Annotated in this window: 55 protein-coding genes, 1 other RNA gene and 1 pseudogene (1 of these 57 only partly in view); 19 read left to right on the top strand and 38 right to left on the bottom strand. The window is 52.5% G+C overall.

Going from position 1 to position 56,967, the window contains the following annotated elements; translation table 11 throughout:
- A pseudogene (locus tag J1781_RS05835) lies at positions 1 to 1,130 on the bottom strand (zinc chelation protein SecC); the annotation flags it as partial.
- A 580-nt stretch (positions 1,131 to 1,710) separates the two neighbouring features.
- Here J1781_RS05835 and J1781_RS05840 point away from each other — a divergent pair.
- Positions 1,711 to 2,409: a hypothetical protein gene (locus J1781_RS05840; RefSeq protein WP_238483477.1), complete on the top strand. Its 699-nt coding sequence runs from the start codon at positions 1,711 to 1,713 to the stop codon at positions 2,407 to 2,409.
- A 399-nt stretch (positions 2,410 to 2,808) separates the two neighbouring features.
- On the opposite strand, the gene J1781_RS05845 is transcribed toward J1781_RS05840, so the two are convergent.
- Positions 2,809 to 3,591 carry a DeoR/GlpR family DNA-binding transcription regulator gene (locus tag J1781_RS05845; protein WP_129952969.1) on the bottom strand — a complete coding sequence of 261 codons (783 nt, stop codon included), beginning with the start codon at positions 3,589 to 3,591 and terminating at the stop codon, positions 2,809 to 2,811.
- Between the two features lie 279 nt (positions 3,592 to 3,870).
- Here J1781_RS05845 and gatZ point away from each other — a divergent pair, with 279 nt between their 5' ends.
- From gatZ to J1781_RS05880, 7 genes are all read left to right on the top strand, one after another.
- Complete coding sequence (gatZ, locus tag J1781_RS05850) at positions 3,871 to 5,166, top strand: tagatose-bisphosphate aldolase subunit GatZ (RefSeq protein ID WP_217139393.1); 1,296 nt, start codon at positions 3,871 to 3,873, stop codon at positions 5,164 to 5,166.
- Complete coding sequence (gene gatA, locus J1781_RS05855; RefSeq protein ID WP_217233320.1) at positions 5,159 to 5,641, top strand: PTS galactitol transporter subunit IIA; 483 nt, start codon at positions 5,159 to 5,161, stop codon at positions 5,639 to 5,641. Before gatZ ends, gatA begins: the two co-directional genes overlap by 8 nt.
- A 75-nt stretch (positions 5,642 to 5,716) precedes the next feature.
- A complete protein-coding gene (gene gatB / locus J1781_RS05860) occupies positions 5,717 to 6,001 on the top strand; it encodes a PTS galactitol transporter subunit IIB (protein WP_129991434.1) in 285 nt (94 codons plus the stop codon).
- A gap of 3 nt (positions 6,002 to 6,004) precedes the next feature.
- Positions 6,005 to 7,372 carry a galactitol-specific PTS transporter subunit IIC gene (locus J1781_RS05865; RefSeq protein WP_129952973.1) on the top strand — a complete coding sequence of 456 codons (1,368 nt, stop codon included), beginning with the start codon at positions 6,005 to 6,007 and terminating at the stop codon, positions 7,370 to 7,372.
- Between the two features lie 43 nt (positions 7,373 to 7,415).
- A complete protein-coding gene (gatD, locus tag J1781_RS05870) occupies positions 7,416 to 8,468 on the top strand; it encodes a galactitol-1-phosphate 5-dehydrogenase (RefSeq protein ID WP_217220052.1) in 1,053 nt (350 codons plus the stop codon).
- Between the two features lies 1 nt (position 8,469).
- On the top strand, positions 8,470 to 9,324 hold the full coding sequence (locus tag J1781_RS05875) for a tagatose bisphosphate family class II aldolase (RefSeq protein WP_217139395.1): 855 nt from the start codon (positions 8,470 to 8,472) through the stop codon (positions 9,322 to 9,324).
- Positions 9,325 to 9,445: 121 nt separating this feature from the next.
- Positions 9,446 to 10,150, top strand: coding sequence for a GNAT family N-acetyltransferase (locus J1781_RS05880; protein ID WP_217233321.1), 705 nt, complete (start codon positions 9,446 to 9,448; stop codon positions 10,148 to 10,150).
- A gap of 52 nt (positions 10,151 to 10,202) precedes the next feature.
- Here J1781_RS05880 and J1781_RS05885 read toward each other — a convergent pair whose 3' ends face one another.
- The 3 genes from J1781_RS05885 to J1781_RS05895 form a co-directional block, all read right to left on the bottom strand.
- Positions 10,203 to 10,736: a GNAT family N-acetyltransferase gene (locus J1781_RS05885; RefSeq protein ID WP_129991431.1), complete on the bottom strand. Its 534-nt coding sequence runs from the start codon at positions 10,734 to 10,736 to the stop codon at positions 10,203 to 10,205.
- Between the two features lie 52 nt (positions 10,737 to 10,788).
- Positions 10,789 to 11,886, bottom strand: coding sequence for a bifunctional DNA-binding transcriptional regulator/O6-methylguanine-DNA methyltransferase Ada (gene ada, locus J1781_RS05890; protein ID WP_217233322.1), 1,098 nt, complete (start codon positions 11,884 to 11,886; stop codon positions 10,789 to 10,791).
- Positions 11,887 to 11,982: 96 nt separating this feature from the next.
- On the bottom strand, positions 11,983 to 12,504 hold the full coding sequence (locus tag J1781_RS05895) for a GNAT family N-acetyltransferase (protein WP_129952979.1): 522 nt from the start codon (positions 12,502 to 12,504) through the stop codon (positions 11,983 to 11,985).
- A gap of 85 nt (positions 12,505 to 12,589) precedes the next feature.
- On the opposite strand from J1781_RS05895, the gene J1781_RS05900 reads away from it, so the two are divergent.
- On the top strand, positions 12,590 to 13,144 hold the full coding sequence (locus J1781_RS05900; RefSeq protein ID WP_129952980.1) for a helix-turn-helix domain-containing protein: 555 nt from the start codon (positions 12,590 to 12,592) through the stop codon (positions 13,142 to 13,144).
- On the opposite strand, the gene J1781_RS05905 is transcribed toward J1781_RS05900, so the two are convergent.
- Genes J1781_RS05905 through J1781_RS05915 form a run of 3 tightly spaced genes read right to left on the bottom strand, consistent with a single transcriptional unit; the run spans position 13,128 to position 16,855 of the window.
- Positions 13,128 to 14,813, bottom strand: coding sequence for a M28 family peptidase (locus J1781_RS05905; protein ID WP_217233323.1), 1,686 nt, complete (start codon positions 14,811 to 14,813; stop codon positions 13,128 to 13,130). The two genes, J1781_RS05900 and J1781_RS05905, sit on opposite strands and share 17 nt — an antisense overlap.
- Positions 14,814 to 14,815: 2 nt before the next feature.
- Positions 14,816 to 15,610 (bottom strand): transporter substrate-binding domain-containing protein, encoded by a 795-nt coding sequence (locus J1781_RS05910; RefSeq protein ID WP_217220059.1) that lies wholly within the window; start codon positions 15,608 to 15,610, stop codon positions 14,816 to 14,818.
- A gap of 42 nt (positions 15,611 to 15,652) precedes the next feature.
- Complete coding sequence (locus J1781_RS05915) at positions 15,653 to 16,855, bottom strand: M20 family metallopeptidase (RefSeq protein ID WP_217233324.1); 1,203 nt, start codon at positions 16,853 to 16,855, stop codon at positions 15,653 to 15,655.
- A 195-nt stretch (positions 16,856 to 17,050) separates the two neighbouring features.
- Between J1781_RS05915 and J1781_RS05920 the strand changes: the two genes are divergently transcribed.
- Positions 17,051 to 17,920: a LysR family transcriptional regulator gene (locus J1781_RS05920; RefSeq protein ID WP_129952984.1), complete on the top strand. Its 870-nt coding sequence runs from the start codon at positions 17,051 to 17,053 to the stop codon at positions 17,918 to 17,920.
- On the opposite strand, the gene J1781_RS05925 is transcribed toward J1781_RS05920, so the two are convergent.
- Positions 17,921 to 18,802, bottom strand: a complete 882-nt coding sequence (locus J1781_RS05925; protein ID WP_217233325.1) for a PhzF family protein — start codon at positions 18,800 to 18,802, stop codon at positions 17,921 to 17,923.
- 155 nt (positions 18,803 to 18,957) lie between these two features.
- Between J1781_RS05925 and J1781_RS05930 the strand changes: the two genes are divergently transcribed.
- Positions 18,958 to 20,247: a lysine N(6)-hydroxylase/L-ornithine N(5)-oxygenase family protein gene (locus tag J1781_RS05930; protein WP_217220061.1), complete on the top strand. Its 1,290-nt coding sequence runs from the start codon at positions 18,958 to 18,960 to the stop codon at positions 20,245 to 20,247.
- Positions 20,248 to 20,318: 71 nt separating this feature from the next.
- Here J1781_RS05930 and trhA read toward each other — a convergent pair whose 3' ends face one another.
- Complete coding sequence (trhA, locus tag J1781_RS05935) at positions 20,319 to 20,969, bottom strand: PAQR family membrane homeostasis protein TrhA (protein WP_129952987.1); 651 nt, start codon at positions 20,967 to 20,969, stop codon at positions 20,319 to 20,321.
- 371 nt (positions 20,970 to 21,340) lie between these two features.
- Here trhA and J1781_RS05940 point away from each other — a divergent pair, with 371 nt between their 5' ends.
- Positions 21,341 to 21,949: an HD domain-containing protein gene (locus J1781_RS05940; RefSeq protein ID WP_129952988.1), complete on the top strand. Its 609-nt coding sequence runs from the start codon at positions 21,341 to 21,343 to the stop codon at positions 21,947 to 21,949.
- A 41-nt stretch (positions 21,950 to 21,990) separates the two neighbouring features.
- Here J1781_RS05940 and J1781_RS05945 read toward each other — a convergent pair whose 3' ends face one another.
- From J1781_RS05945 to J1781_RS05965, 5 genes are read right to left on the bottom strand one after another with little or no spacing between them, the layout of a single operon-like run.
- Entirely contained in the window at positions 21,991 to 23,298 is a 1,308-nt protein-coding gene (locus tag J1781_RS05945; protein WP_217233326.1) for an ABC transporter substrate-binding protein, read from the bottom strand.
- Positions 23,291 to 24,397 (bottom strand): ABC transporter ATP-binding protein, encoded by a 1,107-nt coding sequence (locus J1781_RS05950; RefSeq protein ID WP_205951587.1) that lies wholly within the window; start codon positions 24,395 to 24,397, stop codon positions 23,291 to 23,293. Before J1781_RS05950 ends, J1781_RS05945 begins: the two co-directional genes overlap by 8 nt.
- Positions 24,397 to 25,224: a glycerophosphodiester phosphodiesterase GpdQ gene (locus J1781_RS05955; protein WP_129952991.1), complete on the bottom strand. Its 828-nt coding sequence runs from the start codon at positions 25,222 to 25,224 to the stop codon at positions 24,397 to 24,399. Before J1781_RS05955 ends, J1781_RS05950 begins: the two co-directional genes overlap by 1 nt.
- 11 nt (positions 25,225 to 25,235) lie before the next feature.
- The gene (locus tag J1781_RS05960; RefSeq protein ID WP_129952992.1) at positions 25,236 to 26,135 is read right to left on the bottom strand and encodes a carbohydrate ABC transporter permease; all 900 of its coding nucleotides are present in this window, start codon (positions 26,133 to 26,135) and stop codon (positions 25,236 to 25,238) included.
- Positions 26,125 to 26,997, bottom strand: a complete 873-nt coding sequence (locus tag J1781_RS05965) for a carbohydrate ABC transporter permease (protein WP_129952993.1) — start codon at positions 26,995 to 26,997, stop codon at positions 26,125 to 26,127. The genes J1781_RS05960 and J1781_RS05965 overlap by 11 nt, the downstream gene beginning before the upstream one ends.
- A 326-nt stretch (positions 26,998 to 27,323) precedes the next feature.
- On the opposite strand from J1781_RS05965, the gene J1781_RS05970 reads away from it, so the two are divergent.
- The gene (locus tag J1781_RS05970) at positions 27,324 to 28,103 is read left to right on the top strand and encodes a type IV toxin-antitoxin system AbiEi family antitoxin domain-containing protein (protein ID WP_129991423.1); all 780 of its coding nucleotides are present in this window, start codon (positions 27,324 to 27,326) and stop codon (positions 28,101 to 28,103) included.
- Positions 28,090 to 29,013, top strand: a complete 924-nt coding sequence (locus J1781_RS05975) for a nucleotidyl transferase AbiEii/AbiGii toxin family protein (RefSeq protein WP_217139402.1) — start codon at positions 28,090 to 28,092, stop codon at positions 29,011 to 29,013. The genes J1781_RS05970 and J1781_RS05975 overlap by 14 nt, the downstream gene beginning before the upstream one ends.
- Positions 29,014 to 29,089: 76 nt before the next feature.
- Here J1781_RS05975 and J1781_RS05980 read toward each other — a convergent pair whose 3' ends face one another.
- The 17 genes from J1781_RS05980 to J1781_RS06060 form a co-directional block, all read right to left on the bottom strand.
- Positions 29,090 to 29,410: a hypothetical protein gene (locus tag J1781_RS05980; protein WP_217220939.1), complete on the bottom strand. Its 321-nt coding sequence runs from the start codon at positions 29,408 to 29,410 to the stop codon at positions 29,090 to 29,092.
- Between the two features lie 399 nt (positions 29,411 to 29,809).
- A complete protein-coding gene (gene rbsK, locus J1781_RS05985) occupies positions 29,810 to 30,742 on the bottom strand; it encodes a ribokinase (protein WP_129952996.1) in 933 nt (310 codons plus the stop codon).
- Positions 30,739 to 31,683, bottom strand: a complete 945-nt coding sequence (gene alsK, locus J1781_RS05990; RefSeq protein ID WP_129952997.1) for an allose kinase — start codon at positions 31,681 to 31,683, stop codon at positions 30,739 to 30,741. The genes rbsK and alsK overlap by 4 nt, the downstream gene beginning before the upstream one ends.
- Before the next feature lie 15 nt (positions 31,684 to 31,698).
- Entirely contained in the window at positions 31,699 to 32,379 is a 681-nt protein-coding gene (gene alsE, locus J1781_RS05995; RefSeq protein WP_129991419.1) for a D-allulose 6-phosphate 3-epimerase, read from the bottom strand.
- Between the two features lie 38 nt (positions 32,380 to 32,417).
- The gene (locus tag J1781_RS06000) at positions 32,418 to 33,503 is read right to left on the bottom strand and encodes an ABC transporter permease (protein WP_129952999.1); all 1,086 of its coding nucleotides are present in this window, start codon (positions 33,501 to 33,503) and stop codon (positions 32,418 to 32,420) included.
- Positions 33,504 to 33,514: 11 nt separating this feature from the next.
- Positions 33,515 to 34,504, bottom strand: coding sequence for an ABC transporter permease (locus J1781_RS06005; protein ID WP_217139405.1), 990 nt, complete (start codon positions 34,502 to 34,504; stop codon positions 33,515 to 33,517).
- Entirely contained in the window at positions 34,497 to 36,029 is a 1,533-nt protein-coding gene (locus tag J1781_RS06010) for a sugar ABC transporter ATP-binding protein (RefSeq protein ID WP_129953001.1), read from the bottom strand. The genes J1781_RS06005 and J1781_RS06010 overlap by 8 nt, the downstream gene beginning before the upstream one ends.
- A 2-nt stretch (positions 36,030 to 36,031) precedes the next feature.
- Positions 36,032 to 37,018 (bottom strand): substrate-binding domain-containing protein, encoded by a 987-nt coding sequence (locus tag J1781_RS06015; RefSeq protein WP_238483365.1) that lies wholly within the window; start codon positions 37,016 to 37,018, stop codon positions 36,032 to 36,034.
- An 18-nt stretch (positions 37,019 to 37,036) separates the two neighbouring features.
- Positions 37,037 to 37,894 (bottom strand): DeoR/GlpR family DNA-binding transcription regulator, encoded by an 858-nt coding sequence (locus J1781_RS06020; RefSeq protein WP_129953002.1) that lies wholly within the window; start codon positions 37,892 to 37,894, stop codon positions 37,037 to 37,039.
- 332 nt (positions 37,895 to 38,226) lie between these two features.
- Complete coding sequence (locus J1781_RS06025; RefSeq protein WP_129953003.1) at positions 38,227 to 38,970, bottom strand: SDR family oxidoreductase; 744 nt, start codon at positions 38,968 to 38,970, stop codon at positions 38,227 to 38,229.
- Between the two features lie 142 nt (positions 38,971 to 39,112).
- Complete coding sequence (gcvP, locus tag J1781_RS06030; RefSeq protein WP_217233327.1) at positions 39,113 to 41,986, bottom strand: aminomethyl-transferring glycine dehydrogenase; 2,874 nt, start codon at positions 41,984 to 41,986, stop codon at positions 39,113 to 39,115.
- A 109-nt stretch (positions 41,987 to 42,095) separates the two neighbouring features.
- A complete protein-coding gene (gene gcvH, locus J1781_RS06035) occupies positions 42,096 to 42,482 on the bottom strand; it encodes a glycine cleavage system protein GcvH (protein ID WP_217233328.1) in 387 nt (128 codons plus the stop codon).
- 60 nt (positions 42,483 to 42,542) lie between these two features.
- A complete protein-coding gene (gene gcvT / locus J1781_RS06040) occupies positions 42,543 to 43,640 on the bottom strand; it encodes a glycine cleavage system aminomethyltransferase GcvT (protein ID WP_217157683.1) in 1,098 nt (365 codons plus the stop codon).
- Between the two features lie 310 nt (positions 43,641 to 43,950).
- Positions 43,951 to 45,177 (bottom strand): FAD-dependent 2-octaprenylphenol hydroxylase, encoded by a 1,227-nt coding sequence (ubiI, locus tag J1781_RS06045; RefSeq protein ID WP_217233329.1) that lies wholly within the window; start codon positions 45,175 to 45,177, stop codon positions 43,951 to 43,953.
- 17 nt (positions 45,178 to 45,194) lie between these two features.
- Positions 45,195 to 46,373 carry a 2-octaprenyl-6-methoxyphenyl hydroxylase gene (gene ubiH / locus J1781_RS06050; RefSeq protein WP_129953008.1) on the bottom strand — a complete coding sequence of 393 codons (1,179 nt, stop codon included), beginning with the start codon at positions 46,371 to 46,373 and terminating at the stop codon, positions 45,195 to 45,197.
- Position 46,374: 1 nt separating this feature from the next.
- Positions 46,375 to 47,691 (bottom strand): Xaa-Pro aminopeptidase, encoded by a 1,317-nt coding sequence (pepP, locus tag J1781_RS06055; protein ID WP_129991417.1) that lies wholly within the window; start codon positions 47,689 to 47,691, stop codon positions 46,375 to 46,377.
- A gap of 60 nt (positions 47,692 to 47,751) precedes the next feature.
- Positions 47,752 to 48,324, bottom strand: coding sequence for a YecA/YgfB family protein (locus J1781_RS06060; protein WP_217233330.1), 573 nt, complete (start codon positions 48,322 to 48,324; stop codon positions 47,752 to 47,754).
- Between the two features lie 253 nt (positions 48,325 to 48,577).
- On the opposite strand from J1781_RS06060, the gene zapA reads away from it, so the two are divergent.
- The 4 genes from zapA to asr all read left to right on the top strand — a co-directional run bounded on the left by zapA (position 48,578) and on the right by asr (position 50,519).
- Complete coding sequence (gene zapA / locus J1781_RS06065; RefSeq protein ID WP_013576788.1) at positions 48,578 to 48,907, top strand: cell division protein ZapA; 330 nt, start codon at positions 48,578 to 48,580, stop codon at positions 48,905 to 48,907.
- Positions 48,908 to 48,954: 47 nt separating this feature from the next.
- A non-coding RNA gene (gene ssrS, locus J1781_RS06070) (6S RNA) lies at positions 48,955 to 49,138 on the top strand.
- A 39-nt stretch (positions 49,139 to 49,177) separates the two neighbouring features.
- Complete coding sequence (locus J1781_RS06075) at positions 49,178 to 49,774, top strand: 5-formyltetrahydrofolate cyclo-ligase (RefSeq protein WP_129953011.1); 597 nt, start codon at positions 49,178 to 49,180, stop codon at positions 49,772 to 49,774.
- A gap of 271 nt (positions 49,775 to 50,045) precedes the next feature.
- Positions 50,046 to 50,519 (top strand): acid resistance repetitive basic protein Asr, encoded by a 474-nt coding sequence (asr, locus tag J1781_RS06080; RefSeq protein ID WP_217233331.1) that lies wholly within the window; start codon positions 50,046 to 50,048, stop codon positions 50,517 to 50,519.
- Between the two features lie 299 nt (positions 50,520 to 50,818).
- Here asr and serA read toward each other — a convergent pair whose 3' ends face one another.
- On the bottom strand, positions 50,819 to 52,057 hold the full coding sequence (gene serA / locus J1781_RS06085) for a phosphoglycerate dehydrogenase (RefSeq protein WP_217139410.1): 1,239 nt from the start codon (positions 52,055 to 52,057) through the stop codon (positions 50,819 to 50,821).
- A 350-nt stretch (positions 52,058 to 52,407) separates the two neighbouring features.
- Positions 52,408 to 53,070 carry a ribose-5-phosphate isomerase RpiA gene (gene rpiA / locus J1781_RS06090; RefSeq protein WP_129953013.1) on the bottom strand — a complete coding sequence of 221 codons (663 nt, stop codon included), beginning with the start codon at positions 53,068 to 53,070 and terminating at the stop codon, positions 52,408 to 52,410.
- A 227-nt stretch (positions 53,071 to 53,297) separates the two neighbouring features.
- Between rpiA and J1781_RS06095 the strand changes: the two genes are divergently transcribed.
- Positions 53,298 to 54,200, top strand: a complete 903-nt coding sequence (locus J1781_RS06095; protein ID WP_129953014.1) for a LysR family transcriptional regulator ArgP — start codon at positions 53,298 to 53,300, stop codon at positions 54,198 to 54,200.
- 53 nt (positions 54,201 to 54,253) lie between these two features.
- Here J1781_RS06095 and J1781_RS06100 read toward each other — a convergent pair whose 3' ends face one another.
- The 4 genes from J1781_RS06100 to J1781_RS06115 form a co-directional block, all read right to left on the bottom strand.
- The gene (locus J1781_RS06100; RefSeq protein ID WP_129953015.1) at positions 54,254 to 54,988 is read right to left on the bottom strand and encodes an oxidative stress defense protein; all 735 of its coding nucleotides are present in this window, start codon (positions 54,986 to 54,988) and stop codon (positions 54,254 to 54,256) included.
- Between the two features lie 103 nt (positions 54,989 to 55,091).
- On the bottom strand, positions 55,092 to 55,709 hold the full coding sequence (gene argO, locus J1781_RS06105; protein ID WP_129953016.1) for an arginine exporter ArgO: 618 nt from the start codon (positions 55,707 to 55,709) through the stop codon (positions 55,092 to 55,094).
- A gap of 181 nt (positions 55,710 to 55,890) precedes the next feature.
- Positions 55,891 to 56,778: a small-conductance mechanosensitive channel MscS gene (gene mscS, locus J1781_RS06110; protein WP_217233332.1), complete on the bottom strand. Its 888-nt coding sequence runs from the start codon at positions 56,776 to 56,778 to the stop codon at positions 55,891 to 55,893.
- A gap of 135 nt (positions 56,779 to 56,913) precedes the next feature.
- Positions 56,914 to 56,967, bottom strand: partial view of an MFS transporter gene (locus tag J1781_RS06115; protein WP_129953018.1) — the final stretch only. Its footprint extends 1,215 nt past the window's final position; only the last 54 of its 1,269 coding nucleotides appear in the window; its start codon lies off the right edge, out of view — the gene reads right to left on this strand; the stop codon is at positions 56,914 to 56,916.

Consider the following 56,967-nt stretch of genomic DNA (forward strand, 5'->3'; position numbering starts at 1 on the left):
ACATCGTCACCTGAGATAATCAGCTGAGCACAAGAAAGACCTTGATTATAAGCATCTTGTACTGCACCTTGAAAATCTTTCTCAATAGCACTACTGTTTCCTTTTCGAGCCTCAATTGTTAATTTCTTAGATTTTGCCTGATAGATTATCGCCGAATCAGAGAAAGTGACTAATACATCAATCTCACCAAGAGTTTCATTTCGATTATTTATTATAAAAACATTTTTATATACATTTTTAGCACCAAAAATCCCAACCATCTTATTGTAAACATAATCCTCGACAAATTGACCACGATGCACTGCAGATTGAGGCCTGTATTTCTTATCATCATTCATCCAAAAAAATGGTGTTTCATAGATTGATTGAGACAATGAATATGGAATAAAGCAGTAATATCTATCCTCCTTGAAAAGTATTGGTCTGGCATTAAACTCATTGAAGTCACTAACGTTCATAAACCTCTTATTAGAATTTTCAACAGAAGAAAATAAACTTATTATTTCTTTTACTTTTCGATCATCCAATCCTGTTTTACTCGATATTTTCTCAATCGAAATCTCATAGGCCTGCAATAAATTTTCGCTATATAACCCTAAACCGCTATTCAAGAAATCAGTAACCTGATCAACTATTACAGAATTTATGCATCTACCAACAGAAATCAAATCACTGCATGAAAACCCCATATTTTCCTTAAACCATGAATCATCCAAAGCATACTTTTCACTTGCCATATCCAAGTATTGAAAATCATATGCAGACTCAGCAGAATAGAAAATACTCTCTTTTATAACTATATTCCCGGAATCATTATTTTTAGAGAACATTGCATTGTGCAATCTATTTAAACAATCATTTACATTATCAAGAAATTTTAATAACTCAAATTCTCCTGGGTAAGTAGTGTGTATGTCAGACTTCAATAATAAACCTGCAATCGTCGAAATCTCAGTTCTTATTAATCGTTCTTTTGTATATAGATGCTGTATATTCCCAGGGTTTAAGTCCTCTTCATACAGAGTTACGTTATTTATACATGTCAAAATTGCTAAAACATGAATAAATCCGTATGAGGTACATAACGACTCCAATTCGGAAAAAACTTCAGCTTCAGACCGTTTCATCATGAGAAAATCCCTCTATCATTTATGATATCAGACAATTTTTATCTGTCTTTTTATAGCCCACTACATCATACGCCATTCGAAAACTCAATTAGCTATTTCAGTGCGCGCGCGCAATTCTCCCCGCCTGCCCGCTGCTGACTTAGCTCACTGGTTTTAATGCATGAAGAAAAACCACTGAAAGCCAGTGTAGCAAGGGCTTAGAGCCATTTTGAGCACGCCTGATTGCATGCAAAACCATGCACCCTATGCATGCAGAGCTCACAAGGACAGGCTAGCCAGAGAAAAGGGTGTCAGGTGGAACGGTTTTGCACCGTATTAATGAAAAATCCGCCTTATTCGAAAGCGGCATTACAGCCTGATGCGTTGATTTTAAGGCCTGTTTTCGCATACATAAAATAACCGCTGCTTATCTACAAAACAGTCAATAATCACCAAAAATGCAATAACAACCTGATAGATAAAGACAAAAAAACGTCATAAGTCATAAAGAGTTTATTCAAAAATATTTTTTTGGACCAGTTTCCTATTCATCAAATTAATGGTTCTATTAAGATTAAACTCACTACATAAGTCAAACGCCATGGAAATTACCAAAAAGTTTATCCTGGAAGGGCTTGAACGACTTGATTTATGCGACCTAAAGGGTCGCCCTTACGATTGCTCATTCGAGTTGCTATCTGCTCCTCCAGAAAGAAAACGTCTAATCATCATGGGATTCAACGGTTCTCAAGCAGACGAATGCTTTACGAACAAACAAGCCATAATTCAAGGGTTTGACTCCCCCGACTTCTCAAATATTAAAGCCGGTATGGAGGGAGCCTGGGGGATAAAACATCTTGCGAACCGTTTATATAACATTCCGGAAGAACTTGGGTTTCGATGGTATGAGACCGTTTATACCAATGCATTACTTATGTGCTCCAAAGATGCAAACTCTGTTAAAAAAGCAGCGCTCAGCAGTCCGATTGGGAGCCTTAATAATCTTATCGAGAAATCAATGCGGTTCTTTGAAGAAGTTACGTTACCCTTATGCCAGCCCGAACTGATTATTGCGTATAGTAACGGAATGAACTCACATTCAGCAGCAAGGTTAATGAGCGATCATTTTGGGAAGGGGTGTAAACCTCAATATGTAAATCAAAGTAGCTACTACTCTACGTTCAGTTTTATGGCTCGTTTCAAACTATCAGATGTTCCTGTCATCGGTATACGACATATGTCACGCTTCAAACCTGACCTACAGCTCATCCGTAAAGCCTGGGAACTCCAACAATTATAATTAATAAAAGTCTCAGGTTTACGCACCTTATTTTCGGAATCGGTTTATGTTCAGGCATACACCACTACGCTTTTTTATTATTTGAAAAAAGCCAACTATTTATCTTAATTTCCGGAAGCCCGTTATCACCAGATAAGCCCGTTAACGCAAATAAAGCCGCCCCCCGAAAGGATTTGCGGCTTTATTATTGCTTCTCAACGTTCAGTCGCCTTCACTCCCCCGCTGTCGCAGGAATCTTTCTCTGCGGCAGTTTTTGGATACAGCTTCCACTTATGAATAGCTGTTACTGAAACGCCTATGTTTTTCCCCGCACATCTGCGCAACCCTCAGATCTGCCTGTTTTATTGATTCGTCAGCAGTCGTAAAGTCTGCACGGTTGATGGCGGAAGCGGCTAAAAATCAGACGACAATAATCTCTGTAGAGGTTTGTTTAAGCGCCCGTTGCACATCATCGCTGATACCGGTGTCAGTAATGATGGTGTCGATTTTTTCCATAGGGAGCACCAGGTTATAGCCGCGTCGTCCAAATTTGGTGGAATCTGTGACCACCACGACCCGCTGAGCAGCATCGGCCATGATACCGCTGATGCTATAGCCTTCATTAAATGTGGTGATCCCTGTTGCCGCATCCAGGCCATCAGCGCCGACAAACATGAGGTTTGCGACGATACCCTGCAATGCATATTCCGTAATGTTGCCATGCAGTGAGCGCGTTTTGTGACGCAGTGTTCCCCCGCAGACAACCAGCGTGATATCCGGGTTTTCGGATAACACAAAGGCAGCAGGTAAGTTATTAGTAATGACAGTGATATCACCCGCTTTCACCAACTCTTCAGCCAGCAGCATGGTGGTGCTGCCGCTGTCGAGGATCACGGTGTCACCCGACTTAACCAACCCTGCGGCAGTCTGAGCGATGCGTTTTTTCGGATCGCTGGCGTGAAGGTAACGCTCTTCCAGAACCATTTCATCCAGCGGTTTGTCGTGACCTGCCGTTTCTCTGGCAGTCCGCTTTGCCGCACCGCCATGAAAACGACTGAGCGCACCTTTTTGTTCCAGCAAACTCAGGTCGGAACGAATCGTAACCTCTGAAACTTCGAAAGCACTCGAAAGCTCAGCAACCAGAACACTGCCATTCTCATTCACTAAATCAATGATTCTATTGCGACGTTCATAAGTATTCATTATGGGTAATCCGAAAGGTCATATACCTCCCAGTGTAAACAAAAGGCACCTGAATGAGGAGTAAAAATTCCGCACGATGTGAATCACAGCAACTCCCGACAGGTTGCCGCTGCGCACGGCGATTTTATCTTTTCGTTTCACGAGACGCCTTCATAAACGAAAGCAATCGAATGCAATAAACTTACGAATTATTCCGATCATCATCACGAAATCTGCAAAACGCTATTGTTTGCCTTTCGGAAAGGTATGATCCTCTTCGGAAACAAACGGAGGCCTAAAATGAAAGACATTATTGCTAAACACAAGACAGGCGAAAGGATCGGCATCTGCTCAGTATGCTCTGCGCATCCGCTGGTGATTGAAGCTGCATTACGGGAAGATTTGCACACTGACCGCAAAGTGCTGATCGAGGCAACGTCCAACCAGGTCAATCAGTTTGGCGGCTATACGGGCATGCAACCCATTGATTTCCGAGATTTCGTTCTCGCCATTGCCGAGAGAATTGGATTCCCGTTACCGCGTCTGATTTTAGGGGGCGATCATCTGGGGCCAAACTGCTGGCAGCATGAAAACGCCGAAACAGCGATGGCAAAAGCACAAGACCTTATTGCGCGCTATGTCGAAGCCGGATTCAGCAAAATTCATCTGGATGCGTCCATGTCCTGTGCAGACGATCCTGTTCCTTTGGATCCTTTCGTCGTAGCTCAGCGTGCAGCGCGTTTATGTCAGGTCGCTGAAGAAGTGGCAACGCCACAGCAGAAAGCATTGCTGACCTATGTCATTGGCACTGAAGTCCCCGTCCCAGGCGGTGAGTCATCGGCGATCCAGCATGTTCATATCACCGAAACCAGAGATGCAAAAGCGACTCTGGAAATGCACCATCAGGCATTTCGCGAACTCGGGCTGAATGATGCCCTGGATCGGATCATTGCCATCGTGGTCCAGCCCGGCGTTGAATTCGATCACAGCCGCGTGATTCATTATCAGCCCGATCTTGCTCAGGAGCTGTCAGCTTATATTGCTGCCACACCTCTGGTTTATGAAGCCCATTCCACCGATTACCAGACCCGCGATTCTTACCGCAGTCTGGTGAAAGATCACTTCGCTATCCTGAAAGTGGGTCCTGCACTGACTTTTGCTTTGCGGGAAGCCGTTTTTTCCCTGGCCAACATTGAACAGGTATTGATTGCGCCAGAGTGCCGCAGCCAGATCCTGACGGTTATTGATGGCGTCATGCTGGATGAGCCCGGTTACTGGAAAAAGTATTACAACCCGACATTCAGCCTGTCACTTATCGATCTGCATTTCAGCTTATCCGATCGTATTCGCTACTACTGGCCTCATGTCCGTATCAACCGGGCGATGGACGTTTTAATGGCTAACCTGCGTTCAGCAGATATTCCGCTTGGTCTGCTGAGCCAATACCTGCCTGCTCAGTTTGAACGGGTGATGACCGGTGCACTTACCAGCGATCCGCATGAACTTATCATCGATAAAATTCAGGACGTTCTTCGCGCGTATCACTTCGGTTGCACGCCGTCGCAGACAGTATGTGAAGGAGTCTGCCATGCATAACTGCGCAATCTTCGTCAAAACCGGTATCAGTTTTGCGGATTATCACGAGGCACTCGCACACATCGGTGAACGTATGGTGCAGGAGGGCGTGGTGGAAACGACGTATCCGCAGGCGCTGATACATCGCGAGGCTGAATATCCAACCGGCATCCAGCTTGAACATCATGCTGTCGCCATTCCGCATTGCGAAGCCATTCATGCCCGCAGCCCGGCCATTTATCTGATCAGGCCAGATACCACAGTGGAATTTTTTCAGGCTGATGACGAAGGAACGATTTCCGCCAGACTCATCATTGCCCTGATTGTCACTCACCCGTCAGAACAGCTGAAGCTATTGCGTCAGTTATTCAGCCAGTTACAGGAACCTGTTTTTTTTGAACGTCTACTGACAGCTCCGGAAGAACAATTAGCCGCGCTTTTTGAACAGCACATTTTTCTGCCTGCTCCTGAGAAGCGATCCGCTGTGTGTACCTGAAAATACCATAAGCAATAACCCCGATGTCTTACCTACAAAAATAACATTTAAAACAATCTGTTAAGGAGCCTTACCGTGAAGCGAAAAATTATAGTCGCCTGTGGCGGAGCTGTTGCCACCTCTACGCTGGCAGCGGAGGAAATCAAAGAATTGTGTGAGGCACATGGCATACATGTGGATCTGGTGCAGTGCCGGGTAACAGAAATCGAAACCTATATGGACGGTGCTCATCTGATTTGTACCACCGCCAAAGTGGACCGGACATTTGGCAGTATTCCGGTTGTACATGGCATGCCGTTTATCTCCGGCGTGGGCATGGATACATTGCGCCAGCAAATACTGACCCTGTTACAGGAGTAAGTCATGTTTACCGACATCATGCGCTACATCCTCGATCTCGGCCCGACAGTCATGCTGCCTGGGGTGATCATCGTTTTCTCGCTGATATTAGGGATGAAACTTGGGGATTCATTTAAATCTGCCATTCACATTGGTATTGGTTTTGTCGGAATCGGTCTGGTCATCGGCCTGATGCTCGATTCCATCGGGCCTGCGGCAAAAGCCATGGCAGAGCATTTCGAAATTAACCTGCAGGTCGTCGATATTGGCTGGCCAGGCTCGTCGCCAATGACCTGGGCATCACAAATTGCGCTGGTTGCTATTCCGATTGCAATCGGTGTGAACATTGTGATGTTGCTGACGCGTATGACCCGTGTCGTCAATGTGGACATCTGGAATATCTGGCACATGACGTTCACAGGCGCCATGTTGCACCTTGCTACAGGCTCTTACTGGCTGGGGATCATGGGGGTGATTTTACATGCCGCATTCATCTACAAGCTGGGCGACTGGTTTGCAAAGGACACGCGTGATTTCTTTAATCTGGAAGGCATTGCTATCCCACATGGTTCCTCAGCCTATCTCGGGCCGATCGCAGTCCTGGTTGATACCGTCATTGAGAAGATCCCGGGGCTGAACAAAATTCACTTCAGTGCTGATGACGTGCAAAAGCGTTTCGGTCCGTTTGGTGAACCGGTCACCGTCGGTTTAGTGATGGGGCTGATTATTGGTTATCTCGCCGGGTACGACGTCAAAGGCATATTGCAGCTGGCCGTTAAAACCGCTGCAGTCATGCTTCTGATGCCACGGGTTATCAAACCGATAATGGACGGTTTAACGCCTATCGCCCGTCATGCCCGTACGCGTCTGCAGGCCCGCTTTGGCGGACAGGAGTTCCTGATTGGTCTGGATCCGGCGTTATTACTGGGTCATACCGCCGTGGTTTCCGCCAGCCTGATTTTTATCCCTCTGACAATTCTTATCGCTGTGCTTGTTCCCGGAAATCAGGTCTTGCCGTTTGGTGACCTCGCCACTATCGGTTTCTTCGTTGCCATCGCGGTTGCCGTGCATCAGGGCAACCTGTTCCGCACGCTGATTTCGGGCTGCATCATCATGAGTATCACGCTGTGGATAGCCACACAGACCATTGATTTGCACACCCAGTTGGCCGCGAATGCAGGTGCACTCACGGCTGGCGGAAGAGTGGCTTCACTCGATCAGGGTGGCTCGCCGATCACGTATTTACTCATCCAACTTTGCACACTTAAAAACATCGCAGGGCTGACTATCATCGGCGTTATTTACGCTATCGGCGTATTCCTGACATGGCGTCGCGCCCGTCAATTCACACAAACAGAAAAACGGGCAGCCGCTGCACTGGCTAACTCTTAACTTTCATCCCGGCGGGGGCATTCCCCGCCTAAGGAACCTGACTATGAAATCTGTCGTTGTACATGCTGACAGCAGACTAACTGTTGAAGAGCAACCTGCTCCCACGCTGAGTGCTCCCGATGAAGTTCTGGTTCGCATTGCCTACTCCGGGCTGTGCGGGTCCGATATTCCGCGTATTTTCGCCAGCAGCTCACATTTTTACCCCATCACATTGGGCCACGAATTTAGTGGCCACGTCATCAGCACCGGAGAAGATGTCACCGATTTACACGAGGGGGATGCCGTGGCCTGCGTACCTTTATTACCCTGTTTTCAGTGCGAAGAGTGCCGTCAAACAGCGTATTCCCAGTGTAAGCACTATCAGTTCATCGGCTCCCGACGCAGTGGCGGCCATGCTGAATTCATTGTGGTTTCGCGGAAAAATTTATTCAAATTGCCGGAAAATTTTTCCCTCCTGCAAGGTGCTTTTCTGGAACCGCTCACCGTTGGTTTGCATGCACTGAAACTGGCAGGAGGTTGTCAGGGTAAAGAGGTAATAGTGATTGGCGCGGGCACCATCGGGCAATTAGTTATTCAGGCCGCCAGCGCGCTGGGCGCGAAATCGGTGACAGCCATCGACATCAATCCGCAGCGCCTTGCCCTGGCAGAAGAAACAGGCGCAAGCCACGTTTATAACAGCGCAACGTGCAATGCTGATGACATCCGCCAGCAAACTCACGAAAGGCGCTTTAATCAGCTGATTGTTGAAACGGCAGGTACGGCACAAACCGTGGCTCTGTCTCTCAATATTGCCGGCCCCAAAGCGCAAATCGCGCTGGTCGGCACCTTACACAAAGAGCTGACGTTAGACGTCGCCACTTTCGGCCATATCCTGCGCAAAGAGCTGACTTTACTCGGCAGCTGGATGAATTATTCCTCTCCATGGCCGGGCAGTGAGTGGCGGCAGGCCATTCAGCTTTTTACTGAGAATAAACTCAGCCTTGAACCCCTGATCGCCAGTGTTGCCCGTCCGCAAGAGTTTATCCGGGAGGTCGCCGCGCTGGCTGGCAAGCCGATGACAGGAAAGATTCTGCTGGATATGACAGGAGGCCGATAAAATGTATCTGATTTCTAACAGAGAAATGCTGCTCGCGGCTCAGCGCGGGTGTTATGCCGTTCCTGCTTTTAACGTACATAATCTCGAGACGGTACAAGTTGTTGCAGAAACGGCGGCAGCCATGAGTTCCCCGGTGATCCTTGCCGGAACACCGGGGACATTGAGTTATGCTGGCACAGATTACCTGATCTCGATATGCCATGAGGCTGCGCGAAAGTATCGCATTCCACTGGCGTTGCATCTGGACCACCATGAGGATCAGGCCGATATCGGGAGCAAAGTCCGGGCCGGGATCCGCTCCGTAATGATCGATGCATCGCATTTTCCGCTGGCACAAAACATCCAACATGTGCGTGAAACTGTCCGGCTGTGTCATGCCTTTGATGCCAGTGTCGAAGCAGAACTCGGCCGACTTGGCGGACAAGAAGACGATCTGGTGGTAGAGGAAGGTGACGGTATTTTCACCGATCCCGTTGTGGCTAAGCATTTTGTTGAATCCACACGCATTGATTCACTGGCCGTTGCCATTGGCTCTGCGCATGGCCTGTATCAGGGGGAACCGAAGCTGGATTTCAGTCGCCTTGGGCAAATCCGCCAGCAGGTCGATATTCCGCTGGTGCTTCATGGTGCGTCCGGTATTCCTGAAAACATGATACGCCAGGCGATTGAACTGGGCATTTGCAAAGTCAATGTTGCCACCGAGCTGAAAATAGCCTTTGCCGGTGCGGTAAAAGAGTATTTTGCACGACATCCGGATGCGAATGATCCCCGCAAATACATCGTGCCCGGCAAACTGGCGATGCAAAAAGTGGTTGAGGAAAAAATCAGGATCTGTGGCAGTGCCGGGTGCTTATAACGGGCCTTTATTACTAAGCGGGTCAAACACCCGCTTTACAGATTTTTATTAAAGCGCCGGTTGCAGCCACCATTCCATTCTGATTTTATGGAAGTTCATTGATAGTAAAATGGAAACTGCTATGACCACCCTTAACCACTTTGGCCAACCCATTGGTGATGCCCTTCCCGACTGGCAACCCCGCGAACGACCTTCTCATGTTCAGCTTGATGGTCACTGGTGCCGCCTGGAACCTCTGAATACTGAACGCCATAGTCAGGATCTGTTTAAGGCCTGGCACAGCATTGATGATAACCGCGACTGGACGTATCTCTCCATCGATCGCCCTGCGACCCAGGCTGATTGCGATCTGTTCATTTCCCAACAGGCCAGAAGTGAGGATCCGCTGTTTTTCGCAGTTGTCGATATACAGACACAACGCGCAGTCGGCAGCGTTTCCCTGATGCGTATTGATGCCGTGAATGGCGTGGCCGAAATTGGCTGGGTGAACTGGTCTCCGCTGATGAAACGAACACGTTTTGGCACTGAAGCGATTTACCTGCTGCAACGTTATCTGTTCGATACGCTGAAATATCGCCGCTGCGAATGGAAATGCCACAGCCTGAATGAGCCGTCAAAACTGGCCGCGCAGCGTTTCGGGTTTCAATATGAAGGGATGTTCCGTCAGGCCATCGTCAATAAAGGGCATAACCGTGACACCTGCTGGTATTCCGTTCTCGACTCTGAATGGCCAGCCTCAAAAACCGCGTTTGAACGCTGGTTAAGTGCAGAGAATTTCACTGCCGAAGGTCAGCAAAAGCAGCGGCTGGAAGCACTGCGTCAGTGAAGATCACCTGCGTTATTCACTGACGCAGGCAGTATTTCGCCGCGAAGGGGATTTACAGTGCAGTCAGCACGCTGATATCAGGCCACGCATAAATTATATTAGGTGAGCGCCAGAGAGGCCCGGCATCGGTATAGCGCCCGGCTTCCCTGCCTCCCAGGGCACGGTAAAAGAGGATGGCGGGTTCGTTACCTTCCACCACACCAAGCCCTGCGCCCCGGAAACCCTCACCGGCCAGATGTCTTGCAGCCTCAGCGATTAACCGCTTGCCGATTCCCTGACGTTTGAACAGCGGGGAAACATACAGGAATTTGATTTCAGCCATGTTGCCAAATTCCGGGTTTGAGGAAGCCGACGCCAGACAAAATCCGGCGAAGACGCCGTCAGTTTCTGCAATGAAAATACCCTGACCGGCTACGGGATGTGCAAATTTATCCTGCCAGAAAGCCTGACGGCGCGGGACATCAAGCGCCGCAAAGGCCTCCGCAGGAGCAAGTTCACGATAAGTATCACGCCAGATGGCAACATGTAATTGGGCAAGCGCGTCGATATCTTTGGGTTCAGCAATCCGTAAAGTGCAGGCTGGCACGGCATCCCTCATTATAAAAAATCCACGAAATCATTAAGTCTGCTCAGTATAGTCAGCCCTTCTCTTCCCGCGCCAGCAAACTTCGTTTTCGTTCCACGCCCCAGCGATAACCAGAAATATTGCCGCCGGTTTTCACCACCCGATGGCAGGGGATTGCAACTGCCAGCAGGTTCGCGGCACAGGCTCCGGCCACCGCGCGGACTGATTTCGGCGAACCGATTTTATGGGCAATTTCGGCATAACTGGCGGTGCTTCCCGGCGGGATATCACGCAGTGCCTGCCAGACACGCTGCTGGAAAGCCGTACCGCGAATATCCAGCGGCAAATCCAGACCGATATGTGGCGCTTCCACAAAGCCGATGACCGAGGCAATTCGCCGCTCGAAATCCGGATCGCCACCCAATAATTCTGCCTGTGGAAAACTGTTTTGCAGTTCGTTAATCAGCTTCTCAGGATCATCCCCCAGCAAAATAGCGCAAATCCCCCGCTGACTTTCGGCGACCAGTATATCGCCCAGAGAAGATTTGCCGATGGCAAACCAGACGCGGACATCGCGACCACCCGATCGGAAATTTTGTGGCGTCATGCCCAGCGTCGCTGCAGAGGTTTCATAAAACCGGCCATCGGAAGGATAGCCCGCCGCATGGATCGCCTCGGTGACCGTCGCGGAATGTGTCAGGTTTTCGCGTACGCGTCGTGCCCGCTGCGCCTGTTGGTATTTTTTAGGCGTCAGGCCGGTTTGCGCTTTAAACAGGCGATGAAAATGATAGGCGCTGATGCCCACCCCGGCAGCCAACTGATTCAACGTCAGCATGTCGGCTGATTGTTCCAGCAACCGGCAGGCCTGAGCCACGCGCTGAGCATGAAACTGCGCCAGTGAAATCAGCCCCTGACGGCAGCGCTTGCAGGGACGAAATCCTGCCTGTTCTGCGGCTTCGGCATCATCAAAATAAAGAATATTTTCCGGATTCGGCTGGCGGGACGGGCACGAAGGTGCACAGTAAATCCCCGTGGTTTTGACTGCATAAACAAATCTGCCATCAGCCTTTACATCACAACTGACTACTGCCTGCCAGCGCGGATCCTGGCTCTGCACACGGGTGGAGTTTTCCCCTGTCTTATTTTTAACAACGCCTGTTTTATCTGACATTTTCTGCCTCACATTACCGACTGGATAACGGTCAGCATAAGCCGCCGTTAACACCCGTACCCTCCGGCTCTTGCTTTCTCATTCTGCACCAAGCATTCAGCCTGCAACCGGTTTTAAGGGCGTCTCGAGGATCATCTGATAAAAGGCCAGATCCAGCCAGCGATCAAATTTGAAAGCCGCCTGTTTAATCGTGCCGGCATGACTGAATCCATTTTTTTCGTGCAGGGCAATGCTGCCACTGTTAGCCGCATCAATGGCACCAATCAGAGTGTGTACGCCCCTCTCCCGCGCGACATCAACCAGCGCGTTCAGCAGGATTTTGCCCAATCCTTTGCCACGGTGATCTTTATGAATATAAATCGAATGTTCGACCGAATATTTATACGCAGGCCAGGCGCGGAACGTGCCGTAACTGGCAAAACCCAGCAACGCACCCTGTTCGTCCTGCAGTCCGATCACCGGAAAATTATGGGTCAGTTTAGTCGCAAACCAGGCTGTCATACTGTCGATGTGGCGCGGTTTATAATCATAAAGCGCCGTGGATGTCAGGATCGCCTCATTAAAAATATCCAAAATTGCCACAGCATGCTGGCGTTCAGTGCAGGTAATCATTTTCATCAGTCATTCCCGTTGGCTTCCGTTATGCGGTAAATTCCACTATAGTAGAATTAATTCCACAAAAGTAAACAACGGAACTGACCTTATGTCAATCGACCAATTGATCGCCACACGCCTGCAGGCTTTGCGAAAAGCGCAGGGTTTAAGTCTCGAACAACTCTCCGGCAGTTCGGGCGTCAGTAAGGCAATGATTTCGAAAATTGAACGGCAGGACAGCAGCCCGAGTGCCAGTCTGTTAGGCCGCCTCGCGGCCAGTCTGGGCGTTTCGCTGGCGCAGCTACTTTCAGAAGATAACGAACAGCCCGCCCCCTTGCGTCCGCTGGCGCAACAGGAAATCTGGCAGGATCCGGATATCGGTTATCTGCGACGTCAGGTAACCGCACATCAGGAAAACGGCGGCCCGGAACTGGTTGAAATCACGCTGCCCGCCGCCGCCCGCATCAGTTATCCTGGCTGGAATCATCAGGCCTATAAACAACGTTTATGGCTGGTAGAAGGGACGCTGACCATAGATTATGGTGCTGAAAAATATGCCTTATCGGCGGGTGATGCACTGACGTTTGGCGTGGATTTGCCCATCACATTCAGTAATCCCGGCGCTGAGCCTTGCCGGTATCTGCTGGTCATGAGCGACAAATAGCTTCCACATTTTCCAGCAGCGCCAGCGCACGGTCGTGCTGACGGCGAAAACGCGTCGTCATCATCAGCCACATTTCCGGTGAGGTATCTTCCCGCCGTGCAGCCAGTTCCTGAAAACCGGGGAAGGCACCGCCGCGATAACTCAGGTCGTAATGGAAATCGTCTACGGAGCTGTAACGCAGACGATGCAAACCGGCAATCGCCTGCTTCATCTGAGGCTGCCAGATCTGTGGCTCCGTCTGCCAGTTGGTGGTCAGTTCACTCAAAACAGGCTGTAATTGCTGTAATTTTTCAGCCACGGCGGAGAGATCAAATTCAGGTGAAACGCTGGCGGCCAGTTCTGCCAGCGATTGCTGTAAACCGTTCAGATACGTCAGCGGATCCAGCGGTAGCGCGGTCTGTGTCAGCAGACCTTCCAGCCAGTACGCGTGGATTTGTGTATCTCGCCACAGAATATTCAAATCCACTTTATCGTAAGTGTCATCTTGCGTGTGCCACCACCAGCCACCGCCACTGCCTGGCGACTGACTGGTTTTTTCCAGCGGGATTTCGCGAAAGGCAAAATGCAGCGGCACACCACAGCCCCAGAATGACTGATCGCCGCCTTTGCCCGGAGGGATAATGCACTGCGCCGGGTCGCCGGTCACGGCTTCCACCGCCGCATTTAAAAAGGACTGTGATTCCGCACCGCTGGCATTGAGCACAATATTCACCGCATCCTGACACCCCGGTGAATCGACGTTAATGTGCGCCACGCAATGCTGTTTCAGTGACTGGCGGTAGTTATCGGCATACCAGGTGGAGCCTCCATAGCGGGCGTTAGAATGCCCGGGCCACCAGATAATCCGCAACCCGCGCAGCAACCTTTGCGGCTGCTGATGAAAATGGATGGCCATCGCCAGACAAAGCGCATTACCGGTCGCGTTGTCCGTAACCCCCTCATGCCAGGAATCGTAATGTGAGGAGAGGAGTACGAATTCCGGCGTACTGCCGGGAATATCCACCACCGGCATGCTGCATCCGGCGACGTGAAAATTCAGTTCCGTGGCAATTTCCAGCCTCATCAGCGGATGTTGCTGTAACTTCTTTAACAAATGCTGACCGTCCTGGTGATTAACGGAAATCACCGGCAGGCGCGGATAACGCAGAAAATCATCCGGTTCCGGCGTTCCCCAGACCGGTCCGACAGTTTCTTCATGCAACGCTGTTTCAGCCGAGCCCCAAATATGAATAAGTCCGGCGGCACCTGCGGCACACAGGCGTTGTACATAATCTTCAAAACCCTGGCCGGCAATCACGATTTTGCCTTTTACCTCCTGCGCCCAACGTTGCCATTCATGATCTGTACGTGATTTACAGGCACCGGCATCGTAATAGCCGTGCCCCTCCACGCCCTGCGGGCAATGCGCCGAGAATGAACGGGTTTTGGCATTGCACTGCCATTGCGGAAACTCAGGCAGACGCAACCTTCCGGCCAGCGGATCGCTGAGATACAGCGGGCAATGCAACAGCCGCGCATCCAGACCTTGCTCCTGCAACACAGACACCATGTGCTGCGCCGCCCGCTCCGCATCATCGCAGCCGGAAAGCCGGTGCAACGTGGAAAATTCACGCAACAGCCCATCCATCAGGGGTAATAAAAATTCACGAACCGGCTGGCGCAATCCCATGATTATTTAACCTTTTCCTGATGAACCGATATGTCCAGCGGACCGAAGTAATGGGTCTTAATCTTTTCCCAGGTACCGTCAGCCATGATTTTTGCCAGGCCATCATTGAGCAGTTTTTTGATGTGATCATCGCCTTTACGCAGGCCGTACGACGAACCGATGCTGAACAGTTTATCGTCACGCACTTCCGGGCCGGTCAGGGTAAAATTCCTGCCTTCCGGTTTGTTGAGGAAGCCAAAAGTCACCGCCACCGCCGGGCTGAGCGCACCGTCCAGGCGTCCGGCCACCAGATCCTGATAAATGGTGTCCTGATCGGCATACGCCACCACATCCACTCCTTTCGGCTGCCAGAAAGTATTGGCATACATTTCCTGAATCGAACCCTGCTGAACCGCGATACGCTTACCCTGCAACGATTCCGGCGTCGGCAACAGCGGGCTGCCTTTTTGCACCACCAGTTTGGTCGGGATGTGATACACAAAATCGCTGAAGTCGATCACTTTGCGGCGTTTTTCGGTCGCCCCCTGCGGCGAAATGAAATCCACTTTTTTGGCAATCAGCGAAGGGATTTCCGCGTCAAAGCTGCTGACCACATAGTCACATTTGACTTTCATCTCTTTGCAGATGGCGTTGGTGACATCAATTTCAAAGCCGGTCGGCGTCCCCGCAGCATCACGGAACTGGAACGGCGGATAACTTAAATCAGCGCCGACACGCAGCGTTTCGCCTTCGGCATGCGCCAGTGCGCTGCCCAAGATCATTGCCATAAGGGCAGCCACTTGTATTTTTTTCATCATTATCCTGTCCTCATACCCAAGGTTATTATTTTGATTGTGAACTTAAAAACGGGACTTCCAGTTTAAAAACTCTTCCCGTACGGCCTGAAGTTTTGCGCCGTCCTGACACAGATCAACTGTCGTCATCGCCAGCGCTTTTGCCGCCTGCAACATAGCCTGCAGACCGGCTTCGGAACCGGCAGCTTCGGCAAATTCCGGTGTATGTGGCAGCACATCACCAATACGGATATACGGGTGGATCGCCGCCGTTACCTGGCTGACGTTGCCGATATCAGAAGAACCGATCCCGCCACTGAGCGGCGGCGGAACCACTTCTACGCCGAGGATGTCCAGATTTTGTTTAAAGTGTTCCGCCAGCGTCAGGTTGTTATTGCGCTCGGCGTAGGTCAGCCCTTCTTCAATTTCCAGCCGCGCACCGGCCATCAGCGCCGCACCCCGCGCCGCATCAAACACTTTTTGTTTGACGGTACTGAGACCCCTGACCGTTTCAGCGCGCATCAGGAATTTCGCTTCCGCATAAGCCGGAACAATATTGGTCGCACTGCCACCATCGGAAATAATGCCGTGTACGCGCACATCGTCGGTGAACAACTGACGCAGGGCATTAATGCCGTTGAAGGTGTGGATCACCGCATCGAGCGCGCTGATCCCGTTCTGGGGAGCTGATGCCGCATGCGCCGCTTTGCCATAGAATTTAAATACCGCATCCACACATGCCAGCCCGCCGCGTACCACCATGGTTTTATCGCGCGGATGGAACATCATCACCGCGTCGACATGGTCGAAAATGCCTTTCTCGCTGAGAATAATTTTCCCGCCGCCCTCTTCCTCTGCCGGTGTACCGATCACTTCCAGCTTGCCGGTCAGCAGATGCGATTGTTGTTTCAGCGCCAGCGCGGCCGTCACGGACGCCGTGCCAATCAGGTTATGTCCGCAGGCGTGCCCCAGTTCCTTCAGCGCATCGTATTCCGCCAGCAACGCGATCACAGGGCCCGGCTTGCCGCTGTCAAACGTCGCGCGGAATGCCGTCGGCAAGCCGCCCGACTGAACCTCAATCTCAAATCCTGCCGCCCGCAGTGGCGCAATCAGTGCCGCTGCCGATTCGGCTTCCTCAAAGCTGAGTTCAGGGTTGGCATGAATGCTCAGCGCCAGCGCACTGGCCTGTGCTGCGAGAGAATCCACAGCTGCGATAATCTCAGCTTTCTGTTCTTTGGCGTGATGAACCGATGTAGTGCAACCAGACATGTTTTATTCCCTGCGATGGTGCAAGACCAAAAATTATTTTCGGGTGAATGCAACTTGGTGCGACGATGACGCGCCGCTACACCAACAGAAATAGGGCTTTTACTGTGTCCGGTCAAATTGAGCCTTTTTATCTGTTGCGCTTTTTACGCAAAAAATATTTTATGGAGGAAGGATTTTACGGGTGGCGAAAAAACGATGAACGAGAAAGACTGGCTGATATTGCGGGCGGTATATCAGCATAAAAATATCACCCGTGCGGCGGAACAGCTTTATACCTCACAACCCGCGCTCAGTTACCGTTTACGCCAGATTGAACGCAAGCTGGCGATCCGTCTGTTTGAAGAAGGACAAAAAGGACTGACCTTCAGCGCACAGGGCGAATATCTCGCGCAACACGCCGTCACCGTGCTCAATGATTTACAGCAACTGAAACTCAATCTGCACAGTCTGGATCAGGAGCAGCAGGGAGAGATTTCACTGGGCGTGTCGAGCAACTACGCGGCGTACCGTCTTCCGCCATTGCTCAGCCAGTTCCGGCAGACACATCCGGGGATCCGTGTGAATCTGATGAGCGGTTTTAGCGAGGAGATCATTCAGAAGCTGTTGCGCGGGGAAATTGATATCGCGCTGGTGAAGGACGATTTTAACTGGAAGGAAAGCAAGCATCTGATTGAAGAAGATGATTACGTGCTGGTCAACAGTCAGGATTTTGATTTCGCCCTGTTGCCGCACATGCCGCAGATAAAAATTCACCACGGTGCGCACGTGACGCAACTGATTGAACGCTGGTGGAATGCCAACTTTTCGCATGCACCGACTGTCACAATGGAAGTCGACAAACTGGAAGTGTGCATGGCGATGGTGGAACACGGACTGGGTTACGCGATTGTCGCTCCTTATTTACCGCTGCCGGAGCATTTTTACCGCCGCCCGATCACAGTGGACGGCGCGACGGTAAAAAACCGCACCTGGTTGCTGCACCGCCATAACCTGCATGCCACACCGTACATGCAGGCGTTTATACATCTGTTACAAACGGCGCAACACGGGCTGATGCCCCGCTGATCAGAGATCTAACGTGCCGTCGATCAGCGTACAGCTATCGCCGCCGATCCACGGTTCGCCATCCACAAAGGTGACAGTCACGCGGCCATCGCGCTGGAGCTTCGTTCCCTGACGCACGCGGTAGGTTTGTGCCATATGCGCACCATCCGGGAAATTCGCCGCTTTCAGCACCCGCGCCAGACAGGCATTGGCGCTGCCGGTGACCGGATCTTCTTTCAGCACACCGTTTTCGTCGATAATCGCCCGCACTTCATAATCCGCCGGGCCGTTTTTATCGTGTAAACCATAGACTGCGATACCGTTAATCCCCAGCTGTGTTTGCAGCTGACTGACCGCGGCGGCATCGGCCGTGATATTCAGACAGTCCTGCGCACTTTCCATTCGCACGACCAGCCAGATGATGCCCATATCGACCGATACCGGCATGACGTCAGCCTGAATGTTGCCGCCGCGCAGCGCGGTTCCCAGCAACGCATGATGTTCAGTCTCCAGCGGTTTCAGTTGTGCAGGCGGAGCGGAAAATGCCTGACCGCCTTCTGCCAGCTGTTTTACCTGCACCAACCCGACACCGCATTCCTGCACCAGATAACCAGAATTTTTAGGCTTCAGCCCGCTTTGCAACAGCGCATATGCCGTACCCAGCGTCGGATGTCCGGCGAACGGCAGCTCTTTGTCAGTAGTGAAAATCCGCACGCGGTAATCCGCTTCGGGTAATGTCGGTTTGATCACAAACGCCGTTTCCGCAAGATTGGTCCAGCGGGCCATGGCAAACATTTCGGCATCCGTCAGCCCTTCCGAATCGAGTATTACGGCCAGTGCATTGCCTTTGAGCGGCTCAGCGGTGAACACATCAACTTGTTTAAAACGACGCAAGCGGGTCATAGCAAATCCTTTTTAATCGTTGAGTAAGAAAAGGCAAAGTGAATGCATAGAGCAATATTTCAATAAGCTATCGGGAAAAAGGCCAGTCGCTGTCGGCTGACCTATGCTTAATAACATTGTTTCCAAAGTATCCTAAAAACATAAGGAATAGAAAGATGCCCGTGAAGGATTTGGTTGGTATTGGTATCGGTCCCTTTAATCTCAGTCTCGCCGCCATGGCAAAAGACACGGAAAAACTCAACGCTGCTTTCTTCGACGCTAACCCGGAATTCAGCTGGCATCCCGGTATGTTATTACCCACGGCGACCATGCAGACCTACGTCCTGCAGGATCTGGTCACTACCGTTGCGCCGCGCAGCGAATTCTCGTTTATTAATTATCTGGTTGAGCAGAAGAAAATTTACCGTTTTCTGGCCACGGAACAGCTGATCATCAGCCGCGATGAGTTTTCCGATTATCTGCGCTGGGCGTGCGACCGCATTACGGGTTTGCATTTTTCCGAACCGGTTGAGCGGATTGATTTCGACGATAAGCGGCAGGAATTTATCGTGCAGAGTGAAAAAGGCAAGCACCGCGCGCGCAATATTTGCCTCGGCACCGGTCATGCACCGTGGATCCCTAAACCGGCACGGGCAGCACTGGGGGATAACTGTTTTCATGCTGCAGAAATAGAACTGCGTGAGCCTGATTTCACCGGTAAACGGGTGGTAGTAGTCGGCGGTGGACAGAGCGGTGCCGACATCGTTCTTAACGCACTGAGCGGCCACTGGGGCGAATTCACCGAACTGAGCTGGATATCCCGGCGCCCTAATTTTCAGCCACTGGATGAATCAATTTTCACCAATGAATATTTTACCCCGGAGTATGTGAACTACTTTTATACGCTGCCGGAAGAGGTGCGCGAGCAGGAAATAGAAACGCAAAAACTGCCTTCTGACGGCATCAGTTATCACACGCTGGAAGACATCTATAAGCAGCTTTACCACCGTTTCGACGTGCTGCATCAGCCGCGTAACGTGCGTTTGTTGCCCCACCGCGCATTGGATCATATCGTGCGTAATGCGACTGGCGATTTCAGTTTGCAGGCAAAGCACGGGCTGGAAAAATGCGAGGAACATTTCAGTGCCGATATCGTGATCCTGGCGACCGGGTACCGCCCCGGTTTACCGGATTATCTTGAACCGCTGCTGGCACGTATTCCTTATGACCGCGAGCAACATTTGCCGCTGCAGCCGAATTTCAATCTGCGCTGGGATGGTCCGGAGCAGAACCGCATTTACGCAGTGAATGCCGGGATCCACAGCCACGGCAGTGCCGAAGGGCAACTGACGCTGACCGCGTGGCGCTCGGCAAAAATCCTTAATCATTTGCTGGGCGAGGCACATTACGATCTGCGGCCGGTGCCCTCGCTGGTCCAGTGGTGGTCAGATACGCCCCATAAATAGCGAGCACAAAAAAGCGGAGCATCGGGCTCCGCGTTTCCTTTTCTTAAAGCGCCTTCGTGACTGAAAACACGTCAGACGTAAAAATAGATGGCTAAAAAGTGGCAGGCACTGCCGCCAAGCACGAATCCGTGCCAGATGGCGTGACCGAACCGATAACGTTTTGAAGCGTAAAAAATAACGCCCAGCGTGTATATCAAGCCACCCAGCGCCAGCAATATCACACCGCCAGGGGAAAGTTTGGTCGCCAGCTGATAAATCACAATCAGTGACAGCCAGCCCATTGTCAGATACGTGACCAGGGAAAGCACCTCAAAACGGTGCGCAAACGCCAGTTTAAAAATCACGCCGAACAGCGCCAGCCCCCAGATCACCGCCATTAATCCTTTCGCCAGAGGAGAATTGAGCCCGACCAGCAGAAACGGCGTGTAGGTACCGGCGATCAGTAAATAAATCGCGCAGTGATCAAGTTTTTTCAGCCAGTATTTGGCTTTCTGATGCGGTATAGCATGATACAGCGTGGAGGCCAGATACAGCAGAATCATGCTGCCGCCGTACAAACTGTAGCTGGTGATCGCCATGGCGCTGGCGTTATCGCCTACTGCCTGAACCAGCAACAGCACCAATCCGACAATCCCGAAAATCAGACCCACGCCGTGACTGAGGCTGTTGGCAATCTCTTCAGCCCACGGATATCCCTGTGGTGATGGAGACAACTTACCCATACGTTGAGAACCCTCCAGGCAAAATACGTTAAAAGAATATAAAAGCGCTTCAAATCCGGTTGCTTATAACGGCTGATTATAAATCATACCGCAGACAGAGTAGCTGAGAATTATTCCAGTGTACACCTGTAAGCTTAAAACGAGTATTTCCCGATGTTACAGTCCCTTATCAGGATCATCATTTCAGAGTGACACCGTCTGGAATCCCTTCAATTCATTCACTTTGCTTATAATTTCTCCTCATGGCATTCAGAAAAGAACGATGCTGACCGCACCCAAAAACATGATTTTTTGTCATCAAGGGACTAAGGTGTACCGGAAATCTCTGATAACGCCATTAACAATGCTGTCAATATGACTAAGGTTTGACTATGTCTGTAGCAACTTCCCCGCTGGATTTCGGTGCCATGACTGAAGTTTTTCAGTTCCTGATGGAAATCGACAAGCTGAAAAGCGTGCAACGTCGCACAAAAGTTTTAGGCACTGAGCGTCAGGAAAATTCCGCGGAACATAGCTGGCATTTCGCCGTGGCAGCGATGTCTCTGGCACCTTTTGCGCCGGCAGGTATTGATATTAATAAAGTCATCCGCATGGCGTTGATCCATGACATCGTGGAAATTGATGCCGGTGACGTGCTGGTTTACGATCTCGCTGCCCGCGCGGCAGTTCAGGATCAGGAAATCATCGCAGCGAAACGCCTGTTCGGCCTTTTGCCCGCGCCGCTCGACCGTCAGTTCCTGGATTTGTGGGATGAATACGAAGCGGGTGAAACGCCGGAAGCACGCTTTGCGCTGGTGATCGACCGTGTGATGCCGATGGTCATGAACCTGAATAATCAGGGTCAGAGCTGGGTGGAAAATAATATCCGTCTGGAGCAGGTGTTAGCCCGCAATGCCTTTATCGCCGATATCCATCCTGAACTGTGGCTGCATATCCGCAGTCATCTGGATAATGCTCATCAACAGGGCTGGCTGAAATAATAAAACCCTTCCCCTCGTGAGAGGGGAAGGCGCAAGATCAACTACTTAGGAACATTCAGTGTCGTGGAATCCACGTAAGGTTTCAGGAGGGTATCGGCGTCTTTCTGTGCCTGTGCCGCCGCCGCTTCCGGCGTGACTTTCTCATTATTGACCAGTGCCGCCAGCTGATTTTCCATCGCCTGACGTACGGCTACGGTTTCATACGTCGCATACCACGGATAGGCGTATTTCAGCTGCTCCAGCGCAATCGCTGCACGCGGATCCTTTGCCAGGTAATCTTTCATTTCCGGTGTGTCATAGGACGCCATACGCGGTGAAAAATAGCCGGTAAAGCGGCTCCAGGCACCGTTAACTTTCGGGCTGACCAGATATTGCAGGAAAGTGTAGGCGGCTTTTTTCTGGTCGTCGGAAATGCCTTTAAAACTTACCAGACTCGCCCCGCCGATGGTGACACCGTTACGCACCTGGGCAGGCATCATGGCTACGCCCAGCTCGAAATCTTTGGTGTTTTCACGCATAAAGCCCAGCGCGCCGGTACTGAGCATCGCCATGCCGAGTTTACCGGAGAAAAATGCCGCGCTGATTTGTTTCGAGTTCAGCACCCCCGGCGGCATCACTTTGTCGCGATATACCAGATTCTGCCAGAAGCGCAGTGCCCCCAGTGTGGACGGTTTGTCGTAATAGACTTCGCCTGGATAATCGGCATTGTAGTACTGGCCGCCGTTGGCGCGGGTCAGTGCCGATAAAATCCAGCCGCCGTAATCATCATTGGTTGACGGCAGCATGATGCCCCACTGGCCTTTCGCCGAGTCCGTCAGCTTTTTCGAATCTGCCAGCAATTCATCCCAGTCTTTCGGCGGTGCGGTAATGCCCGCTTTGGCGAACATGTCTTTGTTGTAATAAAGAATAGGCGTCGAGTTATGGAACGGGATGGCATAGGTCACGCCGTTAACCTGTGCGTTCTGACGCAGGGCAGGCCAGAAATTTTGCGTCAGAAATGGCGTGGCTTTCTGATCGCCGAATTTGAACAGCTCATCCATCGGCAAAATTTCATTTTTAATCGCCAGATCCGCCGTGAAGTTAGCAGACATAATCACCAGCGCCGGTGGCTGGCCTGATTTAGCCGCCGCTTCGGCTTTGACTTTGGTGGTGTCGTAGTTACCGGTAAAAATCCCGCGCACTTCGATATCATTTTGTGACTGGTTGAACTCTTTGATAACGCGGGTCATTTCCAGGGTCAGTTTGCCGTCAACCGGCGCCGGGAACATGAAATCGATATTTTCTTTGGCGGAGGCGGTGCCCGCGGCAATCAAGCCGATGGCGAGCGCCAGCACATGAACGTTACGCATAATGGTGATTCTCCCGGTGCAGGTTTTGCTGGTTTTGGCCTGAAAAAAGATGAAGATCGTGCAAAGAAAAATGCAATGTGATGCGGTCGCCGGGTTGTGGAATATTCCCGCTGTTTTCCCGCAACAGATTTTTACGGACGTAGCGGATTTTCCCGATCGCCGTGTCGGCGTGACATAAATACTCCGCGCCGAGCAACTCGCGGTAGGTCAGTGTCGCCTGCAATTGCAGGCTTTCACCTTCCGCAGGCTGGTCGCTGATGTGTTCGGGTCTGATGCCCAGATACACCTCATTGAGTGTCTGCGCATGCTCAGTTTGCGGCAGATGAACCGGCTGATTTTCGACCGTCAGCATGCCATCAGCACACGGCAGTAAAAACAGATTCATCGACGGTGTGCCGATAAACCCGGCGACAAACAGGTTGGCCGGATGCGCATACAACCTTTCCGGTGCGCCAATTTGTTGCAGGTGGCCTTTATCCAGCACGGCGATCCTGTCCGCCATGGTCATGGCTTCCATCTGATCATGGGTGACGTAAACAGTGCTGGTTTTCAGTTGCTTATGCAGTTGCATGATACCGTCGCGCACTTCCGTGCGCAGGCGTGCATCAAGATTCGACAGCGGCTCATCCATCAGAAACAACTTAGGATCGCGCACAATAGCGCGCGCCATCGCCACCCGCTGCCGCTGACCGCCGGATAACTTGCCGGGTTTGCGTTTGAGCAAGGGCCCGAGCTGTAATAATCCGGCGACGCGATCTACCCGTGCCTGATGCAGATGTTTCGGCTCATTGCGCATCCGCATGCCGAACGTGATGTTTTGTTCAACGGTCATGTGCGGGAACAGCGCGTAGTTCTGGAAGATCATCGAGAAATTGCGCTCGCGCGGCGACAGCCCGGCGATATCCTTACCGTCGAGTATAATGCGCCCGTCGCTGACCTCTTCCAGACCGGCCAGCAGGCGCAGCAAGGTACTTTTGCCGCAACCCGATGGCCCGACCAGCACCAGAAATTCACCGTCGGTGATTTCCAGCGACAGCTGATTCACTGCCGTGCTGCCTTCAAACTGTTTGGTAATATTTTCCAGACGAATGCCAGACATCATTGAAAGTCCACCGGGCAACTGATTTGCGCATCATAAAGATAGGGGCCGGGATATTGTGACAACGGATGCAGATAACTGACCAGCCCGGTGTGATCCACCAGACGATGCATCACGCAGGCCGCCGGCTCGAGGTTATAAAACGGTGCCGGATTATGATGATAATACGGCACCTGATGTACCGTGCCGGGAATGGTGGTGATGATCGTCTGTTTGTACTGCGTAAAAATCAGACGGTGCGTGTGGCCGCAGAACACGCGAACCAGCGACGGAAAGCGATCAATCAGCGCCAGCAGCTGGTCACCGTTTTCACACGAAATGGCGTCCATCTGTGCCGAGCCGACTTTCACCGGCGGGTGGTGCATAAACACCGCCGTCGGCTTATCGCCCCCCTGCTCCAGCTGACCTTCCAGCCACGCCAGCGTTTCCAGCGTCAGGAACCCCTTCGATTCTCCGGCCAGGCTCGAATCGATAAACAGCAGACGCATCGGGAAATCATCAATGGCGTAATGCATGTTTTGCGGATCGGTGCCGAGCTGCGGACACAGCGAATGCAACGCTTCCAGAAACTGTGCTTTGTCGTCGTGGTTGCCGGGAATGATGTACAGCGGATAACGCAGATTGCCCAGCGTGCGGCGCGCCACCTCGTATTCCTGCGGCAGACCGCAGTTAACAATATCACCGGTGATCACTACCGCATCCGGTTGTTCTTCCAGCGCATTCAGCTGGCTGACCACTTCGGCATTGCAGCCGTTCACATCGATAAAGTCATACAGTTTGCGGCCATCGCTGCGAAAGTGCATGTCAGAAATCTGAGCTAAAAACATGGATGACTCCTTTATTTGATCCCGGAAAAACCGAAGCTTTTCAGGAATTGTTTCTGAAAAATAATGAACGCCAGCATCAGCGGCAGGCACACCATCAGCGTGCCGGCGGTAATTAACCCCCATTGTCCGCCTGACTCTGCGCCCATCGCGAAAGACACCAGCCCGACGGTCAGCACCTGTTTATCCGGGTCATTAAGTACCATCAGCGGCCACAGGTATTCATTCCAGTGATAGGTAATGCTGACGGTGGCAAAGGCCAGGATGGCGGGCCACGACATGGGGATCAGTACGCGGAACACCACCTGCCACCAGCGGCAGCCTTCCATCAGCGCAGCCTCTTCGATTTCACGGGGAATGCTGAGAAACGCCTGACGCATCAGGAACACACCAAACGCCGAGGCAAAGTACGGCATCATCACGCCGGTCAGGGTATTGAGCAGTCCGAACTGTTTGAGGATCATCATGTTCGGTACCATCATGATGACGGGCATGATCATCAGTTGAATCAGCAACAGATAGAACAGCGTCTGTTTGCCGCGAAATTCGTGATACGCGAACACGTAACCGGCAGTGGTGATGGTCACCAGCTGAACCAGAAAGGTGCCGAAGGAGAAAAAGAGGGTATTGGCGTAAAGCCGCAGCCAGTCGGCGCTGTCCCACGCATCGCGGAAGTTTTGCAACGTCAGCGGGAAACGCGGTAACAGCGAGGCCATATCGGGCGCAAAACTGCTTTCACTGAAAGCCGACGACAGCATCCACAGGAAAGGCGCCATCCATAAAAACGCGGCGCACAACAATAAAACCGGCAGCGTCGAACGACGCGCACCGCGCAATAACATCGACGGTGAACGCGCGCCCTGACGGGATTTTTTGCCGGTCATCACCGGCACTTCAGACGTTTCAACGCTCATAATGAGCTCCTCTTTCCAGCACACGCAGGTTCAGCATCGAAAAACCAAACAGCAGCACCAGCGTCAGGAATGTCGCCGCCGAGGCTTTGCCTAAATCGTGGGTGTCATTCGCCAGACTCTGGATGTAATACAGCAGCACGGTGGTGGCGTTATTCGGCCCGCCCTGCGTCATCACCGCGACATGATCTATCTGGGTAATCGAATAAATCAGCGCGATAGTGACCACAAAACTGATGGTCGGGCGCAGCAGCGGCAACGTGATATAGAAGAAAACCTGCGGGCGCGACGCGCCTTCCATCAGCGCCGCTTCGCGTGCTGAGGCGGGGATTGACTGCAATCCGGCGAGGAAAAACAGCATGTAATAGCCGGCAAATTTCCACACGCCGATCACGCTCAGCGCAATCAGTGCGCTGTTGCTCATGCCGAGGTAATTGTTATTCATCGGCCCGAATACTTTGGCCAGGTAGTAATCCAGCAGCCCCATACCGGGCATGAAAATGAACAACCACAAGGTAGCAGCACTGACCAGCGGGATAATCATCGGGAAGAAAAACGCGGTACGCAGCCAGCGGTTCAGCGAGGTGTTTTCCCACAGCGCGACCGCCAGCAGCAGCGCCAGAATAATGCCGGGGACCACGGTCATCAGGATGTACGCCAGATTATTGAGCAGCGCACGCCAGAAGACTGAATCCTGGATCAGGCGCAGATAGTTTTGCAGGCCAACAAACGGCGGCGCGTCTGACGACAGACGGCTGTCAAACAGACTGTCCATCGCTGACTGAAATAAGGGGTAATAGGTAAATAAAAACAGAAAAATCAGCGTCGGCAGCAAAATCAGATAAGGGAACAACGTGCGGCGCATTACAGGGTACCGGTCAGCGAAATAAGGTGCCTATCCTGTCCTGCATTTGTGTCAGCCACATGGCGGGAATGTGATGGTTATTTGAATGAAATATGAGCAATGTTACTGAACAAATAGAGATTTGGATTTCTGAACCCGCACTGATTTAACCCAGTGAACAACCTCCCTTAGAAATAACGGTAAATTACCACTTTAAAAAAATCATGATATGTCAACTAACAAGCTACACATACCGATATTTTTAAACGACCACTCTCTACCCTTTTTTCACTTATGCCGCTATGCTGCTTTAAATTATTCTTAATCTGTCATCCTTAAGGCGACATATGAGAAAAAATATAAACTGGCTGTTTCTGAATACTTATCCCGGCCAGATCATGCTCCAGACATGGCTGACGTCTCAGGGCATTGAACGAAGCAGTTCGTCGAAATACGTAAAAGAAGGCTTACTCAAACGGCTGGATACAGGCGTCTATTGCCGCGCCGGCAAAGAACCTGGCTGGGTTGATGCCGTACATTGCCTGCAGACACAATGGAATAAACCGGTTCACGTTGCAGGATTAACCAGTCTGAACCTGCAGGGCAGCTCTCATTATCTTGAACTGAGCACAGCACGTATGTGGCTCAACCTTCCACCGCGAGTCTATTTGCCGAAATGGTTGCAGCATGTGCCAGGCGTTAAGTGGTATTCCGCTGCTAATAATCGTCTGGAAAGCGCCGACAACGCATTCCTGAAAGAGGTCACGGTCTCCTCACTGAAGATCACATGCAGCTCTGCCGAACTGGCGGCCTATGAAGTCGCCAATAATGTTCCAAAACTTATCGAGTTTACGCATGCGAACGAATTGTTTCAGGGGCTGATCAGCCTTAATCCGAAAAAGTTGCAGTTGATCCTTTCAGCAAGTGATGCGGTTAAAACCAATCGCGTATTTATGTTTCTTGCACAGAGAAATCAGCATAAGTGGTTTGAACGCCTTGACGTTACCCGGATCAAAATGGGCAACGGCGCACGGCAGATTGAAGCCGGTGGCAGGCTGGATACCGACTATCAAATAACCGTTCCGGCCAGTCTGATAAGGAATATCAGGGAAGATGAACAATTCTGAGTACTACAGAAATCAGGTCAGATTACTCGTTGAATGCCTGCCCTCAATCGAGCATGAAAAATGTTTTGCTCTGAAAGGCGGAACGGCGATAAATCTCTTTATTCGCAACTTTCCCCGCTTATCGGTTGATATCGATTTAGCGTACGTGCCCGTTCAGGACAGAAATTTGACGCTTGAAGAGATTTCTGGCGCGCTTCAACGAATAGTTCAAAGACTGAATATCGCCGGATTCCTGGCTCAGATGCAGGAAACCAACGGTCCGGATGCCCGCATTTTTGTCAGAAACAGAGAAGGTATAAATATCAAAATTGAGGTCAACCATGTCTGGCGGGGATTGCTTAATCCGCCCGAGCAACGTGACGTGCAGGACGATGTGGCTGACCAATTCGGATTTGCAGAAATCAGTGTGGTCTCGATGCCAGATCTGTATGGCGGCAAGATTTGCGCAGCAATGGACCGGCAGCATCCGCGAGATTTATTTGATGTAAGACTTCTTCTGGAAGACAGCGGGATCACCAGAGAAATCTATTACGGGTTCCTTGCTTATATGCTCGGACATACCCGCCCGATGGCAGAAATTCTGGATCCAAACTGGAAAGATCTCCGTCAGCCCTTTGAAAATGAATTTGAAGGGATGACGACTGCCCCCGTAACACTTGAAGAATTAAATGGGGTACCCACTGCTTTAACGGCTGCTTTGAAGAAGCATTTCACGGCACAGGATCATCGTTTTTTACTGTCATACGAACAGGGTCAACCAGACTGGTCCCTTTTCCCGCACGATCTTTCAGCCTTTCCGGCTATACGCTGGAAACAACAAAATCTTCTCAAACTAAAAGAACAAGATCGGGAGAAATGGGAACGGACGATTGAAAAACTCAGGGGAGTAGTAGACGGGTGGCTTGCTTAATCCCGGCGAAGCAAAGGCGATCGGGTTCTTATATCGATCGCCAAAAGATTTCTTTTAAATCAGCTAATGTTCCGGTTTACGCCTGCGTTTTATTTCTCACCAGCGCAATCCCCGCCTTCTCTGACAATTCAAACAGTGCCGGAAGCAGATGCGCCGAGGCTTTCAGATACGCGCTCACCTGCGATACGCCTTCCGGCGGCAACAGTTCGCTATTCTCCAGCCCTTCACTCAGGCACAGCAAACCGTGGCAAAGTCCTTCGGCGGATTCAGACGCGACAGCGCCCAGATCGTAAAGCTGGGGATCGGTGAAATCGCTCAGATCCAGATCAGCAATCAGGGCGCGGAAAACGGTGAGGGAATTGTCGGGATGGTTGGTTTCGGTAATTGAATCGGTCATTTTAAAGTCTCGAGTAAAGTATGTTTTGCCCCACACGAGACGCTAACCTCGGGTGGTGGCTCAGACAGAGTTAGCGTTACCGGACTCGAAAACCGGCGCTTCTGAGAAGCCCCTGCCTGAACCACCATAATTTACAGGTGACTCAAAACCTGCGGCATTATGCCACAGTGCAATCGAGTAAATCTGATCCAGAACGCTAATTCTGACTACGGTTCTTCCGCAGCGAAACGACTATATTCCTGATATTTTCTGAATGAAACGGGCTGGATGGATTTACAGGGAGTTACTTTGAAATCTGGAAGATGTCTCGCAGGAATGACGCCGTCCGGCTCCCTCCCCTGCGAAGGGGAGGAGCAAGAAAAACTCGCAACCTTCGCAGGGGCAAAAGGCAACCCTGCTTCAAACCACCACAACCCCCATCCGCTCACGCGCTTCTTCATATGTCGGCATCGATGCCGCCGCGCCCGCCCTTTCCACGCAAACAGAGGCGTAAGCGGAGGCGAATTGCGCGGCGTCGGGGAGTGTGGCGCCGGCGGCGAGTTGTGAGGCCAGCGCACCGTTGAAGGCGTCGCCTGCACCGGTGGTATCGACCGGGGTCGCCGGGCAGGCCCGGATAATCTGCGTTTCGCCGTTGACAGAAAGCAGCGCGCCCTGCGTGCCTAAGGTGATGATCAGCGCCCGGATCCCTTTATCGTGCAGCGCCTGGGCAGCGCGGCCGGCGGAAGGAAGATCATGTACGTCTATCCCCGTCAGCAGCGTACATTCCGTGGCATTCGGCGTGAGTAAATCCACCTGTGACAGCAGATGGTCAGACACCGGCTGAAACGGCGCAGGATTGAGGATAATGTAGGTGCCGTTATCCCTGGCGATACCGATCAGTTTTTCAATCGCAGACAGGTTGTTTTCGAGCTGCGTCAGCAGGATATCGGCGGCGGCGACAGCCGGACGGCACTGTTCAACCTCCTCGTCGGTAACCGTCAGGTTTGCACCCGGATCGACGGCAATCATGTTCTCAGCATCGGCTCCCGCGACATAAATCAGTGCGTTACCGGTCGGGCATTCGCTGGTGGAAAATAACGTGACGGCATCAAAACCGGCACCGTCAAGGTGGCGGCGGGCAAACATGCCGAAATCATCGCGGCCGACTTTACCGATGTAATGTACCCGCGCACCGGCACGCAGCGCGGCGACGGCCTGGTTCGCGCCCTTGCCGCCCGCGCCCATCATGCTGTTGCGGGCGATCAGGGATTCTCCCGGTTTCGGGAAACGCGCCATGCCTGCGACAATATCGAGGTTGAAAGAACCAAATACGCATACCTTGCCTTTGTTCATGCCTCTCTCCTGAAGGATAATGTACCGGCGGCCAGAGCTGGCTGCGACGGAAAAACACGCTGTGCGGCTAAACACGCGCCACGGCAACCGGTTTCATCGGTGACGGCGCTGAAATGAATGGTGAGATCGTTAGCCGGAAACGGACTGCGTAAATGGCTGCGTAATTGCTGTTCCAGTTCAGCCAGCGGAAACTTTTTCATCGCCAGCACACCGCCACCCAGCACTAAATATTCGGGATCAAGAATGTTCATTTCGCTGGCCACCGTGCGTGCCAGCCGTGCCACAAATTCGGTTAAATCCACATGCCCGGCATGGCGCACAAACAGTTCGGCGAACGGCGTTTGTGGCGCGTGTTGCTGCGCCCAGCCTGTCAGCCAGTTGCCGGAGGTCAGTGTCTCAACGCAGCCGGTTTTACCGCACGGGCAGTCTAGTGAATTCTCTGCCAGAGGAATGTGCCCCAGTTCGCCTGCGCCGCCGTGTGCGCCGTGATAAAAATCACCGTTGATCCACAAACTGTTGCCAAGCCCAGTGCCAAGATACAGACCGACGGCAACATCCGGCAGTGTGTTGTGTTGCGTTAAATCCCACCACATCAGATGGTTAACGTCTTTGTCCATCGCCACCGGCAAATGTAACCTTTCCGAGAGCAGCGTCGCCACCGGCTGATTATCCAGCGCCGAAATGAACGGCAGCGACAACACAGTTTGCCGGTCGCGGGACAATACGCCCGGCAGCCCGAGCATTACCTGTGCCACCTGGTGGTGCGGATCCTGCGCCTGCAAATACGCTGTGATCAGCCTTTCCAGCCCCTGTAACGGATCGGACTGCCCTGCCCAGCTTTGGGTCGGCGTTTTGTGGTAGCCGCGAAAATTTTGCTGGCTGTCCATCAGCATTAAACGGGTATTCGTTCCCCCGACATCAACTCCAAGAAAATGCGGCATACGGCTCTCCTGCCCTCAGGCTGCGTGACGCGCCTGACGCATCTGATCGAGCATTTTGTCCCAGGCAACATCCAGATCGCTGTCCAGCGTGAACAGGCCGGAACTGCCGACGATCAGCACTTCCGCGCCTGCGCCCATCAGATCCTGATAGGTTCGCAGGTTGCAGGAGCCGTCAATTTCGATCAGATAGCGGTAGCCTTTTTGCTGTTTGAGATCCCGCAGCTGCGCGATCTTCCCGAGCATTTCAGGGATGAACGGCTGACCGGCATAACCCGGATCCACGGTCATCACGGTAATTTTATCCAGCAGATGAATGTAGTGCTGGATGTACTCCACCGGCGTCGCCGGGTTGAGTACTACGCCCACTTTTTTACCCAGCGAGCGGATCTGACTGATGATGCGGAATGCGTCGCGGTTAATGGTTTCGGCGTGCGGACAGATAAAATCGGCACCGGCTTTGGCGATGGGTTCGATAAAGTCAGCCGGATTTTCTACCATCATATGCACGTCCAGAATCAGCGGCGTATGCGGACGGATTTGCTCAATAAAGAACGGCGACAGCGTGATGTTTTTAACGTAATGACCGTCCATGATGTCGATATGCAACATGTCAGCGCGGCGGTTCAGCACCTCAAGCTGTTGTTTAATGTCGATCAGGCTCATGCACATCAGCGACGGAGAAATTTTGTATTCCATGGTGTTTTCCTAAGTCAGAGGCAATGTAAAAAGAGTCGTTAAGGTTGAGCCGCCCGCGCTTTGGCAGCGCTCATTCGCCCCGCCCTTTTTTGCAGATAACGGCTGCGGAAGAATTTCAGCGCCAGCACCACAATCAATACCGCGCCCCACATCGCCAGGCTGAAATGCGGGCTGACATTCATCAGGTTCAGGCCGGTGGAAATCACCTGCAGGACAATCAGCGAAAGCACGACGCCCGCCACTTTACCGAAACCACCGTTCGGATCCGTGCCGCCGAGAATAATGGCGAGCACCGTCAGCAGCAGGTATGAATCGCCGTAGCCCATGCGCGCCGAGTTGAAACGCGCCATCATAATCAGCCCGGCAATCACACATAACATGCTGGAAATGACATAAATGGCGATCAGCACACGGTGCGTATTCACGCCGCTGAAATGAGTGGCGTTGATGTTGCTGCCACTCATGTAGATGTATTTGCCGAGACGGGTGCGTTCTAAAAACACCGCGATTAACACCGCCGTCAGCAGGAAAATAATCAGCGGAACGGGCACACCGAGCAGGGTTTCCGCCCCGATAAAGCGCACGATATCCGGCATACCACTGATCGCCGCACCGCGTGAAAGATAGATACCGACACCATTGACCATGGTCATGGTCGCCAGCGTCACCAGAATCGGATGCGCACCGACATATGCCACCAGCGCACCGGTCAGCATGCCAATCACCAGCGCCAGAATCATCGCGCCAACCAGCGCCACGGTCAGCCAGACCGCCTGCATGGCCATACTGGCATCAGGCGGCAGCCAGGTCAGAAACACCCACGCCATCAGTAAACTGGTCAGATTAGCAGTGGCAATAATGCACAGGTTCAGGCCGCCGCTGAGGATCGGGATGAACATCGCCAGCGTCAGTAAGCCGAGTTCCGGAAGCTGGAAGGCGACACTCATAAAGGTGGCGTCACTGAAGAATCGCCCCGGCATCGCCAGGCTGAAGCCGATGATCACCACCAGCAATAACAGCGATAATCCGAGCGTGGTGTTATCGATTTTTATGGCAGCCATTTTCAGACGAGGCCGCGCATCGGGCTTCGCTTTAAGACTCACATTTCTGCTTTTTGCGAACATAGCGGTTTTCCTCAGGCGAAGCCGACTTCGGTTTCTTTGCGTTTCTTATAATGGGTGACGGTGATGGCTGCGACGATCACCACGCCGATGACGATGTTCATGAAGTAACTGGAAACACCAATCAGGTTGAGGCCGTTTTTCAGCACGCCGATCAGGAACACGCCCATCAATGTGCCGACCACGCTGCCTTTGCCGCCGTTAAGACTGGCCCCCCCGAGCACCGCCGCCGCCAGCACATCCAGCTCGCCGCCGACCAGCGCATTCGGTACCACTTCACCGACGCGATAGACCTGCACCAGCCCGCCAATCGCCGCCATGGCGCCGAGATAGCCATAGGCAAACAAATGCAGTAAACCGACACGGATGCCAATACGGCGAGCCGATTCCTGGTCGCCACCGACGGCAAACAACTGGCGTCCGAGATGGGTTTTATTGAGCAGCACCCAGCTCAGTGCGGCAACCGCCAGCATCACCACGACGGGCAACCCAATCTGATAATGCTGCTCACCCACGCTGAACGGCAGCACGCGGATCGGCGTGGTCAGCCAGTCCGGCAGGTCGTACAAGCTGGTGCCGTTGGTCAGCCACATCAGCATGCCGAACAGCAGCGACTGCATACTGATGGTGACGATGATTGACACGATGCGCAGGCAGTAGATCAGAATGGCGTTGATCATCCCGAGCACAGTACCGATGGCGATAGCCAGCAAAATGCTGCCGGCCGGGCTGCTCAGACCGTAATGGATCGCCAGCGTGGCGATAGCGTACTGCACCACGGAGGCGACGGCGGCAAACGAAATATCGATACCGCCCGTCACCAGTACCACAAACAGACCGAGGGCAAAAATACCACTGACAGCGTAGCTTTCGGTCAGATCCAGCAGGTTCTGTAACGTCAGAAACTGAGGGGTCAGTAAGGAAAAAGTGACAATAACCGCCAGCAGCACCCAGGCTAAATAGCCTTCGTTGCCGGACGGACGTAACCGGCTGAGCTTAAGCATTAACCGCCTCCGCAAGTTGTTGCTGGGTAATCGTACCCGGCAGATATTCTCCGATTACCGTGCCTTCAGAGAAATGCAGCACACGGTCGCAGTTGAAATAGACCTCCGGCACCTCGTCGGAAATCAGCAGAATGGAAATACCCTCTTCTGCCAGCTGATGGATCAGCTGATAAATGCTGGCTTTGGCACCGACATCGACGCCGACAGTGGGTGAATCGAGGATCAGGATTTTCGGCTGTGTCAGCACCCATTTCGCGAGCACGATTTTTTGCTGATTGCCGCCGGAAAGCGTGGAGATCGCCTGATCGGGGTTCGCCACTTTGACGCCGAGTTTCTCGATCCACTGCTGGATGATTTTGTTTTTGCGGTATTCGTCGATCAGGTGAAAACGGCTGCGCAGCTGATCCATGATCGCCAGCACGGTGTTGTCCCCGACCGACTGTTGCTGGATCAGGCCGAGCGTCAGGCGATCTTCCGACACGTAACCGACGCCCGATTTGATCGCGTCTTCGTGACTGCGAAAACGTACCGGTTTGCTGTCGAGATAGATTTTGCCGCTGTCCGGTTTGGTCATGCCAAACAGGCTGAGTGCCAGTTCGGTGCGGCCGCTGCCGAGTAGGCCGCATAAACCGAGCACTTCACCGGCGTGCAGTTTGAAACTGACATTGTGATACTGACCTGCGCGGCTGAGTTTGTCGGTTTCCAGCATGATGCGCTCGTCATTCATGTTGGCGGCTTTCAGGCGGTAATCGAGTTTCAGGCCGGTCATCAGTTCGGTCAGGCGTTCGCTGCTGACCTCAGACGCCGGGAAAGTGCCGACTTTTTTGCCGTCACGGATAACCGTCACGCTGTCGGAAATCTCCAGCACTTCATCGAGGCGATGGCTGACGAACACCACGCTGATCCCTTTGCTTTTCAGATAATGCACGGTACGCAACAGCTGATTAACTTCTGTACGGGTCAGCGAGGCGGTCGGTTCATCCATAATCACTAAACGCGCATCCGCCACCAGCGCACGGCAAATGGCCACCTGCTGACGCTGGGCAATTGGCAGCGACGAGACTTTACTGTCGAGATCGAGCGAATAATTCAACTCGGTCAGAATACGCCGGGCCGTTTCCCGCAGGCGTGACGGGCGGTACCAGCCCATCAGCCCCTGTAAGTTGTGGTCGAAAGCAATATTTTCGAACACGCTGAGATTCGGAAACAGCGACAGATCCTGATAAATCACCTGTACGCCAAACTGCCGCGCCTGATCCGGAGACAGCTTGCTGAAACTCTGGCTACCCTCAGACGGCGAACTGAGCGTGATCAGGCAACCGTTATCCGGCTGGTAAACCCCCGAGATCACTTTGATCAACGTACTTTTCCCGCAGCCATTGGTGCCCGCCAGGCAGTGAACTTCGCCCTGCATCAGCCGCAGGGAAATGTCATTAAGCGCACGCTGTCCGCCAAACGTTACCGACAGATTTTGCACATCAATCAGCGGCGTGTTGTCTGTTTGAATGATCTCGGAGATTGCCATGATTACAGCCCCATTTTGACCAGTTTCGGCAGGTTCGCTTTATCCAGGCTTTCGGTTTCATTGCCCAGAATGGTGTGCGTTGCCTCGTCCACTTTCACTTTGCCCATGCCTTCAATGGTCATGCCGTCAGTGATTTTTTCGCCTTTTTCCAGCTTCTCGGCGATGCGCACAAAGACTTCACCCGCGATCATCGGGTTCCAGATAAAGCCGCCTTTGATGGCTCCGGCTTTCACCAGGCTGGCACCCTGCCCCGGGCTGAACGGCCCGAACACACAGACGTCGTCAGTTTTGCCACGATTAAGTACCGCGCGGCCTGCGCCAATCGGTCCCTGTGAACCAATCGCCAGAATACCTTTCAGGTTGGCGTCTTTAGACATCAGGTCGTTGGTGGTACGGATGCTGTCATCAAGAGACTCACCGACACCAAATTTGTCACCCACCAGATGCATATCCGGATAATGTGCTTTCTGGTAATTAATGGCGGCATCAGCCCATTTCTGATGGAGCGGCACGGTCAGACTGCCGACATACACCGCGTAATCGCCTTTTTCTTTCATGCACTGCGCCAGGGCAATCATGTGATTAATACCGTGCTGTGTGGCATCGACCATTTCGAAATCCCAGTCGGCATATTTTTGATCCGGTGATTCATGCACGATGACTTTGATCCCGGCGTCGCGCGCACGTTTCAGTACCGGCTCCAGCACGCGGGCGTCGTTGGGTACCACACCGATCACATCCACTTTCTGTGCGATCAGATCTTCAATCGCACGCACCTGCAATGCCGGATCCGCACTGGTCGGCCCGACCTGCCACGCGTCGATACCACGTTTGGCCGCTTCGCTTTTGATCCCGGCTTCCATTGCGTTGAACCAGGCGTTACCGCCGACTTTCACCACCACGCCCATACGAATTTTGTCGGCGGCATGCGCAGACAGGGACAACATGGCTGTGGCGAACAGGCAGGCAAGAACGGATTTCTTGATCATGTTTACTCTCCTGGGAGGTCAGTTATTTGCCGCAGCTAACGGATCGTTGCGGCTGTTTTTAGTTTTTTTCTGTAGGGGTGACGGAGAAACTTCAATCACGTTAACGTTGCTCCAGGCCAGTTCCTGGCGGAATTCTTCATCCTCCAGATGGTCTGTTATCAGTGTGTCGATTTCCCGGTAGTGGCAGATCCGCGCAAAGGAGCGGCGGCCGAATTTGCTGGAGTCAGCCAGCAAAATTTTATGCTCGGAGGAAAGCAGCATTTGCTGTTTCAGCCGCGCATGATGTTCATTGCTTTCACGGATGCCGCCTTCGTGGCTGATCCCGTGACAGGAGAAAAACAGTTTGTTGATGACGAACTCTTTCAGCATTTGTTCGGCCAGCACACCGACGAAATCTTCATATTTCGCCGAGTATTCCCCCCCCAGCCCGATCACGCGTACGTTAGCTTTCACCGCCAGCGTCTGAATGATGTGCACCGAGTTGGTCAGTACCACCAGTTGGATATCAGGCATCTGGCGCGCCAAAAACCAACTGCTGGAACTGCTGTCGAGCAGCAAGCAATCGCCGGGATTAATCAGTTGCAATGCCCGTTTGGCGATACGCGTTTTACTGTCAGGTGACTGATTACTGCGATCACGAAAGGACTCACCCTGTTCAATCTGCGACGGCACGTAGGTTTTTTCCGCCGTCGAATGTTCTCTGTACACCGCGCCGCCATGGCTGCGTAATAACACGCCGTGCTTTTCCAGCAGCGCCAGATCACGCCGCGCCGTCTCCAGAGAGATACGGCATAACTGGGCCACTTCCTGCACCAGAATGCGTCCGCGCTGGCTGAGAATTTCGGTGATATATCGATGTCGCTCTACTGGCAGCATGTGTTGATTCCTCTTTCCCGATGTCAAATAGGATACGCAGCCGGATGTTTGCAGAATGCGCAGTGCCTCAAAGGCGACCGTGCGCATTTTCTGCCACCGTCGACCTGTGATATTTGTCACGAAAAGATGAGAAGAAATGAAATGTTAAAGTTTGGATCTGTGGCGGGAACGGCATTAAATCGTTATTTGCGTTGCAACAGAACAGCAACAGATCTGCAAACGGTCACAATTCCTCGGGCCTTTGAATGCCCGTTAATGACCGTTTGTGTGGAATTGACCGGTTGGACATAAAAAAGCGCCCGCAGGCGCTTAGGAGGGAGCAGAAATGTGTTTTACCTTCCGCCCGCCAGCTCGAGAAAGCTGCCGGTGACGTAGGAAGCAGAATCCGACAGCAGCCAGGAAATCGCCTGTGCGACTTCTTCCGGCTGGCCACCGCGCTGCATCGGCAGATTGGCTTTCACGCGATCGACGCGCCCCGGCTCACCGCCGCTGGCGTGCATTTCGGTGTAGATCAGACCAGGACGCACACAGTTAACACGAATACCGTACGCCGCCACTTCCAGCGCCAGACCGGTGGTCAGTGTATCCACTGCGCCTTTCGATGCCGCGTAATCCACATATTCGCCCGGCGCGCCCAGCCGGGAAGCCGCCGAGGACACATTCACAATCGCCCCGCCCTTTCCGCCATGACGGTGCGACATGGTTTTCACCGCCTCGCGGCAGCACAGGAAATAGCCGGTCACGTTAGTAGACAGCACTTTGTTGATGCGTTCAGCGGAGAGATTTTCAAGGGTGGTCTGCCGGAATAAAATCCCGGCGTTGTTCACCAGCGCGGTGATTGGGCCGAGTTCGGCACTCAGCTGTTTGAACATCGCCACAACCTGCGCTTCATCGGCGATATCAGCTTTGAGTGCAATAGCTTTGCCACCGGCCTGCTGGATTTCATCGATGACGGAGTGCGCTGCGGTGTCGTTATTGACGTAATTCACACCGACGGCGTAACCCTGCTGTGCCAGCAGAAGAGCCGTTGCCCGGCCAATGCCACGGCTGGCACCGGTGACGAGAGCGATTTTCATGAGTGACTCCATTGGGGAAATGAAGAAAGTGTAGGAGAAACTGAAAGAAAGGGGAGTTTAGCTTAGCTCCTCCCCTTCGCAGGGGAGGAGCCGATCGAGTTTTTAACGCCTCCCCCTTCTCAGCGAGGAGCGGAACGGAGTCTTACTCGTAATCTGACATCGGGACACACGAACAGAACAGGTTTCTGTCGCCGTAGACATCATCCAGACGCTTCACGGTTGGCCAGTACTTGTTATCATAACCGGCCGGGAATACCGCAACTTCACGGCTGTACGGGTGGTTCCAGTCACTGACCAGCTCATTCTGCACGTGCGGTGCATTCACCAGCGGGTTGTCTTCCAGCGGCCATTCACCTTTCGCCACATGGTCGATTTCACTGCGAATTGCCAGCAGTGCATCAATAAAGCGATCCAGTTCCACTTTGCTTTCTGATTCTGTTGGTTCAACCATCAGCGTACCGGCAACCGGGAAGGACATGGTCGGGGCATGGAATCCGTAGTCGATCAGACGTTTGGCGATATCCATTTCACTGATACCGGTGGTTTCTTTCAGCGGACGGATATCCAGAATGCATTCGTGTGCCACACGACCGTCACGGCCGGTATACAGCACCGGATACGCCTCTTTCAGACGGGTCGCGATGTAGTTGGCGTTCAGGATAGCGACCTGACTGGCTTGTTTCAGGCCTTCCGCGCCCATCATGCGGATGTACATCCAGCTGATAGGCAGGATGGAAGCACTGCCGAACGGAGCCGCAGACACCGCACCGTTTTGCGTCAGCACACCGTCAATCTGCACTACGCTGTGACCCGGAACGAATGGCGCCAGATGCGCTTTCACACCAATCGGGCCCATGCCAGGACCGCCGCCGCCGTGCGGAATACAGAAGGTTTTATGCAGGTTGAGGTGCGAGACATCCGCGCCAATATAACCCGGCGTAGTGATGCCAACCTGTGCGTTCATGTTCGCACCGTCAAGGTAAACCTGACCGCCGTACTGGTGAACAATCTGGCAAACTTCGCGGATGGTTTCTTCGTAAACGCCGTGCGTTGACGGGTAAGTCACCATGATGCAAGACAGCTCATCGCCGGCTTTCGCCGCTTTCTCACGCAGATCGCTGAGATCGATGTTGCCCTGTTTATCGCAGGCAACCACCACTACGCTCATGCTCGCCATCTGTGCAGATGCCGGATTAGTGCCGTGCGCTGAACTTGGGATCAGACAGATGTGACGACTGCTTTCATTGCGGCTTTCGTGGTAGCGGCGAATCGCCAGCAGACCCGCGTATTCACCCTGCGCACCGGAGTTGGGTTGCATACATACCGCATCATAGCCGGTGAGCTGAACCAGCCACTGTGACAGCTGACCAATCATTTGCTGATAACCGGCAGCCTGTTCAGTCGGGCAGAACGGATGCAGTTCAGCGAATTCCGGCCAGGTGATAGGGATCATTTCTGCCGCCGCATTGAGTTTCATGGTGCAGGAACCCAGCGGGATCATCGCCTGATTCAGCGCCAGATCCTTTTTCTCCAGACGGTGCATATAACGCATCATCTCGGTTTCGCTGTGGTACTGGTTGAATACCGGATGCGTCAGGATCGGATCCGCACGCAGCATGGCGGCAGGAATGGCGTTGCTGTCAGTCGATGCCGCTTTATCCAGCTTGTCGATATCCAGACCGTTGTCGTCCCCCAGCAGGGCAGCAAACAGAATCTGAACATCTTCGCGGGAGGTCGCTTCGTCGAGCGTGATACCCACCGCGCCGTGGATATCAGTACGCAGGTTCAGGCCGAAGCTCAGCGCGCGTTCCAGCACCGCTGCTTTATCTTTGACTTCAACGGTCAGCGTATCGAACCAGGTGTTATGACGCAGCGTCAGGCCGCCCTGTTTCAGGCCTGCGGCCAAAATATCGGTCAGACGGTGAATGCGTGACGCAATGCGTTTCAGGCCTTCAGGACCGTGGAATACCGCATACAGGCTGGCAATGTTCGCCAGTAAAACCTGCGAGGTACAAATGTTAGAGTTAGCTTTTTCGCGACGGATATGTTGCTCGCGGGTCTGCATCGCCATACGCAGTGCGGTTTTGCCCGCAGCATCACGGGAAACCCCGATGATACGGCCCGGCATGGAGCGTTTGAATTCATCTACACAGGCGAAGAAGGCCGCGTGCGGGCCGCCGTAACCCATCGGCACACCAAAGCGTTGCGCCGAACCGAAGACCACGTCCGCGCCCTGCCTGCCCGGTGCAGCCAGCAGCACCAGCGCCATAATATCAGCCGCTACGGTGGTGATAATTTTGCGGGATTTCAGTTCGCCCAGCAGCGCGGTGTAATCATGCACTTCGCCGGTGGTGCCCACCTGCTGTAACAGCACGCCAAATACACCTTCCAGCTCAAGCACTTTTTCGGCTTTGTCGACAATAATGTCAAAACCGAATGTTTCCGCACGGGTACGTACGACATCCAGCGTTTGCGGATGCACATCGTCAGCCACGAAGAAGCGGTTAGCGTCTTTCAGTTTGCTGGCGCGTTTTGCCAGCGCCATCGCTTCGGCGGCGGCAGTCGCTTCATCGAGCAAGGAAGCAGAAGCCAGATCCAGACCGGTCAGATCTAACGTCAGTTGCTGGAAATTCAGCAAAGCCTCAAGACGCCCCTGGGACACTTCCGGCTGATACGGCGTATAAGCGGTATACCAGCCCGGGTTCTCCAGCATGTTGCGCAGGATAACCGGCGGCGTCAGCACCGCGCTGTAACCCATACCGATGTAGGATTTATAACGTTGGTTCTGGCTGGCAATAGCTTTCAGCTCAGCCAGCGCCTGATGTTCAGTCACGGCATCGCCGACAGCCGGCGGGCCGGGTAACTGGATATCGACCGGAACGATCTGCTGGATCAGCGCATTTAAGGAATCCGCACCGACCGTTTCCAGCATCTGTTGCTGCTGCTGAGAAGACGGACCGATATGGCGGCCGATAAAAGCTTCGCTGTGTTCAAGTTGGCTGAGAGTCTGAGTCATTTGCTACGCATTCCTGAAATCTGCTGGAGGTGTCTTGGGATACTGACAAAAGCTACGGGTCTGGATTTGCCCCGCAAGCGGGTTACGGGGCGGGTAAAACAGTGTTTAATCAGTCTTCAATGGATGCTGAATAGGCTTGTGCATCAAGCAGGTTAGCCAGTTCGCTTTCATCTGATGCTTTAATCTGGAACAGGAAACCGGTGTCATATGGCTCGCTGTTGACCAGCTCCGGAGAACCTTCCAGTTCAGCGTTTACCGCAATGATTTCGCCGCTGATCGGAGAGTAAATGTCGGAAGCCGCTTTGACGGATTCCGCCACGGCGCAGTCTTCACCGGCGGCAACTTCACGGCCCACTTCCGGCAGATCAACAAATACCATGTCGCCCAGTAATTCCTGTGCGTGTTCGGTGATACCTACGGTGTAAACGCCGTTACCTTCTGAACGAATCCACTCGTGGGAAGACGCGTATTTCAAATCTGCTGGAACATTGCTCATTATACTTTCTCCAAAAAAGTGCTTAATTCAGCGTTAACTGGATAATTTTATGTCGGATTTTTACTGCGCCAGCGGTTTGCCGTTACGGACAAAACCTGGCTTCGTGACTTTCACCGGCATTTCGCGGTTACGGATTTGCACAATCGCGTGCCCGCCAATGCCCGCCGGAACGCGTGCCAGCGCAATACTGTAGCCCAGCGTCGGAGAGAATGAGCCGCTGGTGATCACGCCTTCCAGCGTGTTGCCCGCGCTGTCGGTGAATCGCACCGGCAGTTCGTTACGCAATACACCTTTCTCCGTCATCACCAGACCAACCAACTGTTCAGTGCCCTGCTCGCGCTGTCTTTCCAGTGCGTCACGGCCGATAAAATCACGGTCTTCCGGTACCCAGGCGATGGTCCAGCCCATGTTGGCGGCCAGCGGTGATACGCCTTCATCCATTTCCTGACCGTAGAGATTCATGCCCGCTTCCAGACGCAAGGTGTCACGCGCGCCCAGACCTGCTGGCTTCACGCCTGCGGCCAGCAGTTTTTGCCAGAAATCAGCAGCCTGCTCTTGCGGCAGCGCGATTTCATAACCCGCTTCGCCGGTGTAACCGGTGGTCGCGATAAACAGGTCGCCCGCCTGAACGCCGAAGAATGGCTTCATGCCCGCTACTGCTTGTTTTTGTTCAGCGGTAAACAGGGTTTCTGCTTTTTCTTTCGCATGAGGTCCCTGCACGGCAACCAGTGCCAGATCATCACGCACCGTCAGTTCGATACCGTACGGCTCTGCATGCTGCGAAATCCATGCCAGATCTTTCTCACGGGTCGCTGAGTTAACCACCAGACGGAAATAGTTTTCATTAAGGAAGTAAACGATCAGATCGTCAATGACGCCGCCGGAGGCATTGAGCATGCCGGTGTACAGCGCTTTACCCGGAACAGTCAGTTTGGCGACATCGTTCGCCAGAAGATAACGGAGGAATTCACGGGTACGGGCACCGTGGAGATCGACAATGGTCATGTGCGAGACGTCAAACATACCGGCATCCTGACGCACAATGTGGTGTTCATCCAGCTGGGAGCCGTAATGCAAAGGCATCATCCAGCCGTGGAAATCGACCATACGCGCGCCGCACGCAACATGTTGTTCATAAAGCTGAGTCTGCTTAACCATCTTATTCCTCATTTCATTAAGTGCATAAACAGCACACCGCGCAAACGATACCCTTTGCCTGAACTTACCACTGAATCTCCCTGCTAACCATAAGTTAAAATATGCAGAGCGGTGGGAATGTCAGTGATTTCACAGGGGCATTTTGCAGAGTTTTTGACTGGTAAACTGGGGTTTGTGGCGCAAAATCTACAAATAAACAGCAAAAGTGTCGATGTTATATAACGACAAGGCCGGATTTCTCACCATTTGCAGAATGAGAAATCCGGCCCCGGATTAGAAAATGTAATGGAAAATTTTAGCTGAAATTAGATTATTTCAATCGAAGCGATGGCTCCTGTAACCATTCAGGTAAATCATTGAGCCCCATTGCCTGTCGGACCAGCTTCGGTTTGACACCCGGCAGGGAATCCGCCAGCGTCAGGCCGATATCGCGCAGCAGTTTTTTGGCCGGATTGTCACCGGCAAACAGTTCGCGAAAGCCCTGCATTCCGGCAAGCATCAGCGCTGCGCTGTGTTTGCGGCGGCGCTCATAACGGCGCAGATACATATGCTGGCCAAAATCCTTGCCTTCTTTTTGCAGACGTTTGATTTCGCAGACCAGTTCAGCAGCATCCATAAAGCCTAAGTTGACACCCTGCCCGGCCAGCGGATGCACGGTGTGTGCCGCATCCCCGACCAGCGCCAGACGTTGTCCGGCGAAGCTGCGGGCATAACGTCCGGTCAGCGGGAAGGTCAGACGATCGCTTTCTACTGCACAAACACCAAGGCGCAGGTCAAAGGTGCTGGCGAGAATTTTGTTGAATGCTTCTGGCTCCAGCGCCCTCAGGCGCTGCGCTTCATCCGGAGATACTGACCAGACAATAGAAGACAAATGTGTATCCGCCAGCGGCAGAAATGCCAGAATGCCTTCACCGTGGAATACCTGCCGTGCCACAGACTGGTGCGGTTCTTCCGTGCGGATGGTCGCCACCAGTGCATGATGGCGGTAATCCCAAAAGGTCAGTGGAATATCGGCGTGCTGACGCAGCCATGACTGTGCACCATCCGCTCCCACGACTAAGCGCGCACTGAGCTGACGATCATCATTGAGGGTAATGAAGGCTTCATTTTCACCCCATGCCACATTTTTCAATGTGGCTGATGTGAGCAGTGTAATGTCAGAAGATTTTTCCGCATGCTGCCACAAGGCACGGTGGATCACCTGATTTTCGATGATGTGCCCCAGATGGCTGAAACCGTATTCTTCGCCACGGAATGCAATTTTACCGAAGCTGTCGCGATCCCAGACTTCCATCCCCTGATAAGCATTGGCACGCTGAGCGATGATGCTGTCCCAGACACCCATATATTTCAGCAGGCGTTCACTGGCAGCATTGATCGCCGAAACCCGTAAACCCGGCTGTTCCGGCAACGGCGTATCGAGATCCGGCTGCTGGTTTTCCAGTACAGCAACGCGCAAACCGCTGCCCTGTAATCCGCACGCCAGCGCCAGACCCACCATTCCGCCACCGGCGATAACCACATCAAAAGATTGCATAATTTTTCCTGTAAGGATTAACGGTCAACCCAGCCCAGCGTCCGGCGGGTAAACGCATCACGTAGCGGCGTAATGCCTTCCATCGCCAGTAAACCAAGATTACGTCCGACCATTAATGGCAGCCAGCGGTTGGCAAAGAGATGGATCAGGCCATCCGTGACGCCGATGGTCGCCTGCTGATCAGGCTGACGGCGCCGCTGATATTCACTCAGCACAGGGTAACTGCCGACATCGGTGCCTTGTACGGCAGCATGGGCCAGCGTTTCCGCCAGCGTGATGACATCACGCAGACCGAGGTTAAAACCCTGTCCCGCAATCGGATGCAGCGTTTGCGCCGCGTTGCCCACCAGCGCCAGACGGTGACTGATATGGCTGTTAGCTTTTTGTAATTGCAGCGGATAACTGAAACGTTTACCGGCCTGGTTTAAGGTGCCCAGACGCCAGCCGAACGCTTTTTGCAACGCACTGAGAAACTGCGCTTCGCTCCAGTTATCGATTTCTTCTTTCGCTTCTCGCGGATGACACCAGACCAGGGAACTGCGGCCGTCGGACATCGGAAGCAGGGCCAGCGGTCCGTGCTGAGTGAAACGCTCAAACGCGCGGCCGTTGTGCGGCTCGCCGGTCGCAACGTTGGTGATGACGGCAATCTGTCCGTAATCTTCACGTTGCCAGCCAATATTGCAGGCTTTTGCCAGCGAAGAATGGGAACCGTCAGCGGCCACCAAAAGCTGTGCAGTCAGAACTTGGCCATCGTCGAGCGTCACGCTGGCGGAATCTTGCAAACGCGTGACATCTGTCACTTTCGCCGGACAATGCAACGTCACACCGGGAGCATTTTTCAGCATGGCAAAAAGACGCTTGCCCACTTCGTGCAGCTCAACCACCTGTCCCAGCGCTTCAACGCCATAATGCGCGGCATTAAGATTGACAAAAGCCGCGTGACCACGATCGCTGACGTGGATATCGCGGATTGGTGTGGCGATCGCCGCCAGCGCAGGCCAGATCCCCACCCGGGATAATTGCTGGCAGGTTCCCTGCGCCAGTGCGATCGAACGGGCATCAAAACCCGGATGCCCGTGATGCTCCGGCGCAGTGGCTTCCACCAGATGCACCGGCAAACGTCCCTGCGTCAGTGCAGAAATCGCCAGCGCCAGCGTGGCACCGGTCATTCCGCCGCCAACAATTACAATACTCATATTATTTCTGTGCCGCCGCCATTAACGCTTCAATATCATCGGCTTCTTTCACCACATCGCCGGTCAGAATTTCAATACCGGTAGCGGTGATCAGAATGTCGTCCTCGATGCGGATACCGATACCGCGGTACGCTTCCGGTACGTCAGCGTCCGGCGCAATATACAGGCCCGGTTCAACGGTCAGCACCATGCCCGGTTCCAGCGTCCGGCTGCGATCAACTGAACCGTAATGGCCGACGTCATGAACGTCCAGTCCCAGCCAGTGAGATAAACCGTGCATGAAGAACTGGCGGTGAGCCTGTTCAGCGTAAAGGGTTTCAACATCGCCTTTCATGACACCGAGTTTTACCAGACCTTCAATCATCACGCGTACTGCCGCTTCGGTCGCAGCCTGAATGCTGCTGCCCGGGCCGAAGACTGCCAGCGCTTTATATTCTGAGGCCAGCACGATGTCGTAGATTTCACGCTGCGCTTTACTGAATTTACCGTTCACCGGGAAAGTACGGGTGATATCACCGGCATAGCCCTGATATTCACAACCGGCGTCGATCAACACTAAATCGCCGTCACGCAATTCACATTCGTTTTCGGTGTAATGCAGGATGCAGCCGTTTTCGCCTCCGCCCACAATGGTGTTGTAGGAAGGGTAACGCGCGCCATGACGGTTAAATTCGTGGTGAATTTCACCTTCAAGCTGATATTCGAACATGCCCGGGCGGCATTTTTCCATCGCACGGGTATGCGCCAGCGCAGTGATATGTCCGGCGCGGCGCATGATGGCAATTTCTTCAGCCGATTTGAACAGGCGCATATCATGCACCCAGGGACGCCAGTCAGTCACAGTGGCAGGCGCGGAGAGATTCTGGCGGAAGCCTTTGCGCAATTTTTCCATGGCACGGTTAACGATTTCATCCGCATACGCGTAATCGCCTTGCGCGTGATACACCACATCGAGGCCATTAAACAGCAGATGAAGCTGGTCGTTGATATCATCAAAAGGCAGTGCTTTGGTCACGCCAAGTTTGGCGGGCGCGGCTTCCTGACCTAAACGACGACCAAACCAGATTTCAGCGGTGAGATCACGGACACGGTTAAACAGGACGCTGTGATTATGATTTTCATCACTTTTCACCAGGATCAATACCGCTTCCGGCTCATTGAAACCGGTGAAGTACCAGAAATCACTGCTCTGACGATACGGATATTCACTGTCGGCACTGCGTGGGGCTTCCGGCGCAGAAAAAATTACCGCAGCGCTGCCCGGTGCCATCTTCGCTAACAGCGCCTGACGACGATTCTCGTACTCTTGCTGAGTCATCACACCTTCTCCTGAAATCGTTTTAATGAGTGCAATCGCTTTATTTAATGCAACGTACGATTAATGCAACGTACGGTGATTTTCCGCAGCCGTCGGGCGACTGTGACCAAATTCACCAAAGCACAGGATGGCGGCGACACGGACATACTCCACCACTTCCTCTAAAGATTGTGCCAGCTGTTCCTGATCTTCATCTTCGTCGTAACCCAGTTGTGCGATGCTGCGTAAATCGTCGATCGCCTCACCCACTTCGCCTTTCACTTTGGCCAGTTTTGGCTGCATCATGCCCAGCCCGAGCAGGAAATGGTTCACCCATCCGGCCAGCGCATCGGCACGCTCAAAGACGTGTTTTTCATCGTCTGGCATCAACATTTTGAATTCGAAGCTGTCATCCTCGAGGGTGTCTGACGTCACTTTGCGCAGTTGTTGCAGCAAATCGGCCAGCGTGTGCGGGAAGGCTATGCCTTCGTTAGTCAGGTCATGCACGATCGTCAGCCAGCTGCCATCGCGATTGCCACCGCACAGCAAACCACTGATCAAACCGTGCATTTCTGCTGCGGTCAAAGCAACCGATTGTTGTTTCAGGTTTTGATCCAACGAATCGTAAGTAGGGTAAGTATTCTCAATAGACATGCGCATTCGCCATCGTTGGCAGGTTAAGTTCGTGTTATGCTACCACCAAGGTCTGTCGTAGTACCAGATTAGCAGCCCGTGATTGGGTGGTCTTAGGCATGAATGGCACGCCCTGAGCAATCGGGCAGCAATCAGTCGGTCATGGGGTTGTAACCTGGTATTGAGATAGTTATAGTGGCGCCCGCTTCCAACATCCTGCGCCAGGTCGTAGTGGTCACGTTGGGGCGGACGAATAAATCAGCAGGAAGGTGGCATGTCTGCACAACCGGTAGATATTCAAATTTTTGGTCGCTCTTTACGGGTGAATTGTCCGCCAGAACAACAGGAAGCACTGAATCTGGCAGCTGAAGATCTTAATCAGCGGTTGCAAGATCTGAAAGTTCGCACTAGAGTCACCAATACCGAGCAACTGGTATTCATCGCGGCATTGAACGTATGTCACGAACTTGCTCAGGAAAGGTTGAAAACTCGCGATTACGCATCCAATATGGAACAACGTATCCGGATGTTGCAACAAACCATCGAGCAGGCATTGCTCGAACAAGGCCGGATCTCTGAACGTGAAGGGGCGCCTTTCGAATAACACACGTTGCTGACTGACTGGTCACAGGTTGTCAGAAACGGTAAAAAATTTCTCTGAGATGTTCGCCAGCGGGCCCGTCCCCTGAGCCGATAATTAGTACCAACAGAATGTGATGATCCGTAATCGGTGCGCATGCTCGGCCCGTCCGAGAAGCCTAAAGATTGCGACAGCACGTTCACCTTGAACCATGGGTTCAAGGGTTACAGCCTGCGACGGCATCTCGGAGATCCCCCTTTCTTTGCGGTACATCCCTTTCTGGTGTTTGTATCTATGTCTTATACTCCTCTGTTCGCATCAGCCCGACAAATTCTCCGCAGTGAAATACGCCAACGCAGACAGGCTCTGACTGCTGAACAGCAAACTGATTTTGCCCTTAAGGCTGCAGAACGCGTCGCAACCCACCCGAAGATTATGTCCGCCTCTACAGTTTCTTTGTTTCTGTCATTTGATGGTGAGCTGGATACCGCACCGTTGATCGGCCGCTTGTGGAACGAAGGCAAACAACTCTGCCTGCCGGTGCTGCACCCTTTCTCGCCCGGAAACCTGCTTTTTTTGCGTTATACGCCCGACACGCCGCTGGTGCGTAATCGTCTCAAAATTCTGGAGCCACAACTGGATGTCACTCAGGTTATTCCGCTGCCGCAACTGGATATCATCCTGACGCCGCTGGTCGCCTTCGACAGTGCCGGGCAACGCTTAGGTATGGGGGGAGGCTTTTATGACCGCACACTTGAGCGCCGGGAAGCGGGCGGTCCGTATCCGATAGGTTTGGCGCACGATTGTCAGCATGTCGATGCCTTACCGGCTGAACACTGGGATGTACCATTACCTGAAGTCATCACGCCCGGAAAAGTGTGGGTCTGGTGATGCCAGGCAATATAAATTCACTGCAGGTAAGGTGTCAGCCGGAAACAGAGCATATCACTTATTAGTATGTTGTAACTAATTGCAGCCTCCGGCATCTCCTCTTTTGTCAGAAATAACCAACCCTTTGAAATAAAGCATATTTACCGCTTATACATACCGTTACACGCCGAAACCAATCACTCACGGACAACAGGGTTCGTCACGCCTATTATTCTCACATCGGCCCCGCAGTGGGGTAGACACATAAACCAAGACTCCTGAGGAATTAAACATGAAAAAAGTATTAGCTCTGGTTGTAGCCGCTGCAATGGGCCTGTCTTCTGTCGCTTTCGCTGCTGAAACTACAGCAACACCGGCACCTGCTGCCACAGCAACTACAGCGGCTCCGGCTCATGCGACTAAGCATAAAGCACACAAGAAACCTGTTCAGAAAGCGCAGGCTGCCAAGAAACACAAAAAAGCAGCGAAGAAAGCACCGGTCGCTCAGAAAGCTCAGGCTGCTAAAAAACACGTGAAACACGCTAAGAAAGCCGCTCCGGTTGCACAGAAAGCCCAGGCTGCTAAAAAACACGTGAAACACGCTAAGAAAGCGGCTCCGGTTGCACAGAAAGCCCAGGCTGCTAAAAAACACGTAAAACATGCTAAGAAAGCGGCTCCGGCTGCACAGAAAGCCCAGGCTGCTAAAAAACACGTAAAACATGCTAAGAAAGCTGCTCCGGCTGCAAAAGCTACCCCGGCAGCATAAGAAGTAACGAAGAAGTCTTCGTGAGCATCGCTGCTCGCGCTTATCAAGACTGTTAATTTAACACCCGGTTCGCCGGGTGTTTTTTTCTCCGTTTATCCGCCCGAGGTACTGACAGATGATCCTGCGCCGCTACCTGTTCGAAATCACTTTTTCATCAGTGATCCTCTGTGGTCTGATCACCCTGTCTTTTTACTTCTGACGTTTTGATTCCCGCGTTCACCTGCGGATATTGTTTATTACCCTGATGCCAGAAACAAAAAACCGCCTTCCGGCGGCTTTGTCATTTATGGCTGATATGCTCAGTAAAGCAAACGGGCACGAATGGTTCCCGGAATTGCCTTCATCAGTTGCAGTGCGGTATTCAGCGTCGTGGTATCTGTTTCAGCATCGATAACGACATAACCGATTTCAGGGCTAGTTTGCAGATACTGTGCGGCGATATTAATCCCTTGCTCCGCGAAAATCTGGTTGATGCTGGTCAGCACCCCCGGACGGTTTTCATGGATATGCAACAGACGGCTGGCTTTCTCGGTATGCGCAGGCAGAGAGGCTTCTGGGAAGTTAACTGCTGACAGGGTTGAACCGTTGTCAGAGTATTTCGCCAGTTTACCTGCCACCTCAAGGCCGATACCTTCCTGCGCTTCCATTGTCGAGCCACCGATGTGCGGCGTCAGCAGGACGTTGTCGAATTCACACAACGGAGAATTGAACGGATCACTGTTGGTCGCCGGTTCTTCCGGGAAGACGTCAATCGCCGCGCCGGAAAGATGTTTGCTGCGCAGTGCATCACACAGCGCCGGAATGTCGATAACGGTGCCGCGTGAGGCATTGATTAGCAGCGCGCCCGGTTTCATCCGGGCCAGCTGCGCCTCCGAAATCATGTCTTTCGTACCGGCAGTTTCCGGCACATGCAAGGTGACCACGTCGCTGGTGTTAAGCAATTCTTCCAGCGTCGCAATCGGCTGCGCATTACCCAATGGCAGTTTGCTTTCGATGTCGTAATAGAAGACGCGCATCCCCAGGCTTTCCGCCAGGATCCCCAGCTGCGTACCAATGTGGCCGTAACCAATGATCCCCAGACGCTTGCCACGCGCTTCGAATGAACCGACTGCCAGTTTGTTCCACACACCACGGTGCGCTTTCGCATTCGCTTCAGGAATACCGCGCATCATCAGCAACATTTCGCCCAGCACCATTTCCGCAACCGAACGGGTATTGGAGAACGGTGCGTTAAAGACCGGAATACCACGACGGGTCGCAGCTTTAAGATCCACCTGATTGGTGCCGATGCAGAAACATCCAACAGCCACCAGTTTTTCTGCTGCCTGGAACACTTCTTCAGTCAGCTGAGTACGCGATCGGAGTCCAACAAAGTGCGCGTCACGGATCGATTCTTTCAGCGATTGCGTGTCTAAAGCACCTTTGTGAAATTCAATATTGGTGTAACCCGCGGCACGGAGTGTATCAACCGCACTTTGGTGGACGCCTTCCACTAACAAAAACTTAATCTTGTCTTTCTCAAGTGATACTTTTGCCATTTCCCGACCCTATAATTTTCTGACTGAATTCAAACTGCATGGTGACTGCTCACAGTCAACATAACAAAAAATCCGCCATCATCAATACAAACGATTGCCTGCCCCCCAGCAGAAGGCTCAGCGCACCTGTTGGTTTTTAGCATTTCATGCTGGTTAGATTTTGCTGAGCCAGACGTTCAGGAGGAGAAACACAGGAATGTGACATAAGTCACCAAATTAAAGCTTTTAAATAAAAGATGATTCAGTCGGAAAATTATCATCTTCATAACATTGCGTTATGACAGCGGGATGACGAGGCGGAGACTGGCTGCCCGGGACAAAAGCAGCCAGATCTTCTGCTTATAGGCTGATTACTTCAGTTTGATGGTTTTGACACCTTCGGAAGTCCCGACCAGCGCCACATCAGCCCCCCGGTTGGCGAACAGACCGACAGTCACCACACCGGCAATACTGTTGATCTTATTTTCCATCGCGACAGCATCAAGAATATTCAGGTTGTGCACATCCAGGATCACGTTGCCGTTGTCTGTCAGTACATTCTGACGGTATTCCGGCAGGCCGCCGAGTTTCACCAGTTCACGCGCCACGTAAGAACGAGCCATCGGGATCACTTCAACAGGCAACGGGAATTTACCCAACACATCCACCTGCTTAGAGGCATCCACAATGCAGATGAATTTTTTGGCAATCGCGGCAATGATTTTTTCACGGGTCAGCGCCGCGCCGCCGCCTTTGATCATTTGCATTGCGCCATTGATTTCATCTGCACCGTCAACATACACATCCAGCGAATCCACTTCGTTGCTGTCGAAAACATGGATGCCTAAGCTTTTCAGTTTTGCAGTTGAGGCGTCGGAGCTGGAAACGGCGCCTTCTATCTGGCCTTTGATGGAACCCAGTGCATCGATGAAATGCGCGGCAGTGGATCCGGTGCCGACACCGACAATGGTGCCCGGCGTCACGTAATCCAGCGCGGCCCAACCGACTGCTTTTTTCAATTCTTCCTGCGTCATAATGGCTTCTCTGTCTGATAACACGAAAGTGGCGTGAATGGTTCGGTGAAACGAAGAGTGCGGGTGATTATAAAGCATGTCCCGGCAGATTGGGCAGTCAAGAGCGTGACCAGATCACACTTATTAAGTGCAATTGTGTTGCAAACACCCCGATTTTCCTCACCACAAAACCTGACAATCTGTGGCATAGTGTCCCGATAACATTGAATCCAAGGGACAGAACTCCGATGAAACGCCCGGACTATAGAACGCTGCAGGCACTGGACGCGGTGATCCGTGAGCGCGGTTTTGAACGCGCAGCACAGAAGCTTTGCATCACACAATCGGCAGTCTCTCAGCGCATTAAGCAACTGGAAAATTTGTTCGGCCAGCCGCTGCTGGTCCGTACCGTTCCCCCGCGTCCGACTGAACAGGGGCAGAAATTGCTGGCCTTGTTACATCAGGTGGAATTACTGGAAGAAGAGTGGCTGGGCAGCGACAGCAATCACGAAAGCAACGATACACCGCTGTTGCTTTCACTGGCAGTCAACGCCGACAGTCTGGCAACCTGGTTACTGCCTGCGCTGAAATCGGTACTGGTCGATTCCCCTATCCGTCTTAATTTACAGGTGGAAGACGAAACCCGAACGCAGGAGCGCTTGCGTCGCGGCGAAGTCGTCGGTGCGGTGAGTATACAGCCACAGCCACTGCCGAGTTGTCTGGTGGATCAGCTCGGTGCACTGGATTATTTGTTTGTGGGTTCCAAACCTTTTGCTGATCGCTATTTTCCGAACGGCGTCACCCGCTCCGCCTTACTGAAAGCACCGGCGGTGGCATTTGACCATCTTGATGATATGCATCAGGCCTTCCTGCAACAGAACTTCGATTTATCGCCTGGCAGCGTGCCGTGCCATATCGTTAACTCGTCGGAAGCGTTCGTACAACTGGCCCGTCAGGGCACCACCTGCTGCATGATCCCGCATTTACAGATTGAGAAAGAACTGGAAAGCGGTGAGCTGATCGACCTGACGCCGGGTCTTTTCCAGCGCCGTATGCTTTACTGGCACCGTTTTGCACCGGAAAGCCGCATGATGCGCAAAGTGACCGATGCCCTGCTGGCACACGGCCATCAGGTGTTGCGTCAGGACTGATTTGCCTGGCGAAAACAGAAATAAAAAACCCGCCGGAGCGGGTTTTTTCATATTTACTGTGCGGGAGCCTGAGGCTGCAATTCGAAAACGACATCGACCTGATCGTCGAAGTGAATGCTTTGCTGCTCGTAGGTTTGCGCCACATCGCTCTGGCCTGCGGCTTCAGCCGTTTTATACATACGTGCAACCGGCATCGGCTGGTAGTTAGCAACGTGGTAACGGATGCTGTAAACCGGCCCCAGTTTGGTATGGAAACCTTCGGCCAGTGATTTTGCCTGCTGCGTGGCATTTTCGATGGCTTTCTGACGTGCTTCATCGCGGAATTTATCCGGATTGGCAACACCCAGTTCAACCGCACGCACTTCATTCAGACCTGATTTCAGTGCGCCATCCAGCAGTTCGTTCAGTTTGTCCAACTGACGTAATGTTACCTGAACCTGACGTACTGCACGGTAGCCTTTCAGCTGCGACGTGCCGTCTTTCAGATAGTTGTATTCCGGCTGAGTACGCAGGTTGGCAGCATTAATATCTTTTTTCTCAATGCCGTTTTTTTGCAGGAAAGCAAAGTATTCCGCCACGCGTTCATCAGCCTGCTTCTTGGCGCTGGCCGAATCATTCGCTGACACGCTGACTTCAATCGCCAGCGTCGCGATATCCGGCGTGGCATCCACGCTTGCGGTGCCTGACGTGACGACGTGCGGCCCGGCAGGTAATTCTGCCGCCTGTAACGTCAACGGTAATGTCCCTAATCCCAACATCGCTGCTACAGCCAATGCTTTCAGTTTCACAGTGCCTCCATTAATCATCAAAGATCTGGCAATAGATAGGTCAAACAATCTGCGAAACCGTAGCATAATCCGTTGCAACAGAAACTAAGATTAGTGACAAAACTCAAAATACCCCGGTCTGACGGGCCAGTTGTATTGCAATCCCCCACATAATGACGCCGACGATAAAGTTTATCACCCGCTGCACTTTGCCGGTATTAAGCCATGGCGCGAGCATAGCGGCGAGAATAGCCAGCCCGAAGAACCATATCACTGACGCACTGACGGCACCGAGCGCAAACCACGAACGCTCATCATGGCTCAGGCTGCCGCCCAGACTGCCAAGCACCACGAATGTATCAAGATAAACGTGCGGATTCAGCCAGGTCACCGCCAGCATGCTGACGACAATTTTCCAGCGACTTTGCTTCGCCACTTCGGCCTGAGCCAGTTCGGGATTTTTGCTGAATGCCGTACGAAATGCACCCCAGCCATACCACAGTAAAAATGCCACACCGCCCCAGCTCACCAGCAACAGTAACGTCGGGGATTGGCTCAGCAACGCGCTGCCGCCAAAAATACCGCCGCAAATCAGCGCAATGTCACTCAGCGCACACAAGCCGGCGATCATCAGATGATACTGACGGCGGATGCCCTGATTCATCACAAATGCATTCTGCGGGCCAATCGGTAAAATCATCGCGGCGCTCATCGCCAGTCCTTGCAGGAAAATTGCCAGCATGGGAACTCCTTCAGAGAATCAGTAACAGAGATTGCGCGCAGTGTAAGGGCTTAGCGGGCATAAGAGGAAATGGAAATTTCTAATCGGTCATTAGCCTGGCTTATCAGCGACAGCGGGATATTTCGGGCATGAAAAAGGCGCCCGCAGGCGCCTGTGAAAATCCGAATCCGGAAAGGATCTCTTATTCGAACGTGCGTCGTTCTTCCTGCTGTCCGGCTTCCTTGCCCGCTACCTGATAAAGGTGAACATCCATTTGCGGGTAAGCAATATTGATATTATTTTTATCCAGTGCACGTTTAAACGACTCCAGCAAATCCCATTTCACGTTCTGCGCATCACCGTTGTTGGTCCAGGCATACACGATGAAATTCAGGGTAGATGCCGCCATTTCGTTCAGACGAACCACGACACCTTTATCCTGCAAAACGCGCTGATCGGCAGTGATGATATCGGTCAGGATTTTTTTCACCAGATCAATGTCAGAATCATAACCTACGCCAACAGTCAGCTCGATACGGCTGGTCGGTTCACGTGAATTGTTGATGATGTTACCGGCGATGATTTTGCCGTTTGGCACCACAATAATTTTGTTATCCGGTGTACGCAGGGTAGTGGAAAAAATTTGTACCTGAGTGACAGTACCGGCCACGCCGCCGAGGTCAACATATTCACCGGCACGGAACGGCCGGAAAATCACCAGCAGAACGCCCGCCGCAAAGTTAGACAGTGAGCCTTGTAATGCCAGACCGACGGCCAGACCGGCGGCACCGATGACGGCAATCACGGACGTGGTTTGCACGCCAATCCTTCCCAGAACCGCAATCAGCGTGAAGGCGATAATCGCGTAACGCACCATGGCGGAAAGAAAATCGGAAACCGTGACATCAATACCACGAACTTTTAACACCCGGCTGACGGCACCGGAAACGATGCGGGCGATAATCAGCCCCACAATCAGAATGAAGACTGCTGCCACAATATTCACGGCGTAATGAAGCAATAACGCCTGGTTTCTCACCAACCAGTTGCCAGCATTATTGATGCTGCCCACCACGTTCAAATCATCCATTTAACGTACCCCAAAATTACACCCTTACGGGCTGCAAAAACTAAAGCTGCCCCGTTTAACGAGGCAGCAAGTGTTCTGTAAGGTTAACTAACAATGCGATGAAGTGCCAATTCCGTAACAAAGACTGCAGATAAATTAAGGATTTGCGTGGCTGTTTTTTAACGGTTCAGGGGTTTTGAATGCCTGAAG

This window comes from Rahnella perminowiae, from assembly GCF_019049695.1.
GTDB classification, from domain to species: domain Bacteria; phylum Pseudomonadota; class Gammaproteobacteria; order Enterobacterales; family Enterobacteriaceae; genus Rahnella; species Rahnella perminowiae.

What these genes read in the sequence shown, in the direction of transcription:
- J1781_RS05840 (WP_238483477.1), top strand. Translation starts at nt 1,711, where the DNA reads ATGGAAATTACCAAAAAGTTTATCCTGGAAGGGCTTGAACGACTTGAT.
- J1781_RS05845 (WP_129952969.1), bottom strand. Translation starts at nt 3,591, where the DNA reads ATGAATACTTATGAACGTCGCAATAGAATCATTGATTTAGTGAATGAG.
- gatZ (WP_217139393.1), top strand. Translation starts at nt 3,871, where the DNA reads ATGAAAGACATTATTGCTAAACACAAGACAGGCGAAAGGATCGGCATC.
- gatA (WP_217233320.1), top strand. Translation starts at nt 5,159, where the DNA reads ATGCATAACTGCGCAATCTTCGTCAAAACCGGTATCAGTTTTGCGGAT.
- J1781_RS05865 (WP_129952973.1), top strand. Translation starts at nt 6,005, where the DNA reads ATGTTTACCGACATCATGCGCTACATCCTCGATCTCGGCCCGACAGTC.
- gatD (WP_217220052.1), top strand. Translation starts at nt 7,416, where the DNA reads ATGAAATCTGTCGTTGTACATGCTGACAGCAGACTAACTGTTGAAGAG.
- J1781_RS05875 (WP_217139395.1), top strand. Translation starts at nt 8,470, where the DNA reads ATGTATCTGATTTCTAACAGAGAAATGCTGCTCGCGGCTCAGCGCGGG.
- J1781_RS05880 (WP_217233321.1), top strand. Translation starts at nt 9,446, where the DNA reads ATGACCACCCTTAACCACTTTGGCCAACCCATTGGTGATGCCCTTCCC.
- ada (WP_217233322.1), bottom strand. Translation starts at nt 11,886, where the DNA reads ATGTCAGATAAAACAGGCGTTGTTAAAAATAAGACAGGGGAAAACTCC.
- J1781_RS05895 (WP_129952979.1), bottom strand. Translation starts at nt 12,504, where the DNA reads ATGAAAATGATTACCTGCACTGAACGCCAGCATGCTGTGGCAATTTTG.
- J1781_RS05900 (WP_129952980.1), top strand. Translation starts at nt 12,590, where the DNA reads ATGTCAATCGACCAATTGATCGCCACACGCCTGCAGGCTTTGCGAAAA.
- J1781_RS05905 (WP_217233323.1), bottom strand. Translation starts at nt 14,813, where the DNA reads ATGGGATTGCGCCAGCCGGTTCGTGAATTTTTATTACCCCTGATGGAT.
- J1781_RS05910 (WP_217220059.1), bottom strand. Translation starts at nt 15,610, where the DNA reads ATGATGAAAAAAATACAAGTGGCTGCCCTTATGGCAATGATCTTGGGC.
- J1781_RS05915 (WP_217233324.1), bottom strand. Translation starts at nt 16,855, where the DNA reads ATGTCTGGTTGCACTACATCGGTTCATCACGCCAAAGAACAGAAAGCT.
- J1781_RS05920 (WP_129952984.1), top strand. Translation starts at nt 17,051, where the DNA reads ATGAACGAGAAAGACTGGCTGATATTGCGGGCGGTATATCAGCATAAA.
- J1781_RS05925 (WP_217233325.1), bottom strand. Translation starts at nt 18,802, where the DNA reads ATGACCCGCTTGCGTCGTTTTAAACAAGTTGATGTGTTCACCGCTGAG.
- J1781_RS05930 (WP_217220061.1), top strand. Translation starts at nt 18,958, where the DNA reads ATGCCCGTGAAGGATTTGGTTGGTATTGGTATCGGTCCCTTTAATCTC.
- trhA (WP_129952987.1), bottom strand. Translation starts at nt 20,969, where the DNA reads ATGGGTAAGTTGTCTCCATCACCACAGGGATATCCGTGGGCTGAAGAG.
- J1781_RS05940 (WP_129952988.1), top strand. Translation starts at nt 21,341, where the DNA reads ATGTCTGTAGCAACTTCCCCGCTGGATTTCGGTGCCATGACTGAAGTT.
- J1781_RS05945 (WP_217233326.1), bottom strand. Translation starts at nt 23,298, where the DNA reads ATGCGTAACGTTCATGTGCTGGCGCTCGCCATCGGCTTGATTGCCGCG.
- J1781_RS05950 (WP_205951587.1), bottom strand. Translation starts at nt 24,397, where the DNA reads ATGTCTGGCATTCGTCTGGAAAATATTACCAAACAGTTTGAAGGCAGC.
- J1781_RS05955 (WP_129952991.1), bottom strand. Translation starts at nt 25,224, where the DNA reads ATGTTTTTAGCTCAGATTTCTGACATGCACTTTCGCAGCGATGGCCGC.
- J1781_RS05960 (WP_129952992.1), bottom strand. Translation starts at nt 26,135, where the DNA reads ATGAGCGTTGAAACGTCTGAAGTGCCGGTGATGACCGGCAAAAAATCC.
- J1781_RS05965 (WP_129952993.1), bottom strand. Translation starts at nt 26,997, where the DNA reads ATGCGCCGCACGTTGTTCCCTTATCTGATTTTGCTGCCGACGCTGATT.
- J1781_RS05970 (WP_129991423.1), top strand. Translation starts at nt 27,324, where the DNA reads ATGAGAAAAAATATAAACTGGCTGTTTCTGAATACTTATCCCGGCCAG.
- J1781_RS05975 (WP_217139402.1), top strand. Translation starts at nt 28,090, where the DNA reads ATGAACAATTCTGAGTACTACAGAAATCAGGTCAGATTACTCGTTGAA.
- J1781_RS05980 (WP_217220939.1), bottom strand. Translation starts at nt 29,410, where the DNA reads ATGACCGATTCAATTACCGAAACCAACCATCCCGACAATTCCCTCACC.
- rbsK (WP_129952996.1), bottom strand. Translation starts at nt 30,742, where the DNA reads ATGAACAAAGGCAAGGTATGCGTATTTGGTTCTTTCAACCTCGATATT.
- alsK (WP_129952997.1), bottom strand. Translation starts at nt 31,683, where the DNA reads ATGCCGCATTTTCTTGGAGTTGATGTCGGGGGAACGAATACCCGTTTA.
- alsE (WP_129991419.1), bottom strand. Translation starts at nt 32,379, where the DNA reads ATGGAATACAAAATTTCTCCGTCGCTGATGTGCATGAGCCTGATCGAC.
- J1781_RS06000 (WP_129952999.1), bottom strand. Translation starts at nt 33,503, where the DNA reads ATGTTCGCAAAAAGCAGAAATGTGAGTCTTAAAGCGAAGCCCGATGCG.
- J1781_RS06005 (WP_217139405.1), bottom strand. Translation starts at nt 34,504, where the DNA reads ATGCTTAAGCTCAGCCGGTTACGTCCGTCCGGCAACGAAGGCTATTTA.
- J1781_RS06010 (WP_129953001.1), bottom strand. Translation starts at nt 36,029, where the DNA reads ATGGCAATCTCCGAGATCATTCAAACAGACAACACGCCGCTGATTGAT.
- J1781_RS06015 (WP_238483365.1), bottom strand. Translation starts at nt 37,018, where the DNA reads ATGATCAAGAAATCCGTTCTTGCCTGCCTGTTCGCCACAGCCATGTTG.
- J1781_RS06020 (WP_129953002.1), bottom strand. Translation starts at nt 37,894, where the DNA reads ATGCTGCCAGTAGAGCGACATCGATATATCACCGAAATTCTCAGCCAG.
- J1781_RS06025 (WP_129953003.1), bottom strand. Translation starts at nt 38,970, where the DNA reads ATGAAAATCGCTCTCGTCACCGGTGCCAGCCGTGGCATTGGCCGGGCA.
- gcvP (WP_217233327.1), bottom strand. Translation starts at nt 41,986, where the DNA reads ATGACTCAGACTCTCAGCCAACTTGAACACAGCGAAGCTTTTATCGGC.
- gcvH (WP_217233328.1), bottom strand. Translation starts at nt 42,482, where the DNA reads ATGAGCAATGTTCCAGCAGATTTGAAATACGCGTCTTCCCACGAGTGG.
- gcvT (WP_217157683.1), bottom strand. Translation starts at nt 43,640, where the DNA reads ATGGTTAAGCAGACTCAGCTTTATGAACAACATGTTGCGTGCGGCGCG.
- ubiI (WP_217233329.1), bottom strand. Translation starts at nt 45,177, where the DNA reads ATGCAATCTTTTGATGTGGTTATCGCCGGTGGCGGAATGGTGGGTCTG.
- ubiH (WP_129953008.1), bottom strand. Translation starts at nt 46,373, where the DNA reads ATGAGTATTGTAATTGTTGGCGGCGGAATGACCGGTGCCACGCTGGCG.
- pepP (WP_129991417.1), bottom strand. Translation starts at nt 47,691, where the DNA reads ATGACTCAGCAAGAGTACGAGAATCGTCGTCAGGCGCTGTTAGCGAAG.
- J1781_RS06060 (WP_217233330.1), bottom strand. Translation starts at nt 48,324, where the DNA reads ATGTCTATTGAGAATACTTACCCTACTTACGATTCGTTGGATCAAAAC.
- zapA (WP_013576788.1), top strand. Translation starts at nt 48,578, where the DNA reads ATGTCTGCACAACCGGTAGATATTCAAATTTTTGGTCGCTCTTTACGG.
- J1781_RS06075 (WP_129953011.1), top strand. Translation starts at nt 49,178, where the DNA reads ATGTCTTATACTCCTCTGTTCGCATCAGCCCGACAAATTCTCCGCAGT.
- asr (WP_217233331.1), top strand. Translation starts at nt 50,046, where the DNA reads ATGAAAAAAGTATTAGCTCTGGTTGTAGCCGCTGCAATGGGCCTGTCT.
- serA (WP_217139410.1), bottom strand. Translation starts at nt 52,057, where the DNA reads ATGGCAAAAGTATCACTTGAGAAAGACAAGATTAAGTTTTTGTTAGTG.
- rpiA (WP_129953013.1), bottom strand. Translation starts at nt 53,070, where the DNA reads ATGACGCAGGAAGAATTGAAAAAAGCAGTCGGTTGGGCCGCGCTGGAT.
- J1781_RS06095 (WP_129953014.1), top strand. Translation starts at nt 53,298, where the DNA reads ATGAAACGCCCGGACTATAGAACGCTGCAGGCACTGGACGCGGTGATC.
- argO (WP_129953016.1), bottom strand. Translation starts at nt 55,709, where the DNA reads ATGCTGGCAATTTTCCTGCAAGGACTGGCGATGAGCGCCGCGATGATT.
- mscS (WP_217233332.1), bottom strand. Translation starts at nt 56,778, where the DNA reads ATGGATGATTTGAACGTGGTGGGCAGCATCAATAATGCTGGCAACTGG.